The organism is Schaalia meyeri, assembly GCF_900105015.1.
In the GTDB taxonomy this organism is placed as follows: Bacteria; Actinomycetota; Actinomycetes; order Actinomycetales; family Actinomycetaceae; genus Pauljensenia; species Pauljensenia meyeri.
In genome coordinates, this window is sequence record NZ_FNLK01000006.1 from 56,428 (window position 1) to 107,479 (window position 51,052).

At 66.1% G+C, this 51,052-nt stretch carries 49 protein-coding genes and 1 tRNA gene (1 of these 50 cut by a window edge); 38 read left to right on the forward strand and 12 right to left on the reverse strand.

The window, feature by feature from the left end; all coding sequences use genetic code 11:
* The 16 genes from BLT68_RS03120 to BLT68_RS03195 form a co-directional block, all read left to right on the forward strand.
* Nucleotides 1–2,372, forward strand: the 3' portion of a protein-coding gene (locus BLT68_RS03120) for an ABC transporter ATP-binding protein/permease (protein WP_074632775.1). Its footprint begins 1,030 nt before the window's first position; the window shows 2,372 of its 3,402 coding nt (coding positions 1,031–3,402); the start codon falls outside the window, past its left edge; its stop codon occupies nt 2,370–2,372.
* Nucleotides 2,373–2,487: 115 nt separating this feature from the next.
* Nucleotides 2,488–3,072: a DJ-1 family glyoxalase III gene (locus BLT68_RS03125; RefSeq protein ID WP_074632779.1), complete on the forward strand. Its 585-nt coding sequence runs from the start codon at nt 2,488–2,490 to the stop codon at nt 3,070–3,072.
* 44 nt (nt 3,073–3,116) lie between these two features.
* Nucleotides 3,117–4,028 carry a TatD family hydrolase gene (locus tag BLT68_RS03130; protein ID WP_074632781.1) on the forward strand — a complete coding sequence of 304 codons (912 nt, stop codon included), beginning with the start codon at nt 3,117–3,119 and terminating at the stop codon, nt 4,026–4,028.
* 218 nt (nt 4,029–4,246) lie between these two features.
* A complete protein-coding gene (locus tag BLT68_RS03135) occupies nt 4,247–5,374 on the forward strand; it encodes a resuscitation-promoting factor (RefSeq protein WP_074632783.1) in 1,128 nt (375 codons plus the stop codon).
* 96 nt (nt 5,375–5,470) lie between these two features.
* Nucleotides 5,471–6,880 (forward strand): aggregation-promoting factor C-terminal-like domain-containing protein, encoded by a 1,410-nt coding sequence (locus BLT68_RS03140; RefSeq protein ID WP_050695149.1) that lies wholly within the window; start codon nt 5,471–5,473, stop codon nt 6,878–6,880.
* A 499-nt stretch (nt 6,881–7,379) separates the two neighbouring features.
* A complete protein-coding gene (rsmA, locus tag BLT68_RS03145) occupies nt 7,380–8,369 on the forward strand; it encodes a 16S rRNA (adenine(1518)-N(6)/adenine(1519)-N(6))-dimethyltransferase RsmA (protein WP_074632785.1) in 990 nt (329 codons plus the stop codon).
* Between the two features lie 23 nt (nt 8,370–8,392).
* On the forward strand, nt 8,393–9,379 hold the full coding sequence (locus BLT68_RS03150; RefSeq protein WP_050695147.1) for a 4-(cytidine 5'-diphospho)-2-C-methyl-D-erythritol kinase: 987 nt from the start codon (nt 8,393–8,395) through the stop codon (nt 9,377–9,379).
* Entirely contained in the window at nt 9,379–11,313 is a 1,935-nt protein-coding gene (locus BLT68_RS03155; RefSeq protein ID WP_074632786.1) for an ABC-F family ATP-binding cassette domain-containing protein, read from the forward strand. The genes BLT68_RS03150 and BLT68_RS03155 overlap by 1 nt, the downstream gene beginning before the upstream one ends.
* Before the next feature lie 91 nt (nt 11,314–11,404).
* The gene (locus BLT68_RS03160) at nt 11,405–11,728 is read left to right on the forward strand and encodes a hypothetical protein (protein ID WP_074632788.1); all 324 of its coding nucleotides are present in this window, start codon (nt 11,405–11,407) and stop codon (nt 11,726–11,728) included.
* Nucleotides 11,725–12,024: a pyrroloquinoline-quinone synthase gene (locus BLT68_RS03165; protein WP_074632789.1), complete on the forward strand. Its 300-nt coding sequence runs from the start codon at nt 11,725–11,727 to the stop codon at nt 12,022–12,024. The genes BLT68_RS03160 and BLT68_RS03165 overlap by 4 nt, the downstream gene beginning before the upstream one ends.
* 9 nt (nt 12,025–12,033) lie before the next feature.
* Nucleotides 12,034–12,375 (forward strand): lactate dehydrogenase, encoded by a 342-nt coding sequence (locus BLT68_RS03170; protein WP_074632791.1) that lies wholly within the window; start codon nt 12,034–12,036, stop codon nt 12,373–12,375.
* A 7-nt stretch (nt 12,376–12,382) separates the two neighbouring features.
* Complete coding sequence (locus tag BLT68_RS03175) at nt 12,383–14,167, forward strand: TNT domain-containing protein (RefSeq protein WP_242649298.1); 1,785 nt, start codon at nt 12,383–12,385, stop codon at nt 14,165–14,167.
* Nucleotides 14,154–14,681, forward strand: coding sequence for a glycogen debranching protein (locus tag BLT68_RS03180; protein ID WP_074632794.1), 528 nt, complete (start codon nt 14,154–14,156; stop codon nt 14,679–14,681). The genes BLT68_RS03175 and BLT68_RS03180 overlap by 14 nt, the downstream gene beginning before the upstream one ends.
* A gap of 451 nt (nt 14,682–15,132) precedes the next feature.
* Nucleotides 15,133–15,471 (forward strand): hypothetical protein, encoded by a 339-nt coding sequence (locus BLT68_RS09365; RefSeq protein ID WP_242649299.1) that lies wholly within the window; start codon nt 15,133–15,135, stop codon nt 15,469–15,471.
* 88 nt (nt 15,472–15,559) lie between these two features.
* Entirely contained in the window at nt 15,560–16,012 is a 453-nt protein-coding gene (locus BLT68_RS03190) for a glycohydrolase toxin TNT-related protein (RefSeq protein WP_074632795.1), read from the forward strand.
* Nucleotides 16,012–16,530: a hypothetical protein gene (locus tag BLT68_RS03195; RefSeq protein ID WP_074632797.1), complete on the forward strand. Its 519-nt coding sequence runs from the start codon at nt 16,012–16,014 to the stop codon at nt 16,528–16,530. Before BLT68_RS03190 ends, BLT68_RS03195 begins: the two co-directional genes overlap by 1 nt.
* A 381-nt stretch (nt 16,531–16,911) precedes the next feature.
* On the opposite strand, the gene BLT68_RS09370 is transcribed toward BLT68_RS03195, so the two are convergent.
* The gene (locus BLT68_RS09370; protein WP_083332355.1) at nt 16,912–17,562 is read right to left on the reverse strand and encodes a transposase; all 651 of its coding nucleotides are present in this window, start codon (nt 17,560–17,562) and stop codon (nt 16,912–16,914) included.
* Entirely contained in the window at nt 17,532–17,768 is a 237-nt protein-coding gene (locus BLT68_RS09375) for a transposase (RefSeq protein WP_332838222.1), read from the reverse strand. The genes BLT68_RS09370 and BLT68_RS09375 overlap by 31 nt, the downstream gene beginning before the upstream one ends.
* 1,166 nt (nt 17,769–18,934) lie before the next feature.
* Here BLT68_RS09375 and BLT68_RS03205 point away from each other — a divergent pair.
* Nucleotides 18,935–19,210 (forward strand): DUF1540 domain-containing protein, encoded by a 276-nt coding sequence (locus tag BLT68_RS03205; protein WP_050695138.1) that lies wholly within the window; start codon nt 18,935–18,937, stop codon nt 19,208–19,210.
* 60 nt (nt 19,211–19,270) lie between these two features.
* On the opposite strand, the gene BLT68_RS03210 is transcribed toward BLT68_RS03205, so the two are convergent.
* Entirely contained in the window at nt 19,271–19,894 is a 624-nt protein-coding gene (locus BLT68_RS03210; protein ID WP_074632798.1) for a TetR/AcrR family transcriptional regulator, read from the reverse strand.
* Between the two features lie 114 nt (nt 19,895–20,008).
* Between BLT68_RS03210 and BLT68_RS03215 the strand changes: the two genes are divergently transcribed.
* The 9 genes from BLT68_RS03215 (at nt 20,009) to BLT68_RS03255 (ending at nt 27,944) form a co-directional block, all read left to right on the forward strand.
* Nucleotides 20,009–20,079 (forward strand) — tRNA-Gln (locus BLT68_RS03215).
* Between the two features lie 40 nt (nt 20,080–20,119).
* Nucleotides 20,120–21,169, forward strand: coding sequence for a bifunctional UDP-N-acetylglucosamine diphosphorylase/glucosamine-1-phosphate N-acetyltransferase GlmU (locus tag BLT68_RS03220; protein ID WP_050695136.1), 1,050 nt, complete (start codon nt 20,120–20,122; stop codon nt 21,167–21,169).
* 24 nt (nt 21,170–21,193) lie between these two features.
* Nucleotides 21,194–22,165, forward strand: coding sequence for a ribose-phosphate diphosphokinase (locus BLT68_RS03225; RefSeq protein WP_050695135.1), 972 nt, complete (start codon nt 21,194–21,196; stop codon nt 22,163–22,165).
* Nucleotides 22,166–22,330: 165 nt separating this feature from the next.
* Entirely contained in the window at nt 22,331–22,924 is a 594-nt protein-coding gene (locus BLT68_RS03230) for a 50S ribosomal protein L25/general stress protein Ctc (RefSeq protein ID WP_074632800.1), read from the forward strand.
* Between the two features lie 75 nt (nt 22,925–22,999).
* Complete coding sequence (locus BLT68_RS03235; protein ID WP_074632801.1) at nt 23,000–24,127, forward strand: mannose-1-phosphate guanylyltransferase; 1,128 nt, start codon at nt 23,000–23,002, stop codon at nt 24,125–24,127.
* 146 nt (nt 24,128–24,273) lie between these two features.
* The gene (locus BLT68_RS03240) at nt 24,274–25,455 is read left to right on the forward strand and encodes a BMP family lipoprotein (protein WP_050695132.1); all 1,182 of its coding nucleotides are present in this window, start codon (nt 24,274–24,276) and stop codon (nt 25,453–25,455) included.
* Nucleotides 25,456–25,678: 223 nt separating this feature from the next.
* Nucleotides 25,679–26,827 (forward strand): succinyl-diaminopimelate desuccinylase, encoded by a 1,149-nt coding sequence (gene dapE / locus BLT68_RS03245; protein ID WP_074632803.1) that lies wholly within the window; start codon nt 25,679–25,681, stop codon nt 26,825–26,827.
* A gap of 41 nt (nt 26,828–26,868) precedes the next feature.
* The gene (locus BLT68_RS03250; protein ID WP_050695829.1) at nt 26,869–27,600 is read left to right on the forward strand and encodes an LOG family protein; all 732 of its coding nucleotides are present in this window, start codon (nt 26,869–26,871) and stop codon (nt 27,598–27,600) included.
* Nucleotides 27,601–27,779: 179 nt separating this feature from the next.
* Nucleotides 27,780–27,944 (forward strand): DUF3117 domain-containing protein, encoded by a 165-nt coding sequence (locus BLT68_RS03255; RefSeq protein WP_074632805.1) that lies wholly within the window; start codon nt 27,780–27,782, stop codon nt 27,942–27,944.
* Nucleotides 27,945–28,016: 72 nt separating this feature from the next.
* On the opposite strand, the gene BLT68_RS03260 is transcribed toward BLT68_RS03255, so the two are convergent.
* The 4 genes from BLT68_RS03260 to BLT68_RS03275 form a co-directional block, all read right to left on the reverse strand.
* Nucleotides 28,017–28,646, reverse strand: a complete 630-nt coding sequence (locus tag BLT68_RS03260; protein ID WP_050695828.1) for an O-methyltransferase — start codon at nt 28,644–28,646, stop codon at nt 28,017–28,019.
* Between the two features lie 193 nt (nt 28,647–28,839).
* Entirely contained in the window at nt 28,840–29,970 is a 1,131-nt protein-coding gene (locus tag BLT68_RS03265) for an Mrp/NBP35 family ATP-binding protein (RefSeq protein WP_070778106.1), read from the reverse strand.
* A 10-nt stretch (nt 29,971–29,980) separates the two neighbouring features.
* Entirely contained in the window at nt 29,981–30,574 is a 594-nt protein-coding gene (locus tag BLT68_RS03270; RefSeq protein WP_074632807.1) for a DUF1003 domain-containing protein, read from the reverse strand.
* Entirely contained in the window at nt 30,567–31,871 is a 1,305-nt protein-coding gene (locus tag BLT68_RS03275) for a magnesium transporter MgtE N-terminal domain-containing protein (RefSeq protein WP_074632809.1), read from the reverse strand. The genes BLT68_RS03270 and BLT68_RS03275 overlap by 8 nt, the downstream gene beginning before the upstream one ends.
* Nucleotides 31,872–31,972: 101 nt before the next feature.
* Here BLT68_RS03275 and BLT68_RS03280 point away from each other — a divergent pair, with 101 nt between their 5' ends.
* Nucleotides 31,973–32,659: a general stress protein gene (locus BLT68_RS03280; protein WP_074632811.1), complete on the forward strand. Its 687-nt coding sequence runs from the start codon at nt 31,973–31,975 to the stop codon at nt 32,657–32,659.
* On the opposite strand, the gene BLT68_RS03285 is transcribed toward BLT68_RS03280, so the two are convergent.
* From BLT68_RS03285 to BLT68_RS03295, 3 genes are all read right to left on the reverse strand, one after another.
* Nucleotides 32,647–34,155 (reverse strand): aminopeptidase P family protein, encoded by a 1,509-nt coding sequence (locus BLT68_RS03285; protein ID WP_050695126.1) that lies wholly within the window; start codon nt 34,153–34,155, stop codon nt 32,647–32,649. The genes BLT68_RS03280 and BLT68_RS03285 overlap by 13 nt on opposite strands.
* 116 nt (nt 34,156–34,271) lie before the next feature.
* A complete protein-coding gene (locus tag BLT68_RS03290; RefSeq protein WP_050695125.1) occupies nt 34,272–35,270 on the reverse strand; it encodes an asparaginase in 999 nt (332 codons plus the stop codon).
* A gap of 22 nt (nt 35,271–35,292) precedes the next feature.
* Nucleotides 35,293–36,663, reverse strand: a complete 1,371-nt coding sequence (locus BLT68_RS03295) for an amino acid permease (protein WP_232618788.1) — start codon at nt 36,661–36,663, stop codon at nt 35,293–35,295.
* Between the two features lie 313 nt (nt 36,664–36,976).
* Between BLT68_RS03295 and BLT68_RS03300 the strand changes: the two genes are divergently transcribed.
* From BLT68_RS03300 to BLT68_RS03340, 9 genes are all read left to right on the forward strand, one after another.
* On the forward strand, nt 36,977–37,825 hold the full coding sequence (locus BLT68_RS03300) for a PHP domain-containing protein (RefSeq protein WP_074632814.1): 849 nt from the start codon (nt 36,977–36,979) through the stop codon (nt 37,823–37,825).
* Nucleotides 37,822–38,451 carry a MarC family protein gene (locus tag BLT68_RS03305; protein WP_050695122.1) on the forward strand — a complete coding sequence of 210 codons (630 nt, stop codon included), beginning with the start codon at nt 37,822–37,824 and terminating at the stop codon, nt 38,449–38,451. Before BLT68_RS03300 ends, BLT68_RS03305 begins: the two co-directional genes overlap by 4 nt.
* 202 nt (nt 38,452–38,653) lie before the next feature.
* Nucleotides 38,654–39,220, forward strand: a complete 567-nt coding sequence (locus BLT68_RS03310) for an LPXTG cell wall anchor domain-containing protein (protein ID WP_074632815.1) — start codon at nt 38,654–38,656, stop codon at nt 39,218–39,220.
* A gap of 569 nt (nt 39,221–39,789) precedes the next feature.
* On the forward strand, nt 39,790–42,156 hold the full coding sequence (locus tag BLT68_RS03315; protein ID WP_050695120.1) for a glycogen/starch/alpha-glucan phosphorylase: 2,367 nt from the start codon (nt 39,790–39,792) through the stop codon (nt 42,154–42,156).
* Between the two features lie 170 nt (nt 42,157–42,326).
* Nucleotides 42,327–42,689 carry a GntR family transcriptional regulator gene (locus BLT68_RS03320; protein WP_074632817.1) on the forward strand — a complete coding sequence of 121 codons (363 nt, stop codon included), beginning with the start codon at nt 42,327–42,329 and terminating at the stop codon, nt 42,687–42,689.
* A 20-nt stretch (nt 42,690–42,709) separates the two neighbouring features.
* Nucleotides 42,710–43,438, forward strand: coding sequence for an ATP-binding cassette domain-containing protein (locus tag BLT68_RS03325; RefSeq protein ID WP_050695118.1), 729 nt, complete (start codon nt 42,710–42,712; stop codon nt 43,436–43,438).
* Nucleotides 43,438–44,253 carry a hypothetical protein gene (locus BLT68_RS03330; RefSeq protein WP_050695117.1) on the forward strand — a complete coding sequence of 272 codons (816 nt, stop codon included), beginning with the start codon at nt 43,438–43,440 and terminating at the stop codon, nt 44,251–44,253. The genes BLT68_RS03325 and BLT68_RS03330 overlap by 1 nt, the downstream gene beginning before the upstream one ends.
* A 127-nt stretch (nt 44,254–44,380) precedes the next feature.
* Complete coding sequence (locus BLT68_RS03335) at nt 44,381–44,989, forward strand: CPBP family intramembrane glutamic endopeptidase (protein ID WP_074632819.1); 609 nt, start codon at nt 44,381–44,383, stop codon at nt 44,987–44,989.
* Between the two features lie 230 nt (nt 44,990–45,219).
* The gene (locus tag BLT68_RS03340; RefSeq protein WP_050695827.1) at nt 45,220–46,149 is read left to right on the forward strand and encodes an AlbA family DNA-binding domain-containing protein; all 930 of its coding nucleotides are present in this window, start codon (nt 45,220–45,222) and stop codon (nt 46,147–46,149) included.
* Nucleotides 46,150–46,393: 244 nt separating this feature from the next.
* Here BLT68_RS03340 and BLT68_RS03345 read toward each other — a convergent pair whose 3' ends face one another.
* Nucleotides 46,394–48,166 carry a DEAD/DEAH box helicase gene (locus tag BLT68_RS03345; RefSeq protein WP_074632824.1) on the reverse strand — a complete coding sequence of 591 codons (1,773 nt, stop codon included), beginning with the start codon at nt 48,164–48,166 and terminating at the stop codon, nt 46,394–46,396.
* A gap of 252 nt (nt 48,167–48,418) precedes the next feature.
* Here BLT68_RS03345 and BLT68_RS03350 point away from each other — a divergent pair, with 252 nt between their 5' ends.
* Nucleotides 48,419–49,048, forward strand: coding sequence for a ferritin-like fold-containing protein (locus tag BLT68_RS03350; RefSeq protein ID WP_050695116.1), 630 nt, complete (start codon nt 48,419–48,421; stop codon nt 49,046–49,048).
* A 78-nt stretch (nt 49,049–49,126) separates the two neighbouring features.
* On the opposite strand, the gene BLT68_RS03355 is transcribed toward BLT68_RS03350, so the two are convergent.
* A complete protein-coding gene (locus tag BLT68_RS03355) occupies nt 49,127–49,351 on the reverse strand; it encodes a DUF3107 domain-containing protein (protein ID WP_070778114.1) in 225 nt (74 codons plus the stop codon).
* 78 nt (nt 49,352–49,429) lie between these two features.
* Here BLT68_RS03355 and BLT68_RS03360 point away from each other — a divergent pair.
* Nucleotides 49,430–51,052, forward strand: a 1,623-nt coding sequence (locus BLT68_RS03360) for a DEAD/DEAH box helicase (RefSeq protein WP_479725476.1), incomplete at its 3' end; no start/stop codon positions are given.

Genomic DNA, 51,052 nt, shown 5'->3' on the forward strand with positions numbered 1-51,052 from the left:
CGGACAGCATCCGGGACGCAAAGACGAACGACCTGGCATCGCTGAAGACCTACCTGGACAATGGCGGTGGTGGAATCGACGCGATGGTGAACGGGACCGAGTACTCCTACGACGTGGTCCCGCAGATCTTTCAGTCCGACACCTCCAAGTCGACCGTCCAGGTCAGCCCCGACCAGTCGCTGACGCAGATGGAAGCAGGCTTCGGAGCGGGCGCGTTCTCCTCCATGATGCAGACCAACGCCTTTTACCAGATGCCCGCGACGGCCTCGTTGTATTCCTCCGCGTACGACGTGGTGGCCGGGTCGTGGCCGACTGGGCCCAACCAGATTGTCATGGTCCTGGACGCGAACGGCAACGTCCCGAACATCTTCGAATACACGCTGGGGCTCAAGGACCACAAGGAGTTCGACGACCTGATGCGCAAGTACTACGCGGGCGCGGTCGGGTCGGGAAACACCGGCCAGTCGGGTACCCAGTCGGGCGCGGCGCAGGGGAGCGAGAGATCCTACGACTACTCGACGATCCTGAACACCACGTTCCGGCGCGTTAACGCCTTCGACAAGTACACGTGGGACGAGAACTACCAGGTGTGGACCGATCATTCCTCTGACACGGAATACATGAAGAAGCTCGTGGAGGGCGGCCAGCAGCTGACCATCTCCGGCATCGTCAAGCCCAACTCATCGCGTGGCGGGGCGCTGCGTCAGGGGTTCGCCTACACGCCCGCCCTGACCTACCAGATCATCGAGGAGGCCGCGGCCAGCCCAATCGTCAAGGATCAGCGGGCCAAACCCGAGGTGGACGTGTTCACGGGCAAGACCTTTCAGGAGCTGGCCGATAGCTCGAAGAACCGCGGCAAAGGCTTCGACATGTCCTCCCTGTTCACCGTGGACGAAGAAAAGCTGCAGGCCGCCTTCCGGATCGACCCGTCGAAGCTCCAGATGGACCTGTCGGGCATGGACTTTTCCAGCATGGACCTTTCCGGATTGGACTTCTCCAAGCTCGACATGTCGGGCATGGATCTGTCGAACCTGGACCTGTCGGCCCTCGCCGCGCAGTCGGGCGAGGGGCTGGACCTGTCCGACCTTAACCTCGGGGACCTGAGCAAGTACCTGCCTCAGCTGGCGAACGTTGATTTCCCGACGATCATCCGCTCGGCCCTGGCCGACGGCGCCATCAAGGAAGGGGCTGCGGAGTACCTGAGCGCCCAGGCAGCGCAGATCGCCCAGGGCTTCCAGGATTACGCGCGCCGACAGATTGAACAGGGCGGTCCGACCGACTTCCCGACCCTGGCCGCGGCGTACTTCTCCCAGCCCGAGGTGATCGAACAGCTGCGCAGGGCAATCACCTCCGACCAGGTGATAGACGCGGAAAAGCTGACGGCCAACCTGATGAAAGCGCTCGGTAACGACCCGGCGCTGTCTCGGATCGGGGCCGAGGTGTCCGCGCAGGTCATGAAGGCGATCTCCCAGCAGATCGCCGCGCGACTCGGCGCGAACCTGATCCAGGGGGTGAGCGCCGCAATCAGCCGGGTCATGCAGGAAGCCATGACGAGCGCGATGAGTGCGATGATGACGCAGCTTTCTGGCGCCATTGGGGAACAGATGAGCAGGACCATGGAGCAATTCGCCGCGAACCTGTCCAGCGCTTTTGCGATCGACCCCGAAGCTTTGGCCCAGGCCTTTAAAGCGAACGTGGACGAGAAATCTCTGGCTGCCCTGATGGCGACCATGTTTTCCACGAACGTTCCGACCCTGGACACGAACCTGAAGAAACTCGGGTGGGCGGATATCGCGTCGCCGTCGAACATTTCGCTCTACCCGAAGTCCTTCGCGGACAAGGACGGGGTGAAGGCCGCGCTCGACGCGTACAACGCCGACAACAAGGCCGCCGGCGAGACGGGCAAGGTCATCGCCTACTCCGACGTCATGGGTGCGCTCATGAGCTCGGTGACCAAGATCGTCAACATCATCTCGTGGCTGCTCATCGCCTTCGTGTCCATCTCGCTCGTGGTCTCCTCGATCATGATCGCGATCATCACCTACATCTCTGTCCTCGAACGTCGCAAAGAGATCGGCATCCTGCGCTCGATCGGCGCCTCCAAGGGGGATGTGTCCCGCGTATTCAACGCGGAGACCGTCATCGAAGGGTTGTTGGCGGGCCTGATCGGCGTGGGCGCCACCTACGGCCTGTGCGCGATAGCCAACGCGGTTGTTTCCGCCTCCTTCCAGGTGGAGAACATCGCTCAGCTCTCGCCGCTCACGGCGCTGACGCTGATCGCCGTGTCCATCGCCCTCACCGTCGTCGCCGGCATCATCCCCGCGGCGCGGGCCTCCCGTCAGGATCCCGTCGAGGCGCTGCGCGCGGAGTGAGGGGCGCCGCGCCGCCGCTGAGGCGGCCGCGGATCCGACGCGCCTTCGCCGCGGCCTACGCTAGGCTGAAGGCAACGCCCTTTTATATTTATATGGCGCGAGGAAAAGAGGAATCATGCCCACACCCGACAAGCTCGCCACGGACGCCACCGTCGCCATCACGCTGGCGGATGGCTTCGAAGAAGTGGAGGCCCTGGCCGTCGCCGACGTCCTGTACCGCGCCGGGGTGCGCGCAGACCTGATCTCCGTGACCGACGCGCGACACGTGACCAGCTCTCACGGCATCCGCGTGGTCGCGGATGCCGTGCTGGGGGAGGCGGACCTGTCCGCCTACACCCTGCTGTTCCTGCCCGGTGGCATGCCGGGCACCCTGGGGCTCAAGGGCACGCCCGCGATCCGGGAGGAGGTGCTGCGTCGCGCCGACGCGGGCCAACTCATCGCGGCGATCTGCGCGGCCCCCTCCTTCCTGGCGGAACTGGGCGTCCTGGACGGGCGCCGCGCGACCGCGAACCCCGCCTTCATCGCCTCCATCGCCGCCGGTGGCGCGATCGTTAAGGAGGAGCCCGTCGTGGTCGACGGCGCGGTGATGACCAGCCGAGGCGCGGGCACCTCGCTGGAGCTGGGCCTCGAGATCGTCCGAGTGCTCGTGGGCGATAAGGCCGCCGGTGAGGTCGCCCGAGGGATCGTGCGCCCCCTCTGAGCTGGCCAAGTCCTCGATGAGTCGCGAAAGGAAGCACAACTGGCATGAGTCGGCGCAAGCCTCGTCCCTGGCCTGACGTGCCCGCGCCCCTGGCGGCGCCCGTGGTGGATAACCACACGCACCTGCCCACCCATGCCGGCGAGATCCCCAGGGCGGACGGCGTGGCGCTCAGCCTGGAGGAGCAGCTGGATCGTGCCCGCGCCGTCGGCGTGCCCTGGGTGATTTCGAGCGCGTGCGAGCTGCCGGACTTCGATCCCATGCTGACACTCGCCTGCTCCCACTCGGGGGTGCGCGTGGCGCTGGCGATTCATCCGAACGAAGCCGCCCTGCACGCCGGCTGCGCGCAGCCTTCGCCCGACGGATTGACCCCGACCGTGCGGGAACACCACGTGCCCCTCACCCAGGCGCTCGCCGCGGTGGAGGCGCGCCTTGGCGACCCGATGGTCGTGGCGGTGGGCGAGAGCGGCCTCGACTATTTCCGTACCGCGGACCCCGGGCGCGAGGCTCAGAAAGAATCCTTCCGCGCCCACATCGAGATGGCGCGGACGGCGGACCTGCCCCTGCAGATCCACGACCGCGACGCACACGAGGACACGCTGGAGATCCTGGGGAACAGTGCCGGGGCCGACCAGAGGATCGTGTTCCACTGCTTTTCGGGCGACGCCAACATGGCCACCCGCCTGGCCAGGCGCGGATGGTTCGCATCGTTTGCCGGGCCGATCACCTATCCGGCGAACGAGGACCTGCGCCGGGCCCTGGCCGCCCTGCCGCGCGAACTCGTCCTGGTTGAGACCGACGCCCCGTACCTGACGCCGGCTCCCTGGCGCGGGTGCCCCAACGCCTCCTACGTCATGGCGCACACGGTGCGTTTTATCGCGGATCAGTGGGGAGTCAGCGAGGAAGCGGCGTGCGAGCAGCTGCGGGCGAACACCCGGGCGGTCTACGGCTCCTGGTGAGGGAAAAGCGCCGGTTTTCGGGCGTCGCTCAGGCGCCGGAACCCGCTCGGCGGACTTCTCCGCTCGCGTGACTTGCGTCAAAGTAGTCGCGAAACGGTAACAAATTGGTTACGGTGGATGAGTCAGTCCGATTCGGGCTACCCATCGAACAGCGCCGCTCCCAGCCGGCGGATGGTCGGGTGCGGCCTCGAAGCGGAACCTACAAGGTCTGGAGACCCGTGAGCGTTAAGCCCTCCCGCACAGTCGTCATTTCCGTCGCCTCCGCAACCGCCCTCCTGGTGGTCGGCACCGCCGCCACAGCCGTCGGGAGCTCCTATCGCCACGTCACCCTCGAAGTAGACGGTGTCAGCCGCGACGTGTCAGGCTTCTTTACCACCGCGGGCGACGCCCTGAGCAGCGCCGGGGTAAATGTTGGCGACCACGATCTCGTTGCCCCCAGCGCCGATCACAGCGTCTCCAACGGCGACACCGTGGTCGTGCGCACGGCGACGCGCTACGACGTGACTGCCGACGGAAACGAAACCACCGCGTGGTCCACGGCCTCGTCGATCTCCGGCGTGCTCTCCGCCCTGCCCGCCACCTCCTCGTCCATGGCCGCCGACCGCTCCCACACGCGCGCCGAAATGCCGATCGGCGAGGGCGGCGAAACCATCCACGTCGTCGCCGACGCACACACCACCGACGTCGTTGCCTCGCCCGCCGAAGGCACGACCGCGATCCTCTCAAAGGCGGGCATAACCGCCGGTCCGATCGACCGTGTCACCCTGGAAAGCAATGACGGCCAGACCACCCTGCGCGTCGCCCGCGTCGCGCGCGGCAACGTCACCACCACGACGGAGATCCCCTACGAGACCGAGGAACGCGAGGATGCCGAGGCCGAAGAGGGCACCGAAACCACCGTGCAGGAAGGCGCGGCAGGCAGCGAGACCACGCAGGCTTATCAGGAGACCATCGACGGCAACGTGACCGTCTCCGCCGTGGTGTCCACGACCCGCACGGAACCCGCGACGCGCATCGTTTCTAAGGGAACGAAGCCCAAGAAGGCGCAGGATTCCTCCGGTTCTCGCTCCGGTTCCTCCTCGTCCGGTTCGGGTGGCATCACCGGCGACGACGCTGCCATCTGGGCGGCCATCGCCCAGTGCGAGTCCGGCGGCAACCCGTCCACCAACACCGGCAACGGCTACTACGGCATGTACCAGTTCTCGCTGCCCACGTGGCGCAGCGTTGGCGGCACCGGCCTGCCCTCCGACGCTTCGGCTGAGGAGCAGACCATGCGGGCGCGCATGCTCCAGCAGCGTTCCGGCTGGGGCCAGTGGGGCTGCGCATACAAGCTCGGCCTCGTCTGACGTGACATTACCCGCGGGCCGGCCACACTCGTGGCGCGCCCGCGGGCGGTCGCGCTAAGCTGACCAGCAGTACCGATAGCGAGTAACTGGAGAATCGTGAGCAACCATCTGAGCACCTCCCTGAGCGCCTCCGCCGCCAGCGCCCTGCACGTCCTCGGCGCCCACCTGCGATCCTTCGCGCCCTCTCCGCGTGCGGTCCTTAGCGTAGCTGCCCTGGCCTCCGCGGGGGTCCTCGGTATCGCGGGAGTCGGAGTTGCCTCCTCCTACACCTCCGTCATCGTCGAGGTGGATGGCGTATCCCGACCGGTGGCCCTGTGGGGTAACACCGTGGGCGATGCCCTGGGCGTCGCCGGTGTGAGCGTCGGCAACAACGACCTGGTTCAGCCCGGCACCGGCGAGGCGGTCCGCGACGGCGACACCATCGTCGTTCGCACCTCCAAGGCGTACGCGGTCACCGTCGACGGGGCGACGCGCACCCTGTGGACCACCGCTTCTTCCGCCGACGGAATCCTCGCCGACGCGGCGCCGCTCGGTTCGACCATCACGCTGGCCGCGGACCGTTCCGCTTCCCGCGACGAGCTCACCCCGTTGGTGTCTCGGCCCCGCAACGTTGCCGTCACGGTTGACGGCACCAGCCGCGAAGTGGCAGCGCGGCCCGGCCAGGACGCGCGCGCGATCCTCGAAGCAGCCGGCGTGTCGGTCCACCCCCTCGACCGCGTGAACGTGATGAATGGATCCACCGGTGAGCTCACGATCAACGTCAGTCGCGTGACCCGAGGACAAGCCACCGCGACCGTCGAGATTCCCTTTAACGAAACGACCGCGACCAGCAGCGACATGTTCGTCGGCGAATCCCAGGTCACGACGCTCGGCGCGAAGGGCGTGACCACGTGGACGGTGTGGCAGGAAAAGAACGGCGACGAGGTTCTGACCTCGGTGCCGATTACCGAGCACTCCACGTCCCAGCCCGTCACTCAGGTGCGTTCGGAGGGGACCAAGGAAGCCACCCCGGCCGCGCTCGTCGCTGCGGGTATCGACCCCAAGGCCACCCTTGAGGAGGCTACGGAGTCCAACGGCACCACCTCGGTGCGTTACCGCGCGAAGCTGGGCACGATCTCCTCGAAGGCGGAGATTGCCGCCATCAAGGCTGAGTCCAACAACGCAGGCTCGACCGGGTCTGGCAGCGTGCCCTCCAACTACTCGGGCGAGGATCCGCGTTCGTTGGCCAAGCCGCTCGTTGAGGCGCAGGGGTGGGGCGCCAGCGAATACCAGTGCCTGATCCAGCTGTGGAACCGCGAATCCCAGTGGAACCCGTACGCCGAGAACGCCTCTTCGGGTGCGTACGGCATCCCGCAGGCGCTGCCCGGATCCAAGATGGCCTCGGCCGGTGCCGACTGGCGGACGAACCCCGTCACGCAGATCAACTGGGGTATCGGCTACATCAAGGGTCGCTACGGCACGCCCTGTTCCGCCTGGGCGCACTCGAACGCGGTTGGCTGGTACTGAGCGTGCTATCGTTGGCAGTGTCCCGTTACCCGACAAATGAGAGGAGGTGAACGCCGTGGCTAAAGGATACAAGTGCCCCACGTGTGAGCAGTACACGCTTCAGGCGTATACGACTAATCAGCTCAAGTGCTCGCAGTGCGCGACTATCGTGAGGAAGTGATGCCTTGAAGGGGCCATAGTGGCACAGTTTCGTTAAGTCATGCAGAAACACTGCTACAATCAACGATATTTGAGCCAAAGAAACGTGTAAATGCTCGGGGTTTGCTGTTGAACAGCAGACCCCGAGCTTCGTTCTTGCGCTTCTCACAAGTGCCAATGAATTACACGCGATTGTTGCTCTGTTGCGACACGAAACTAGACAATCGAAGTGCACTCCTGTGTGACGTTGGTCGGGGACAGCTGCGCGTCGACCCGGTCGAGGCACCCGCACTGTGAGGCCGGTCGCCTCGCGTGCTGCCCGAACCCGGACTCGCCGGTGCCGTGGACTACACTGACCAGCGTGACACGATCCCAATCTTCCCGTAGCCAGCGCGACGCGCGCCGCCGCATTGACCCGACCCTGCCCGAGGGGGCCGTCCCCTCCGACACGGGCCTCCTGGGGCCCCTCGAGGTGCGGGCAATCTCCGAGGCGCTCGGCATCCGCCCCACGAAGGTGCTGGGACAGAACTTCGTCCACGACGCCGGGACGGTGCGCAAGATCGTCGCGGCCGGCGACGTGCACGCCGGGGACGAGGTCGTCGAGGTCGGGCCCGGGCTCGGCTCCCTGACCCTGGCCCTCCTTGAGGTTGGCGCGCGCGTGCGCGCCGTCGAGATCGACCCGCCCCTGGCCTCGGCCCTACCCGAGACGGTGCGATCGCGCATGGGCGAGGCGGCCGAACGCTTCCACGTCGTCACCATGGACGCCACAGAGATCACCGGAACCAGCGACTTCGGCGTCGACTGGCCGCCGCCCACGAAGCTGGTCGCGAACCTGCCGTACAACGTGGCGGTCCCCGTGCTGCTCAACATGCTTGAGGCGTTCCCCTCGATTCGGGGCGTCGTCGTCATGGTCCAGGCCGAGGTGGCCGACCGCCTGGCCGCCGACCCCGGCTCGCGCACCTACGGCGTCCCCTCCGTGAAGGCCTCCTGGTACGGCACGGTCGAACGTGCGGGCACGATCGGTCGCTCCGTATTTTGGCCCGTGCCCGGCGTGGACAGCGCCCTCGTGCGCCTCACCCGCCTGGCCTCGCCGCGCGGGGACGACGAGCTGCGTCGCGCGACCTTCGAGGTCACCGACGTGGCCTTTGGCCAACGTCGCAAGACCCTGCGCGCCGCCCTGAAGGACTGGGCGGGAGGCCCCGACCCCTCAGAGGCCCTGCTGCGCGATGCCGGAATCGACCCGACGCGCAGGGGCGAGACGCTTTCGATCGATGAATTCGTTCGGCTTGGCCGCGCTGTCCTCCAGGCGCGAGAAGGCGGGATCCTCGCCCCCTCGGACGCTGTCCGCTGACGCGCCGAAACGAAAGGAATGTCATGCGTGAAGTGCGCGCCAGCGCGCCCGGAAAAGTCAACCTGACGCTGAGAGTCGGGCCGCCCACCCCCGATGGCTACCACCCGCTGGTCACGGTGTTCGAGGCGCTGTCCCTGCGTGAAACCGTCACCGTGCGCACGACGAAGGCCCCTGGCGTGAGCGTGGAGACGACCGCCTACCGAAGCGATGGCAGCGTCGATGAGGACACGACGCGGGCTATGGCGGCCCTGGATCCTGGCGATCACCTGGCCGTGCGCGCGGCCCGCGTCCTGCGACGGCTCGCCGCCGCCGGTCCCTGGGCGTCCACCGCCGCCGGAGTGAGCATCCGCGTCGATAAGCGCGTCCCCGTCGCGGGAGGCATGGCCGGCGGCTCCGCCGACGCGGCCGCCACGCTGGTCGCGTGCAATCAGCTGTGGGAGCTCGGCCTTAGCGCCGACCAGCTTCAGGCCATCGGGCGAGGCCTGGGCGCGGACGTGCCAGCCTGCCTGGCGGGCGGCATCGCCCTGGGAACCGGGCGCGGGGACCACATGCATCCCCTCCTCCCCGCGCGGCCCGAGGCATCGGCCGCCTCTGGGCACCACTGGGTCATGCTCCTCGCCCGCGAGGGGCTGTCCACCCCCGAGGTCTTCTGCGAGTTCGACCGATGCGGTGCCGTAAGCGCCCACGGCCTGTGCGAGCCCACAGCCGAGGAAATTCGCGCCCTGTGCGCGGGGCCTGAAGAACTCAGCCACCGCCTCGTCAACGACCTGCAGGCCCCCGCCCTGCGGCTGCGCCCCGAGCTGGCGCGCACGATGGACGCCGCCCGGCAGGCCGGGGCCCTTGCCGTGATCCTGTCGGGGTCGGGGCCGACCGTCGCGGCCCTGGCCCGCGACGCCGCGCACGCCCGGGAACTCGCGAGCTCTCTCGAGGGCGCTCCGACGGTCGCCCGCGCCATCCCAGCCGTCGGCCCCGCCAGCGGCGCCCGCCTCGAAGAGATGGAGGCCAGCTGATGGCGCACCTGCTCGGAACGCAAAACGTCGGCGCGCTCGCAGGATCGCGCAAGCTCCTCGCGGGCGTGACCGTCGGCCTGGACGACGGCTCCCGGGTCGGAATCCTCGGCCCCAACGGCGCAGGAAAGTCCACGCTGCTGCGCATCGTCGTCGGCACGCAGGAACCCGACGGGGGAGTGGTGACCCGGCGCGACGGCGTGCGCGTCGCCCTCCTCACCCAGGCCGACTCCCTGGATCCCGCGGAAACCGTGGTTCGCTCCGTCCACCCGGGCCTGGAAGAGTACGAGTGGGCCTCGGACGCGCGCGTGCGCGACATTCACGCCGGACTGCTCGCCGGCATTGACCCCGAGGCGCTCGTCGGAACGCTGTCGGGCGGGTCGCGGCGTCGCGTCGCCCTGGCCAGGGTCCTGGCCTCCGCAGCGGACATCGTATGCCTGGATGAGCCCACGAACCACCTGGACGTCGAGGGGGTCGCCTGGCTGGCCGCCCACCTGAACGCGCGCTTTGCCCGGCCGGGTGCGAGCGGTGCGCTGCTGTGCGTCACCCACGACCGCTGGTTCCTGGACGCCGTGTGCGAACACATCTGGGAGGTCGTGCCCGGCGTGGACCCGGGCGGCGACCGCCCGCAGATCCCCGGCCGCGTCGAGATATACGACGGATCCTACGCCGCCTACACGCTGGCCCGTGCCGAACGCGTCCGGCATGCCGACGTGGCGGCCGCCAAGCGCGCCAACCTGCTGACGAAGGAACTGGCGTGGCTGCGTCGCGGTGCCCCCGCCCGCACCTCCAAGCCAAAGTTTCACGTCGCCGCGGCCGAAGCCCTCATCGCCGACGTGCCGCCGCCACGCGACACCGTTGAGCTGGTGCGGATGGCGACCTCGCGCCTGGGCAAGGACGTCATCGACCTGGAGGACGTGTCCGTTTCCTTTCCGCGACCCGACGGGACGCGCCTGAGCGTCCTTACAGGCGTCACATGGCGACTGGCGCCCGCCGAGCGCGTCGGCATCGTCGGCGTCAACGGCGCCGGTAAGACGACGATTCTCAACCTGTTGCGCGGTGACCTTACCCCCGACTCGGGACGCGTCAAGCGCGGCAAGACCGTGCAGGTCGCCACCCTATCCCAGGACACCCACGAGCTCGATGCCCTGGCCGACATGCGCGTCGTCGAGGCCGTGGCGGACGTCGCCCAAAGCGTCGTCATCGACGGCAGGGAGGTCAGCGCCTCGCAGATGAGTGAACGCATGGGGTTCACGCGGGCGCGCGCGTACACGCGCATCAGCGAGATATCCGGCGGCGAGCGACGACGCCTCCAGCTCATGCGCCTGCTCATGGGCCAGCCGAACGTGCTGCTCCTGGACGAGCCCACGAACGACCTCGATACGGACACCCTGGCATCCATGGAGGACCTGCTCGACACGTTCCCCGGCACCCTGGTCGTCGTCTCGCACGACCGCTACCTGCTCGAGCGCGTCACCGACCACCAGGTGGCGTTGCTCGGCGACGGGCAGATCCGTGCCCTGCCGGGCGGCGTCGAACAGTATCTTCAGATGCGCGCGCCTACCGATCGCGAGGCGGCCGACGCGTTGCGATCGCCGGTGCCCTCCCACGCGCCGCCCTCCCCGGTGGGTTCCGCCTCCGGTGCGGACGCGGGCGCTGGTGCGTCGTGCTCCGGTGTTGCGCGCGGTGGGGTGAGCGACGCCGCGGCGAGGCGCGCGGCGAAGAAGGAGCTGGCCCGCATCGAGCGCAAGCTGGACCGCCTGCGCAGTGAGGCCTCGGCCCTGGAGGAGCGGCTGGAAGCCCTGTCGATCAGGGCCGCCTCCGATGCCCTGGCCGTGTCGGAACTGACGAAGGTTTCGGCGTCGCACCAGGGCATCCTGGGCGAGATCGAGGAACTGGAGGATGCATGGCTGGAGGCGGCGGAGCGGGTGGAGTAGATTTTTGCCGCCGGGCCTTCCCGTTCGCTAGGATCAGCGGTGGGCGACCAGCAATGGGTGGTCGCATGTGAACTGAGGGAAGGATGACGGTGTGAGTGGACCAGGTTTTGGGCTTGTTGTCGGGGCACAAACGAAGGCAGCAAGCTACGTCGTGGACTGTGCTGATGCCCTGGTGGGTATTGCGCGCAACTTGGACTCTGACGTGTCGGGGGAATTGTCACGAGTGACGGGCCCCTACTTGTCCGTATTGCGTGAGACGCTGGACACGTGGGAGGAGGGCGTGGGCGCACACGTGGCCGACTTGGGGCGCTACACACAGGCTCTCGTCGCGGTGGATGAGTCGGTCCTGGCGGCAGAGGAGGATGCCGTCACAGCTCTGCGCGATGCCGCCTCAGGCTTTGGGGGCGCGGTATGAGCAATCGGGACCTGGTTTTTCGTGAAACGGCCGTGAACTACATGATGGACGACATTGCCTGTGCGGTTGCGAAAATACGCGAGGGGAGCGCAGAGATGTCGGATCTCGTGGAGCACGAACTCGTGGAATGGACGGATACCTCCGAGGCCAGGCAGGCGCAGCAAGCGTGTGCGCAGCGTCTGGATGCGCGAGCTGAAGACCTGGCGGCCGCCTTGGATGCGCTGAAACAGGCGTTCGAGGATATTCGCCAGGCTGGTATCGAGGCGGAAACCCTGGCTTTTGCGGCGGTGGATTAGGAGGCGAATATGGGAAATCATGATTTTGAGGTCGATATCGAGGCGCTGACAAAGGCGGCATCGGAGTTGGCGGATCTGCAGGGGCGCAACAGGACGTACGACGTGGCGGATTACACCCCGAACTCCGCGATGGTCCGAGACCCGGTTGTTGTAGGGGCCCTGGAACGATTTAATACCGCCTGGGATCAGGGGCTTAACGGTATGCTTCGCGACGTGTCTGAGGCCGCGGGGCGTTTGGGCAAGGTCGCGGGCATTTACGGGGACTACATGACCACATGCGAGGATGCGATGAAGCGGGCGCGTGATGTGGCGGGGTCCGTGTCGACCGATCAGATGGTGGCGGGATCCTAGCGTGGGCGTGTTGCATAAGGGTGCCCCTGACTTTGAGATCAAGGGGGATGCGGCGGCCATTCGGGGGCGCATCGCGGTGATGCGTGATCGTGCCTCGGATTGCGAATCCATCGCGTGGTCTCTTCAGGAGATTTCAGCCCCCGGCTGGGTGGGACGTGCGGCGGATCGTTTTCACGAGCATTTCACTGTGCAGCCCGATAAGTGGTGGTGCGCGTCCGCGACTTTTGGGCGCGCGGCGGATGCGTGGGAGACCTATGCCGTTGCGTTGGAAGGTGCACAGGCGCGTGCCGCTGCGGCCAAGGCCGCGTACGAGGCTGGGGTTGCCTCCGTCGAGGCGGCACTCGCGGAGCAGCGTTGGGCTTCCGAGCACCCCCAACGCGATGTCTTTGGGTTGGAAATCCTGGACCTGTCGTATCACCCCGAACGCGACACCGGTATCGGGGAGGCGGCGAAGGCGCAGGCTATCGCCGAGTTCGCCGCGGCGGTGAGTGACACCGATGCCGCAGGTGAGGCGTTGGCGCAGACCCTTTACGGGCTATCGGATCGTTCACCCGATCCCTCGTGGGCTCCCGTGCATTTCGCTCGGCGTACGGTGGCGGGCATCTTTGACGGCGTGTGGGGCATGCTCACGATGACCTACGGTATGTCAGTCGAGGCTTTGTGGGACTACGGCCGCTACATGTTGGGGTGGATATCGTGGGAGGAGCTTGATGCGAAACGGCGTGTGCTGCCCAGGCGGGACATGTTGGCGCTGCGCGACGCGATTCTCGCGGATCCGAAGGGTTTCGCACAGAAGATGGCAGCGGCTCTTGTGAACGTGGACGGCTGGGCCGACGATCCGGGCGCTGCTCTGGGGGAGCTGGTTCCAGGCGCGGTACTTGCTGCCTTGACCGCGGGCGCGGGCGCAGGCGCAGGTGGGCGCGGTGCCCGCCTGGCGGCAGCGATCGAGTCACTTCCCGTCATCGGGGAGGGCGCGATGCTGCGGGACATGGGGCGTGGGCTTGGTACGCTTGCGCTGCGGGGTGCGGATCGCCTCGGCATGGGTGCGGAAGGTTCCATGGGGCGCCTGTCCGAGCGTTTAGACGACTATCTGCGTTCGCACGGGATGGAGGAACTGGCCGACGCGTGGAAGATCAAGCGCGACGAATACCACATGCGCGCGCTGCCCGACAGCGCGGAGGACCTGGCATCGAGGGTGCCGCTGAACAGATACCAGTCGGACGGTAAACCCCCGCCGCCTGAAGGGCTGGTAGATGACGTGATGGGGGCGGACATGGCCCGCCGGCGCGAGCTGGTCTTGGGTGTGAATCCGGATGGGAGTTCGCGCACGTATGCCGAATGGGAGGAAGCGCACTCACATATCGAAGTGATGCCCGATGGAACTGAGAAACGAATCATTGATTGGCCCCCGAACGGCGGGTACGACGGGGAGCCGACCGTGTATTCCTCGGTCGAGGAATACGTCCGGGACTTCGGCGGGGACGTGGACCGTATTGGGCATCCTGACGGCAACTACCTGGGTGCCATCGAGGACGGTCACCCCGCCTCCTTCGAGGAACGCGCCCTGCGCCCGGACTCGGTGAACGACCACTACTACCAGTACGAGTTCACGGGGCAGCAGCTGCCCGAGGGGTGGACCATTAAGTCCGGCAAGGTTGCCCCCTGGGGTCAGCAGCCGGGTGGGGCTACGCAGCTGCAGGTGATTAAGGACGACGGTAGTTTTGCGTCAGTCAATGACTTGATTAAGCATAAGATTCTTAAAGGAAAGGGGAGTCCCGTTGGATTTTCTTGATGAATACAAGCCTGTCATGGAGAAGTATGCTGGCTTGAAAGTGTTTGTGAATGCGTATAGGAAGGTGTATGAATATCATATTGATTATGGTAACTGTTCTTATATGCGCTTCTGGTATGATCACGGTGTTTATTGTTTTGATATAGAGGAGCGTGGGGAGGTGCGGAGGGGGGGGATGTTCAATTCGCCTTCGATCGATTTGACGCAGAAGGTGATGCTGAACTACACGGTGTCGATCTTGCGACACGCTCTTGGGTTTGAGTCGCTGGGGTTGCCGATGGAGGAAGATGAATTGCCAAACGGTTGGCGGCTTCAAGAAGCCCCAGTATGGCGCTATGTTGCCCTTGATGGCCCCAATGGTGAGCATTTGGATTTTGAGACTTCTGACGAGCGCCTATGTGTTCCGTTAGCATGGCTCTACGATGTTTCTCCCTCCGAGTTGTTGCACGCGTACATGTTACCCGATGGTGGCCCCTTGCTGCGCCGGTGGCTGGGGCGCCCCTACGTGAGGTAGGGGGTGCGTAGTTTTGGCGGGGTACGTGCGCTCCGCGTGTGGGGGTGTGCGACTCTTCTTCGCTCAACGTTGCTGTTGCTGTCGGTGCGATTTTACGGGGCAGCAGCTGCCTGAGGGGTGGACCATCAAGTCGGGGAAGGTCGCTCCCTGGGGTCAGCAGCCGGGTGGGGCTACGCGGCTGCAGGTTTTTAAAGACGACGGAAGTGTCGCAAAGGTTGAAGACCTCCTTAAGGAAGGAATTCTTAAAGGAAAGGAGAATCCTATTGGACTTCATGGATGAGTATGCGGAAGTGATGAACAAGTACACAAAGACGGAGGTGTATAACGATTTTAAGAGGGGGTACACGGGCCTGTCGATAACGTATGGTTTTGCTTTGCGGGATATGTTGTGGTTGGAGGATGGTGTTTATTGTTTTGATGAGGAGGAGCGTGGGGAGGTGCGGAGGGGGGGATGTTCAATTCGCCTTCGATCGATTTGACGCAGAAGGTGATGCTGAACTACACGGTGTCGATCTTGCGACACGCTCTTGGGTTTGAGTCGCTGGGGTTGCCGATGGAGGAAGATGAATTGCCAAACGGTTGGCGGCTTCAAGAAGCCCCAATATGGCGTTATGTTGCTCTTGATGGCCCCAATGGTGAGCATTTGGATTTTGAGACTTCTGGTGAGCGTTTCTGTGTTCCGTTAGCATGGCTCTACGATGTTTCTCCCTCCGAGTTGTTGCATACGTACATGTTGCCCGATGGTGGCCCCTTGCTGCGCCGGTGGCTGGGGCGTCCCTACTGGCGGTGAGGACAAACGTGACACCGGCCCGGAGACAGTGAAGCAGCCGGGGCCATCACCCCCTACACTGAGATTGCCCCAACGAAGGAAGCACAGCATGGATAACAGTCAGATCCCCGACGTGCACTCGCCGGACTTCCCCAACACGAGCGTGCTCAAGTGGACCCCGGACGGTCCGACCGTCCTGGCGAACATGGATCGAGCCACCGTCACCACCTACACCAGCTACCTGGCCTACACGCACACCTACGGCCCCCACGTAGACCGGCTGGGGGACCCCGGTGGCAAATACTTCTGGCAGCTCCCCGCCCAGGGAACGCCCTTCACGCTGGAACAGCGAGCCCTCGACATCTACGCGCTGAACGATCCCTACTACCAGTACCGCATCCTCACGCTGCCGACAGGATTCTCCATCCGCACCGGCATCAATATCCCGCAGTTCTCCCTGCCCGGAGGCGCGCGGCAAGTCCAATTCCTGGCGGGCGACTACGTGCTGACCGCCAACGAATGCCTGCAGCTGAGCATCCTCGAAGGAAAGGGGCAGAACTGATGTCCGTCACCGCCGACCTCATCGACTTCGCGCGCGACAGCGGAGCCATCTCCTCCGTCTACAACGGCAACGGGATCGCCCTGACCTGGGACGCCGGGCGCAGCTGGCAGCACGTGTGGGACACAAAGAATTCGCCCCGCCCCCAAGCATTCTACGGAGAAAGCGAATACCTGGAGTCGCGCGTGCCCACCATGATCAGCGACTACGGCGAGATCATGCTGAAGTGGGCCATCATGCGTATTGGAGAAAAAGCACGCTGGCGCAGGCGCTGGCCACGCATCGACGTGCCCGCAGACACCGCCAGCGTGGACCCCCAGTGGGGCTTCGAGCAGCTGACCCCCATCACCGGCCGACTCGCCCTGGACAGCGGCTATATCCCGATGGAGCTGCGCACCATCTTTCCCGCCCACCCCGAACTCAATCAGCTGTCGCACGTCATGCAGATGGACTTTGATGCCCTCCTGGCCGCCTACAGGGACCCCTCGGGAGGTGAACTGCTGCGGCAGTGGGTGAACTAAGGTTGCCGCAGGGATTTGGTAACGGGGCACAGAAAGAGCGTGACTAGCGGGGGCATAACGGAACGTTCCGACCGTATAGGAAACGGTTTGCCCGTCCCGTGCGCTATCGACGCGTGGGCTGCAATGCGCTACCCTGCGACGATGTTCTCTCGCGGGTGAAGGGTCTGCGCACTTGGAACTCTAGTCGGCGTGCACAATCGATGACGAACGAAGCATGTTACCCAGTCACTCGCTGACGTTGGTTCTCCCCTGTGTCAATATCGAAAGATGCACGCGCCTCTATAGGGCAGAAACGTGAAGGGTCAAGTTCTGTTGGGTGGGTTGGGGTGTGGGTTGGGTTTTGGTGGGGTTGTGGGGGCTGGGGTGGCGTTGGTCTTTGGTTCATTCATTCTTTTGTTTGGTGAGGACTGCTCCGATGGGGTGGATGATGGGTTGGTGGTTGGGGGAGATCCCCACAGGGTTTGTGTGTTGGTGGATTTCTCGGTTGAGGCGCTTGTTGGGGTTGTTGGACCTGATCTGGGTCCAGACCCCGTTGGGAGGCAGCGGAGGTGAGGGTGTCTGCTCTAGCTTGGTTGAGGTGTTCAAAGACGGTGGGGAGTTTGTCTTGGACGTAGTCCAAGAGCCGGTCGTATTGGCCGTTGACAGGGGGTGGCGTCGGGCTGGTCGTACACCGAGTGCAGCATCGCTTTGATGGCGGGCCATAGTGCTTTTGGGGGTGACCAGCATGAGGTTGGCGGCGTAGTGGGTGCGGCACCTCTGCCAGGTGGCTCCGGGCATGTTGGCGGTGGCGTCGATCAGGCCAGGGTGGGTGTCGCTGGTCACCAGGCGCACGCCGGTGAGGCCTCGGGCGACCAGGTCAGCGAAGAACTCCTTCCAGGCTGGAGCGGTCTGGCTGGTGGACACGCGTACGCCCAGTACTTCGCGGTGTCCATCGTTGTTGAGCCCGGTGGCAACCAGGACCGCGCACGAGACGACGCGTCCTCCTTCCCCGACTTTCATGGTCAAGCGCGTTTGCGGCGCTGGAGAAGCCATTGCGGGAAGTACATGCCTGTGTACAGCTTAGGGATCGCGACGTCAATCGTGCCTGCCCTGGTGTCCAAGGGGGGCTGGTGGCGATACCCGTTGCGTTGGGCGTGAGGCTCGGGGTCTTGTGTGGTCCCACTGGGCCCCACACACCGCGTCAGCATCAGCTGACAACAACGCATTGACCACGTGCCGGAGCAGCGAACGCACCACATCCAGGGACGGCCTGGAACAACGCCCCGCCAAAAAGGCCAGCAGAGCCAACAACATGAGAAACAAGCATCGTCGCGCCCCCGAGCGAATCCAAGTCAGAACCAGAGAACTCTCTCGAAAGAACACACAGCGACCACACCCACAACAACCAACAAGCCAACCACCACACGGTCACACCACCACGCAGAACACCACTGATAGGAAGTGCGTTTCTGGATAGGAAGCGTGTTGCTGGATAGGTTATGCGCTCGTGGATAGGTTATTAACCTATCCAGAAGCTCGTAACCTATCCACGAAGCCGTTTCCTATCCAGGTGTCTGTTTCTCCGTGTGCCTGCTCCCTGTCCGCCACGACGACGGCCCAGCACTATCTCCCAGATACTGTTTCCCCGCATGTCTGTTTCCTAATCCAGATGCAGGGCTGCTGTCAACATCGCCCAAAAAGCGGTGCCTGCGATTGGCGACCCGCCCGAACACATGGTCTACCGCTGGTGTCGCTGCCTTTTGCAGTTGGTGCGACTGAAACTTTCACCGCCCTGCTGCCTGCCAAACGGTGTTTTCGGCCGATTGTGAGCAAGCAGGGGCGGTGTCGGTTTCGTGAAGGCGTGAGCGTCGGGAGACTGGGGCGGTCTTGGTTTCATGGTGGCACTGGTGGCCGGGACACGGGGGAAGTCTGGGTTGCGTGGATGCCTTAGCGGCAGGGTCTTGAGGTGCTTCTGGCGTCCGAAGGCCAAGGGAATACAAGCCGTGTCGGACGTTGGGCCCCAGACCGGCCAATGGCACGGAGCTGACGTTGAGGCCAGTAACCCCACGCTCTGCGCGGTCAGCACCCTCCTGCGAGTCCCTGCCTCCCGGCCGCGACGGTCGCCGAAGCACTCGGAAGGACCCCTGCGACCTCGTTCAGGGCCGGTTTGCCAAAGAAGCAAAACCCAGGCTCACCTACCCGAATTACGCAAAAGAAATACCCGTTAAAATTGCGTAATTAGTGATGGTGTGAGTGCGAAAATAGGGTCCGATAACCCGGGATGGAGCGTTGGAATTGCAATGAAAACTCAGGTCGTTTGGAACGCGTTGCAAAAAGGAGTATCACTGGAGTCAACAGCGCGGCCACCCGGTCGCGACCGGCCCAGTGAAAGGCCCCTAGGGGCCACGTTGTAAAGGAAACTCCAATGGCAGACATGCCCCGCATCCTCGATTGCTCCGTCACCTCCTGCTCCTACAACAAGGACAAGAACTGTGGAGCCGCCGCCATCACCGTCGGCTACTCCACGTCCTGCACGACCTTCATCCCCCTGACCGTCAAGGGCGGCCTGGCCACTGCGAAGCCCTTCGTGGGAGCCTGCCAGAAGGCCGACTGCGTCCACAACTCCGCCCTCGAGTGCACCGCCGCCTCCATCTCGGTCGGCGCCGGCACGGCGGACTGCCTCTCCTTCGAGGCGCGCTGACGCTTACGACCAACGAGGCCGCGACGGGCAAACCCGCCGCGGCCTCGTTCGTTTTCCCCATCAGCAGGCGCGAACCCGCAGCGTCGGGTGGGGTCGCAGGCCACGCTGGCCATTCCAAATGAGGTTGACGACGTGGGCGGCCACCTCGTCCTTATCCATGCGTCGGTCATCCAGCCACCACTGGCCGACCTGTGCGATCAATCCGACGAGCATCTGCGCGTACAGGGGAGACCAGGTGGTGTCGAAATTGGAGCGCTTGAACTGCTCGGCGATGATGTGTTCGACGCGTGTCGCGACGTCCCCCATGATCGAAGAAAAAGACCCGGCCCTGCGGTCCGACGGGGCGTCGCGCACCAGGACCCGGAACCCGTCCGTGTTTCTCTCAATGTAATCCAGCAGCCCCAGTGTCGCGTTCTCGAGGATCAGGCGCGGACGCTTAGAGGACTCCAGGGAGGACTGCAGGGACATGATCAGCGCCTGGACCTCACGGTCGACGATCACGGCGTACAGGCCTTCCTTGCCCCCGAAATGCTCGTAAACCACGGGCTTGGAGACCTTCGCGCGGGCGGCGATCTCTTCGACGCTGGTCGCACCAAAACCCTTTTCGGCGAACAGGGAGCGCCCAACGGCCACCAGCTGCTCGCGACGAGCGAACCCACTCATCCGTGTCCTCTTCTCAGCCATGCCCCCAGTATCACACGGGACCAGGCAGCGACGAGGCCCATGAGGGCTCTTTGCCGCGCGCGTGGCCCGTTTGAAAGGCGCAGCGGGGTGCGGGTATCATCGCGGTGGACGCATTCCGCCTTGGTGTAACGGCAGCACAGAGGTTTTTGGTGCCTTTAGTCTAGGTTCGAATCCTAGGGGCGGAGCGACCGGTCCCGATGGGACCGTTAACCCCTGAGGAGGAACATGTCTCGCCCCGCCGCCGTCATCGTCCTGGCCGCCGGTCAGGGAACGCGTATGAAATCGGCCCTCCCGAAGGTCGTTCACCCCCTGGCGGGCCTGTCCATGATCGGACACGCGCTGCGGGCCGCTCAAGGGCTTGATCCCCTCAACCTGGTCGCCGTCGTGCGCCACCAGCGCGACGTGGTTGCCGCCGAAATCGAGCGCGTCAGCCCCCGTGCAATCATCGCCGACCAGGACGATATTCCCGGCACCGGCCGCGCCGTCCAGTGCGGGCTGGAAGCCCTGGACGCCGCCGTCACCCCCGCCTCGGGCACGATTATCGTCACCTACGGCGACGTCCCTCTCCTGTCGTCGGCCACACTGGCCGATCTGGTCGATACCCACGAGCGCGACGGCCACGCGGTCACCGTCCTGACCTCGCGCGTCGAGGACCCCACCGGCTACGGCCGCATCATTCGCGACGAATCCGGCACCGTCACCGCCATCGTCGAACAACGCGACGCGACCGAAGCACAGGCGCGCATCAACGAGATCAACGCGGGCATCTACGCGTTCGACGCGGAGTTCTTGCGCGCCTCGCTGGCCACCCTTGGAAGCAACAATGACCAGGGCGAGGTGTACCTGACCGATGTCCTGGCAGCCGCAGCGCCCGCCGGGCGCAGCGCCGGAGCCCTGGATCTCGCTGACCACTGGCAGAGCGCGGGTGCAAACGACCGCGTCCAGTTGGCCGAACTCGGTGCCGAGCTGAACCGCCGCATCTGCCGGGAGCACATGCGCTCCGGCGTGACCATCGTCGACCCCGCCTCCACGTGGATCGATGTCGACGCCCGGGTCGGCGCGGACACTACCATTTACCCGGGCACGAGCCTGCGGGGCCAGACCGTCGTTGGGGCCGCCTGTGAAATCGGTCCCAACGCGACGCTGATTGATGCGGAAGTCGGGGATCGCTGCGTGGTCCCCTCCGCGTGGGTCGGTAAGGGCTGCGTCGCAGCCGATACGATGGTGAAGCCATACACCACCATCGGCACACTGATCACGGCGCGTCGCGCCTGATCCAACGCAAGGAGAGACAACCGCATGAGCGGATTGGTGACCACCGGAGAGAAGAACCTCGTCCTCGTTTCCGGACGAGCTCACATGGACCTGGCTCACGCAGTGGGTGAGGAAATCGGATGTGGGGTCTCGCCGGTGACGGCCTACGACTTCGCCTCCGGCGAGATTTACGTGCGCTTCAACGAATCCGTTCGCGGCGCCGACGTGTTCGTCCTGCAGTCCATTGCGGGCGACATTAACAAGTGGCTCATGGAGCAGTTCATCATGATTGATGCCGCCAAGCGCGCCTCTGCGAAGCGCATCACCGTGGTCGCCCCCTTCTATCCCTATTCGCGTCAGGATAAGAAGCATCAGGGCCGCGAACCCATCTCGGCGCGCCTCATGGCCGACCTGTACCGCGCGGCCGGCGCCGACCGCATCATGAGCGTCGACCTGCACGCCTCACAGGAACAGGGCTTCTTTGACGGCCCGGTCGACCACCTCTTTGCCATGCCCGTCCTGGTCGAGTACGTGCGCGGCCGCGTGGACATGTCCAACACGGCCATCGTTTCTCCTGACGCAGGCCGCATCCGCGTCGCCGAAAAGTGGTCAACGAAGCTGGGCGGCGCCCCCCTGGCGTTCGTCCACAAGACGCGCGACACGACCCGGCCGAATGTTGCCGTCGCGAACCGCGTCGTGGGCGATGTCGCGGGCAAGGAATGCGTCCTGGTGGACGACATGATCGACACCGCCGGCACGATCACCGAGGCCATCAAGGTCCTCAACGGCGCCGGGGCGAAGAAGGTCATCGTCGCGGCCACTCACGGCATCCTCTCCGATCCGGCCACGCGTCGTCTCTCCGAGTCCGGCGCGGCCGAGGTGGTCATCACCGACACGCTGCCGATCGCCTCGGAGAAACGCTTCGCGCAGTTGACGGTGCTCTCCATCGCGCCGCTGCTGGCCCGCGCCATTCGCGAGGTTTTCGAAGACGGTTCGGTCACATCGCTGTTTAACTGACCGGCTCCCGCTTCACATCCGCCCTCCCCGTGGGGTACCCTGTTGGGGTTGCTCCGGCGAGGGCGGATCCGTGTCCGCCGTTATCGACAGGGCCCGAATTGATGCGCGACGCGTGTCCTTCGCTTTGCCGACACCGCAGCCGGACCTGAGAAACGAAGGAATAACATGAGCGACAACCCCGTCCTGCTGGCTGAAGAGCGCACCGAGTTCGGTAAGGGTGCGGCGCGCCGCACCCGCCGCGCCGCCAAGGTCCCCACTGTCCTCTACGGCCACGGCGCCGAGCCCCGTCACCTGGACGTGCCCGCCCACGACCTCTTCCTCATCGTGCGCGGCACCAAGAACGCGCTCGTTGAGCTGAAGATCGAGGGAAAGTCCCAGCTGGCCCTGGTCAAGGAGGTTCAGGTTCACCCCGTGCGCCGCAACATCCTGCACGCCGACTTCCTGGCCGTCAAGGCCGACGAGAAGGTCGACGTTGAGGTCGCCGTCATCGTCACCGGCGAGCCCGCTCCCGGCACCGTCCACACCGTCGAGGAGTTCACCATCTTGGTCAAGGCTCCCGCCACCGCCATCCCCGAGAGCCTGGAGGTCTCCATCGAAGGTGTCGAGGCCGGTTCCGCCGTGCGCGTCGCCGACCTGGTCCTGCCCACCGACGTTGAGGTCGAGCTCGACCCCGAGACGGTGATCGTGTCCGTCCAGGAAGCCGCCGCTGAGCAGAAAGAAGAAGCAGCCGAGGCCGACGCGGAGGCCGACGCCGAGTGACACGCGCTTACTGACGCTCTGTGAAGGGGCGAGGCTGTGGCCTCGCCCCTTCCGCCTATCTGCGATACTTGAGGCATGAGTGACCTCCACGTGATCATCCCCGCCGGCGGTGCCGGCACCCGCCTGTGGCCGCTGTCCCGCCGCCGCCGCCCGAAGTTCCTGCTGGATCTGGCGGGGACGGGGCGCTCGCTCCTGCAGGGAACGGTTGACCGGCTGGAGGAGGTAGCCTCGACGGTGACGATCGTGACGGGGCGAGACCACCGCGACGGCGTGCTCGCCCAGCTGCCCGAATTTGCCGCATCCCGGGAGCGTACCGTCCTCATTGAGCCCTCCGGGCGCGACTCCATGGCCGCGATCGGCCTGGCCGCCTACGTGGTTCGCGAACGCTTCGGGGACGACGCCATCGTCGGCTCCTTTGCTGCCGACCACCTGATCGCCCGGCCCGAGCTGCTCCGCGGCGCCGTCGAGGCGGCCTGCACCGCCGCGGCAGCCGGATACGTCGTGACGATCGGCCTGACGCCCACGGAGGCTTCGACCGCCTACGGGTACATCGCGCCGGGCCCGGCCTCGGGAGCCGGGGACCGGGCGGCGGATCCCGGCGCCGCCGGGCAAACCCGAACGGTCGCCGAGTTCGTGGAGAAGCCAGACGCGGCCACGGCAGCGCGCTACGTGAGCGAGGGGTACCTGTGGAACGCCGGCATGTTCATCGTCTCCGCCGGTCAGCTGGCCCACCACCTGGCCCGCCTCCTGCCCGACATGCATGCGCGCCTGGAAACCATCGCGCGCGCGTGGGACACCCCCGACTTCGAGCACACTCTGGAGGAAAACTGGCCGCACCTGACGAAGATCGCGATCGACCACGCCATCGCGGAACCCGTCGCGGCCGACGGGGGAGTGGCCGTCGTCCCCGCCGACGCCGACCTGGGATGGACCGACCTGGGCGACTTCGACGCGCTGACCGCCATCGCCACCACCACCGGGCACCTGGGTGAGGCGCTGCGCGTCGAATCCGACGGTGCCGCCGTCTACGGCTCTACGGTGGGAGAAGCAGAGGACGGGCCGCTCGTCGCGCTCGTCGGGGTCCCTGACATCGCACTCGCTCTCACCCCCGACGCCATCCTCGTCACCCGACGGGACCGGGCGCAGGCGGTCAAAGCGATCGTCGAGGAACTGGCGGCAGGCGGGCGAACCGACCTGCTCTGAATGGGCCCGAGATGGCCTCCGACAGGTGTGGTTTCACGGCCGTTTCACGCCGTTAGTGCGGTGAGGTGTGCCGTCCGCCCGGCCTCCAGCCGGGCGCGGCTGCTACCGTGATGGGCAGTAAGGCGCCCCGACGAAAGGCATTCGACGTGAACAAGCGGACTATCGCCGCCCTCGCAACCACCGTGACAGCGGCCGCACTGGCCCTCGGCTCGTGCTCGACCACGCCCTCCGCCGTGTCCTCCGCGGACGCGAAGGTGTGCGCCGCCATCTCGGGGGCACACGGGGACGCGTCGACGGATCCCGTGGCGACCGCTCTTAAAGGCGCAGCCGACGGTGCGGCCATCGCCTACGAGGCGGCATCCGGCCAGGGGGCGCCCGCTTCGCTCGCGGCATCGGGCTGCACCCTCATCGTCGGTGCGGACTCGACCATGGCCCAGTCCGTGTCGGAGGCCGCCAGAAACAATCCGCGAGTCAGGTTCGCCCTGGTCGGCGCCTCGTTCGTCAATGGCAAGGGATCCGCGACCTCGCTGAAGAACGGCTCTGTCGTCAACGTTGCCGCCTCGCAGGCCGCCTACCTCGCCGGGTACGCCTCCGCCGGCATGACGACCACCGGCACCCTCGGCGTCATCGGCGGCGTGCGCGACAACGTTACGAGCGCGCAGATGTCCGCCTTCTCACAGGGGGTCGACGCCTACAACCGCGCGAACGGCACATCCATCAGCGTGCTCGGATGGAACACCGCGACCAATGACGGAACCTACGCCGAGAGCACCGATCAGGTTCAAAGCGCTGCCGCAGACTTCATTTCCCGCGGAGCGGACATCATCGTGCCGCTGGCGGGCGAAGCGAACATGGGTGCGGCGCGCGCCGTCACCGCGGCCGCAAACCCGCTGGTGCGCCTGGTGTGGTCCGGGCTGACCAAGGCGGATCTGAAGGGCCTGACCCGCGACGAAGCCCAGTCGCAGGGCGACGTGCCCATGTCCGGGCAGTCCGGGGCAAGCGCGCCCCAACGGGTCGATACCCAGTCCTTCGCGGACGCATTCAGCTACATCCAGATCTCCGATCAGGTTCGCGCCGCCATCGGCGCGCCCGTCCTGACCGGCATCGTCGTTGACTACGCGAAGGCCATGGAGACGCTGATTTCCGATGCAACCGCGGGGGCAGACGCGTCAACTGTGTCCGTCTCGCTGGCATCGGGTGGTGTGATCCTCACGGGCTTCGGCGCCTACACGCCGATGCTGTCTTCCGACCTCAAGCTTGGGCTGTCCGACATGGCGGGCCAGATAGAAACCGGCGGCATGGTGGTGTCCACGCCTTTCGACGCGTGAGTTGAGGCGCCACGCGCCGATCATTTCCCCGCCGAGACTCCCGCCCGCCGCACGAGCGCGGAAACTCGACTCATCGCCGCGCAGCCACGGCCTCGTTGATGATAGCCAGGACCAAACGGAAGCCGGCGCCCCTGCGCGGACCTGGAGCCTCACCGCAGGCTTCAAGACGGGCACGGATCATCCGGGGCGCCGCTATCCTGGGGGAAGCGATGCAGGAGGAAACATGCAGCTGACGAACGTGACGGATGTGCTCGCGCTGACTCGCCAAATGATCGACATCCCCTCGGTGTCGGATCAGGAAGGCCCACTGGCGGACGCGGTCGAATCCGCGCTGCGCGATGCGGGCTTCGGGTCGGTGCCGCCCCTTCAGATCCTGCGCGACGGGGACGCTGTGTTGGCGCGAACCCAGCTGGGACTCGGCCAGCGCGTCGTCCTGGCTGGGCACCTGGACACCGTGCCCATCGCGGATAACGTGCCCGGCCGCACCGAGGAGCGTGACGGTGTGGAGGTGTTGTGGGGCCGCGGCTCGGTCGACATGCTCGGCGGGTGCGCGGCTGCCCTGGCGCTCGCCTGCGAGGCCGGGAAAGCGGTACGCGGGGGAGCGTTCAGCGTGCTGACATCGGACGTTACGTGGATCTTTTATGACCACGAGGAGGTTGCCGCCCACCTCAATGGCCTGGGGCGCGTCCAACGCAATCACCCCGATTGGCTCGCGGGTGACCTGGCGTTGCTGGGGGAACCCACCGCCGGGCACGTGGAGGGCGGGTGCAACGGGACGCTGCGCGTCATCGCACACTTCCCGGGCCGGGCCGCGCACTCCGCGCGCGCCTGGATGGGCCACAACGCGATCCACGCGATGGCCCCCGTCATTATGCGAATCGCCGCCTACGGGAACCCCGTCGTCGACATCGACGGGCTGGACTTCCGCGAGTCCCTGTCGGTCGTGCGCGTGCGGGGCGGGGCCGCCAACAACGTGATCCCCGAGGCCGCCTCGATGACGGTCAACTACCGCTTCGCGCCCTCCACCCGCGCGTCGGACGCGCTGGCGTGGGTGCGGGGGCTCTTTGAGGGGACGGGAGCGCGAATCGAGGTCGACGACCTGTGCGAGGGCGCGCTCCCCGGCGCTCATTCGCCCATCGCCGAGCGTTTCCTGGCGGTCGCTCGCTCAGTCGCGGCCGAGAGGGGCTGTGAGCTGCGGATCGGCGCCAAGGTCGGGTGGACGGACGTCGCTCGCTTTTCCCAGGCGGGGGTGCCCGCCATGAACTTTGGCCCCGGGGATCCGCTGCTGGCGCACACGCGCGACGAACACGTGCCAGCATCGGATATCGTCAGGGTGTACGATACGCTGCGCGCCTTCGTGCTCGCGCTGTAGCGGGCGCTTTGCGGCCCAGAATCAACCAGGGAGGCATGACCATGAGCAAGCCAGACAACGCCTATCGTCGGGGATCCGTCGTCCTGCGCGGGGCGCAGATCCCGCGGCTGACGGCGGACGCGTCGCTGCTCCAACCGGAGCCGAGCATGGATTGGAAGCACACGGACCCGTGGAGGGTCCTGCGCATCCAGTCCGAATTCGTCGAGGGTTTTGAAGCGCTCGCAAAAGTGGGACCCGCTGTTTCCGTGTTCGGTTCCGCGCGCACCCTCCCGGAGGATCCGCTGTATCGGAGCGCGCAGCGCATCGGCGAGCTGCTGGTGCAGCGCGGTTACGGGGTCATCACGGGCGGGGGACCGGGCATGATGGAGGCCGCGAACCGCGGTGCGTGGGAGGCCGGCGGCACCTCGGTGGGCCTGGGCATTGAGCTTCCGCACGAGCAGGGCCTCAACCAGTGGGTGAACCTGGGCGTGAACTTCCGATACTTTTTCGCCCGCAAGACGATGTTCGTGAAGTACTCTCAGGGCTTCATCGTCATGCCCGGCGGGTTTGGGACCATGGACGAGCTCTTCGAGTCCGCGACCCTCGTGCAGACGGGCAAGATTCGTTCCTTCCCGCTGGTGCTCGTGGGCGCAAACTATTGGTCAGGATTGGTTGACTGGATTCGTTCCGCCATGGTCGATGCCGACATGATCTCTCCTGACGATGTTGGCCTGCTTCACGTGGTCGATGATCCGCAGGAAGCTGTTCGTTTGGCGACGGGTACCCAGCACTAAGTCTTTTGCGCGCTGGTTTCCCGTGCCCTGAACGCCGCCGCGTTACCCGCTACTGACCGTCTCCCGTTTTCTTTGTTTGTTCTTTACGATCTGTCCATGGAAAAGGCGCTTATCCGGTAAGATGGGGGTGGTGCCCCGCCGGAGGAGGCTCGGGCGTAACTCTCAGAAGGAGTGCACACATGGCAGCAATGAAACCTCGCACGGGGGATGGGCCCCTGGAAGTCAGCGCGGAAGGCCGCGACGTCGTCGTGCGGATCCCCACCGAGGGGGGCGGTCGTCTCGTCATCGAGATGAGCACGGAGGAAGCGGCCGAACTCGCCGACGCGCTCGGTGAGGTCATCTGAATCCATAAGCGCGAGCGGTGGGATCGGGAATGAACCCGTCCCACCGCTTTGCCGTATCCGCAAGGTAGCGGTTCAGCGCTTGACGGCAACCGCCAGCCCGTCTCCGACGGGCAGGAGTGTCGCCGCGAACTCATCGCAGTCGCGCAGGTAGTTCACAACCTCGCGTGCGACGACGGTGCGAGCGTCGCGCCGGGCGGGGTCGGCGACCTGGTCGTGCCACAGGGCATGCACGAAGGCGATGGTGCCGCCCGGACGCAGGATGCGCACCGCATGGTCGAGGTACTGGGGGGTTTCATCCAAGTCACCGTCCAAGACAACCATGTCGTAGCCGCGCGCGGCCATGCGTGGCAGCACGTCCAGTGCGCGCCCGGCGATGAGGCGCGTACGGTGAGAGGAGACGTCGGCGGCGGCGAAGTTGCGACGAGCGTGCCCCAGCAGCTCGGATTCCACGTCGATCGTCGTCAAGACGCCGTCGGAGGCCATTCCGTCCAGGAGCCACAGCCCGGAAACGCCGACGCCCGTTCCCACCTCAAGGACGGCGCGCGCGCCGGACACGGCGGCGAGCATGCGCAGTGCGGCGCCGGTTCCAGGAGACACGGGGGCGGCCCCCAGCTCGGATGCGACGGCCCGCGCGGCGGTCAGCGCGTCGCTCTCCGCCGCGTAATCCTCGGTGTACACCCACGTCTGGGCTTTGTCGGCCATCGCCTGATCCTCACGTCGTTCCGTATGCTCGGCGAGGCGCATACGCGCCCGCGCCTCCCCACGCACCAGGGTACAGGCGAGGCGCTGGGAGGTCGTGATGGCGCTCCGGCACGTGAAGAAAAGCAGGGGTCCCGGCCCGCATCGAAAGCGTGTCCTCGCCGATCGGGACGAGGCCACTGAGCGGACGTGAGCGTCAACGCTGGATGGGGGAGACCCCCAGCGGGCGGCCGGCGAGGCCGCGGTTCGTTGAGGCCAGCTTCTTGCCCAGGGCGGCGAGTACCTCGGCGGCGGGGCCGGACTCGACGGACACGGGCGTACCCCGGTCGCCGCCTTCGCGCAGCGCGATGTCGAGCGGGACCTGCGCGAGGAGGGCAACCCTGTAGCCCAGCTGGGCGCTCAGTCGCTCGGAAACGGACTGGCCGCCCCCGGAGCCGAAGAGCTCCAGGCGGGAACCGTCGGGCTGGGGCAGGAAGGACATGTTTTCGACGACGCCGATGACCTTCTGGTTCGTCTGGGAGGCGATCGATCCGGCGCGCTCGGCGACCTCCGCGGCAGCGACCTGCGGGGTCGTGACGACCAGGATCTCGGAGGTGGGAAGCAGCTGCGCGATCGAGATCGCGACGTCTCCCGTGCCGGGAGGCATGTCGATGAGCAGGACGTCCAGGTCGCCCCAGAACACGTCCGCCAGGAACTGCTGGAGGGCACGGTGGAGCATGGGGCCGCGCCAGATGACGGCCTGGCCGTCGGGAACGAACATGCCGATGGAGATGACCTTGACGCCGCCGGCGCCAATCGGTGGGATCATCATCCCGTCGATGACCTGCGGGTCGCGGTCCACGCCGAGCATGCGGGGGATCGAAAAACCGTAGATGTCCGCGTCCATGACGCCGACCTTGAGCCCCCGGGAGGCCAACGCGGCGGCCAGGTTTGCGGTCACGGAAGACTTGCCCACGCCGCCCTTTCCGGAGGTAACGGCGATGACGCGAGTGAGGGAGTCGGGGCGTGAGAAGGGAATCTCGCGCTCGGGGCGTCCGCCGTTGAGTTTCTCGCGCAGAGCCTTCTTCTGCTCGTCGTTCATGACGCCCATCTCGACGGCGACCTTCTGGACTCCCTCAATGGCTCCGACGCGTTCGGTGACGTCCTGTGAGATGGTCGTGCGCAGGGGACAACCGGTGGTCGTGAGCAAAACAGTGACGGTGACGGAAGAACCGTCAATCGCAACCAGATCGGGGGTCACCATGTTGAGGTCGGTGATAGGACGACGGATCTCGGGGTCAATGACCTGGCCGAGAGCGTCCATGACGGAATCAAGCGTGACTGGCATGCCCTCTACTCTACTGGCCGGGATACCCATCTTCTAGGGGGCGTTGCCCGGCGGCGCCCGCATCGTCCGCGCCCCCAGGTTCCACGGTGTCCTTCTCGTCGGGCGAGGCGGCGGCCGCATCCGCCGCCAGCTCGGCGCGCAGCTCGTCGAGCATGTCGCGCAGCTCGGAGCGCACGAAGTCGCGCGTGGCCGTGTCCTGGAGTGCCAGGCGCAGGCCGGCGATCTCGCGGGTGAGATACTCGGTGTCGGCGAGGTTGCGTTCGGCGCGCAGACGGTCCTGCTCGGCCTGGACACGATCGCGGGCGTCCTGGCGGTTCTGCGCGAGCATGATGAGGGGGGCCGAATACGAGGCCTGGGTGGAGAACGCGAGGTTCAGGAGGATGAAGGGATAGGGGTCCCACGCTGCTGTGGCGCTAATTCCCGCGAGAACCAGGTTCGCACCGATCCATGCGACGACAAAGACGGTCATGTAGAGCACGAACTTGGGGGATCCCATGAAGCGCGCGGTGGCCTCCGCGAAGCGACCGAAGCCGTCGCCGCTCCCGCTGGAGCGGCGGAAGAACGAGCGGCGCTTTTCGAGCGGGTTATCCAAGCGATCAGCCATCGATGCTCCTTGCCATCATGCGGTCGGTGACGTCGTCGTCGAAGTCGCGCCAGTCGTCGGGCAGCAGCTCGTCCAGGACGTCGTCGACCGAAACGGCGCCGTGGAGGTGCCCGTCCTCGTCGACCACCGGCAGGACCGTCAGGTTGTAGGTGGCCAGCAGTCGCGTAACGGTGGCGATGTGCGCGTTGGGTTCCACCGACTCGATGCTGCGGTCCAGGATGGTGCCGAGCAGCGTCTGCGGGGGTTCCCTCAGGGCGCGCTGGATGTGCACCATGCCCAGGTACTGCCCTGTCGGCGTCTCCTGAGGTGGACGGGCGATGAATGCGACGGTGGCGATGGAGGCGGGAATGTCCTCGCGTCGCACCGCCGCAAGCATCTGCGCGACGGTCGCGTTGGGGCCGAAGACGACGGGCTCCGTGGTCATGAGAGAACCGGCTGTGGACTCGTCGTAGGTCATGAGGCGTCGAACGTCCTCGGCCTCCTCGGGCTCCATGAGCGCGAGGAGCGATTGTGCTTGGGCGTCGGGCAGCTCGGCCACCAGGTCGGCGGCGTCGTCGGGCTGCATGACGTCAAGGACGTCGGCGGCGCGTGCCGCTTCGAGGCCGGAGACGATGGCAACGCGGTCGTCATCGCCCAGCTCCTCGAGCACGTCTGCCAGGCGCGCGTCGGTGAGCTGCATGGCGACCGCCATCTTTCGGTCCTGAGGGAGATTATGCATGAAGTCCGCCAGGTCGGCGGGTCGCATGTCCTCCGTGTGCTGCAGGAGCGCGGTGGCCGCCTGGTTCGAGTCCGTTTTAAGCAGCCCCGACACATCGGAGACATCCACCGTCAGGGTTTCGCCGCTGCGCGTGAACCCAAGGGACGATGTGCGTACGCGCTGGACGTGCAGGGTGGAGATAACCCAGTCCTTCGGGCGGCGCTGGCGCATCGCGACGTCGAGGATGCGCACCTGACCGGAGCCGTCATTCATGGTGACAACGCGGTCGAAAAGCTCGGAGAGCACCAGGGTTTCGATGGGGCGCAGCGTGAAGGAACGAATGTTGAGCAAGCCCGTCGTGATGACCGATCCCGACTCGATGGCGGTCACGCGGGTGAGCGGCAGGAAGACGCGTTTACGCGGGCCGACCTCGACGACGAAGCCGATCACGTTGGCGGCGGATTTCAGCCGAAAGATGACAACGACATCGTGAATCTTGCCGACCTGGTCGCCCAAAGGGTCGAAAACACCGGTGCCAGCGAGCTTTCCGATGTAGACGCGACGACCCTTGGTGCCTAGTTCAATAGATGCGATGCCCACTTAATCATCTTAGGCTGTGGACTAAGGAAGCGTAACAGCGAGCTGGGTGCGGGGTGGACAATGCGTTCCATGCCACCGAGACCGCGACGTAAGGAGACGGAATGCCCACTGCGATGGAACCTCTCATGCCCACCGGCACGGAGGTTGCCTCCTACCAGACCTACGCGCAGGCGCGCGCCGGGGTCGATTACCTGTCCGACAACGGCTTCGACGTCTCGTCGATCACGATCGTGGGGACGGACCTGCACCTGGTGGAACGAGTCAGGGGGCGCCTCACGATCGCCCGCGCCTCGATATCCGGGGCGTCCAGCGGCGCGCTGTGGGGGGCGCTGGCCGGCATGCTCATGTCCGCCGGCCAGAACGTGGGCGGCACGGGAACGTGGGTCGCGGGCGGGATCATCGTCGGCGCGCTTATCGGCATGGCGCTGTCTGCCCTGGCTTTCATCATTCGCGGGCGCGGCCGCGATCTGGTGTCCTCCCAGCAGGTCGTTGCTCTGCGCTATGCGGTTCTGGCGTCAGCCGACATCGACCGCGCCTACGCCCTCCTGCAACGCACGCCCGGCAACCGGGCGCGCGTCGTGCGTCCGCGCCAGGAAGAGAAGCGCTCGCAGGCCAACTCCGTTGGCTTCTTCCCGGACGGACGCCCCCGGTTCGGGGCGGCCACGAAAGACGGCGACGTCCCGGGGGGACAGGGCGCGCCCGACTCTCGCGAGGACGCCCCTTCCTCGCCCCCCGAGGGGGCCAGACCGAGGCATGAGGTGCGACCGGGCGCACCTCAGCGCGACTGAATGGTCGCGATCCATTCCTCGACGCCCGCGATCGTGCGCGGGATGTCCTCCGAGATGCGGCGCACCGACCCGTTTGCCTCCACGACCACGTCGTCCTCGATGCGCACGCCGATGCCCCGGTACTCCTCGGGGATCAGCAGGTCGTCGGCGCGAAAATACAGCCCCGGCTCGATCGTGAACACCATGCCGGGCTCCAGCAGGGCGCCCTGGTAGAGCTCGGAACGGGCGCGCGCGCAGTCGTGCACGTCCAGGCCCAGGTGGTGGCTGGTGCCGTGCGGCATCCAGCGGCGGTGCTGCTGGCCGGTGGGACTGAGGGACTCGGCGGCCGACACGGGCAGGATGCCCCACTCTTCCAGGCGAGCCGCGATCACCTCCATGGCGGCGTCGTGCACGTCCTTGAAGCGCACGCCCGGCTGATTCGCGCGGGCCAGGGCGGCCTCGGCGGCGTCCAGCACACCCTGGTAGACGCGGGCCTGCACCCGCGTGAAACGCCCATTCACGGGCAGCGTACGCGTGATGTCGGCGGTGTATAAAGAGTCGACCTCGACGCCAGCGTCCACGAGCACCAGGTCACCCTCGCGCACCGCGCCGTCGTTGTCAATCCAGTGCAGCGTGTTCGCGTGATTGCCGGACGCGGCGATCGTGTCGTAGCCCAGGCCATTTCCCTCTTCGCGGGCGTTCGCGGCGAACGCTCCCTCGATGACGCGTTCGCCCCTGCGGTGCCCGACGGCGCGCGGCAATACGCGGATGATGTCCTCGAAACCGGCCTTGGTGACCTCGACCGCTCGGGTCATCTCCTCGATCTCGAAGCGATCCTTGGTCAGGCGGATTTCGGAGAGGCGCTCCTCGAAACGTTCGTCTTCTTCCCGCGCGTCGTCCCTGGAGGGCAGGCCCGACTGGATGCGGATCTCGTTAACCATGTTTTCGATCGCGGAATCGACGTTGCGCACGATCCGCAGGTTCACCTGACCCGCATCCTTTGCCAGCGCGTCGCGCAGCGTGTCGATGTGTCGGGTTTCCAGTCCCGTGGCGGCGGACACCTCCTCCAGCGAGGGGCGTGCGCCCACCCAGAACTCGCCGTAACGGGGGTTCGCGTAGAACTCCTTGGACGAACGTGAGGCGCGAGGTTTGAAGAACAGCAGGGGAGTATGGGTGCCGTCCTCGTTCGGTTCCAGGACCACCACCGCATCCGGCTCTTTCTCACCGCCCAGGCCCGACAGGTGTGCGAAAGCGGAGTGGGCGCGGAAACGGTAGTCGCAGTCGTTGGAACGGACCTTGTAGGGGCCGGCGGGCACCACCAGGCGTTCGCCCGGGAAGGGGGCGCCAGCCGCGATCGCGCGTGCGGGGAGAAAGTCAGCAACGCGCTCGCGGGGCGGCAGCTCCGTGGGGCGCGGCCCCCACCCGGTGCCGATGAAATCACGGAAAGCTGAGGACTGGGGCTGACGCGACCGGCTTTCGCCGCGCTCGGCCATGGACGGGGAAGCTTCTTCACTCATGGCTCCCATTCTACGGCGGCAGGGCGGACGTGGGGACGCCGATGAGCACACGAAAACCCGGCCTCGTCCCACGGCTCACAATGCGCGCGGGACGAGGCCGGGGCGGGCGGAGCGGCTCAGCCCTGGAGGGTGAGTTCGCCCGCGATCGACAGGTCCATCCACCGTCTGAAATCCTCGCCCCGCTTGCCCTGGGACAGCAGGAACACGGTCTTTGCGTACAGGGCCTCAAGCGTCATGTCGTGCGCGCCGATCGCGCCCAGCTTGGCCAGGGCATCGCCGGCCTCGTAATGGCCCAGCATGACCTCGGCCTGGTAGCACTGGGAGGCGACGATGATCGGCACCCCCGCCTCCGCCAGCTGGGCCAACACGTCGACGAAGCCCGGTTCGTCGGCGGGAATGTTGCCCACGCCGAAGGTGCGCAGGATGAGCGCGTCGGGGGGCGGGGTGATCGACGCGCGCAGCCGGGCGGCGGTCATGCCCGGTACCACGTCGATGACGGCCACGTCTTGGCGCGTGTAGGCGCCAGGCGCCTGCCACCCGGTGCCCGGGCTGGGGGCGCCGTACCAGCGCCAGGGGGCACCCGTGCGCGCCATGGGGGACACGGAGGGTGACTCGAAGCCGCGGAACGCCCACGACGAGGTCTTGGTGGCGCGGTTGCCCGCCAGGAGCTTGTGCCCAAAGAACAGCATGACGCCTCTGGCGTGGCGAGAGATTGCGGCGCGCAGGGCGCCCGTGACGTTCGCGGAGGCATCCGAACCGACGACCCCCAGGGGATACTGCGACCCGGTGACGACGACGGGCTTGCCCAGGTTTGCCAACGCGAAGGACAAGGCGGCGGACGTATAGGCCATCGTGTCCGTGCCGTGAAGGACCAGGAAGGCGTCGGCCTCCTCGGCGTGCGCGTTGATGTCGTCGATGATGGCCTGCCAGTCCTCGGGTGTGGCCTGAGAGGAGTCGATCAGGGGATCCAGCGTGGACATCGAAATGTTCGATGCTAGCTCGATGCCCTCCAGCTGGGAACCAAACCACCCCTGCAGGTCGGCGCCGGGGCGCAGGCCCTCGGGGGAGTCGACCATGCCGATCGTTCCGCCGGCGTAGGTAACGTGAAGACGCACGGTTTTTCCTTTCCGGGTGCCGTCAGTCGCCCGAGACCAGGGTTTCTTCGCCCTGCAGGGAGGCGGCCGCCTCGTCGGTCAGGCTGCCGACGCGGCCTCGCACGAAGTACCAGCCGACGACCATGAGGATGACGACGACGCCGAAGAGCGCCAGGGTCCAGCGGCCCGACTCGGAGGTGACGTTCGAGCCGACGACCACGGTGAAGAACAGCAGCGCCAGGTAGTTCGTGTAGGGGGCTCCGGGCATACGGAACTCGGGGCGCTCGTCCTCGCCACGCTTGACCTTACGCATGAAGGCCAGGTGCGAGATGAGGATCATAGCCCAGGTGCCGGCGATGCCGATGCCCGCCAGATCCATGACGATGTTGAACGCTTTCTCCGGCACGAAAGCGTTGATGAGGACGCCCAGCAACCCCAGGGACGCGGTGACGACGATGCCGCCGTAGGGAACGTGGTGCTTGTTGAGGCGGGCGGCGAAGCGCGGCCCCTCGCCGACGAGCGCCATGGAGCGCAGCGTGCGCCCGGTGGCGTATAGGCCCGCGTTGAGGGAGGACAGGGCGGCGGTCAGGACGACTACCTGCATGATGTCGCCCGCGTGGGGCACCCCCAGGCCAGAGAAGAAGGTCGTGAACGGAGACTCGCTGGAGGAGTACGCGTTGTAGGGCAGGGCGAGGGCAAAGAGGACGACCGAGCCGACGTAGAAGAAGAAAATGCGGATGACCATCGAGTTGACGGCCTTGGGCAGGATCTTCGCGGCGTCCTTTGCTTCGCCGGCGGCGACGCCGACCATCTCGGTGCCGCCGAAGGCGAAGACGACGCCGAGGGTGAGCGCGAAGACGGGGCTCAGGCCCTCGGGGAACCAGCCGCCGGATTTGGAAATGTTGTGCACTCCGGCGGTGTATTCGGAGATCGGCGCCTGGGTAATGATCGCCCAGATGGCGACGGCCATGAAGATGAGGATGGTCGCGACCTTGATCATGGCGAACCAGAACTCGGCCTCGCCGAAGGCCTTGACGGACATCATGTTGAGGACGAACACGAGCGCCAGCGCGATCAGCGCGATGACCCACTGTGGGACGCTCTGGAACATCTTCCAGTAGTGCATGTAGAGCGCGACGGCGGTGATATCGGCCATGACGGTGACGGCCCAGTCCAGGAAGAAGAACCAGCCGGTGACGAAGGCGCCCTTCTCACCCAGGAACTCGCGAGCGTAGGACACGAAGGCGCCGGAAGAGGGGCGCCGAACGGCGAGCTCGCCCAGGGCTCGGACCATGAGGAAAGCGAAAAAGCCGCACACCGCGTAGGCGAAGGCCAGGGCGGGGCCACCCTGCGCCAGGCGGCCGCCGGCTCCCAGGAAGAGGCCGGTGCCGATAGAGCCGCCGATGGCGATCATCTGGATGTGTCGGTTTTGCAGGGCCTTGTTATATCCGGCGTCTCCCGCGTCCGTCGCAGCGAGTTTCCGGTCGTGCTCGTTGTGTGACACGCATGTACTCCGATCAATGTTAATAGTGGCTAAGAGGCGGATAGGCGTCAGTTGCCTGGGGACCTCCGTTTGTCGCCGTGTGCGGATCGATGTTCGCGCCCCGCGCAACTTTACGGGGGCGAGACAAGACTCAAGCATAGTCAACGTCTCTCATGCCCGCCTGGTGCTGGCGGGTGCCGACACTGAGAACGGTTGTATGAGTGGGTTCATGGGGTAATCTCAGATGGTGAAGCGAATCGACCCCCATACCCACAGTGCCTATTCCGACGGGACGGATACCCCCGCGCAGCTGCTCGCGTTCGCCGCGCGCGCCGGGTTGGATGCGATTGCGCTGACCGATCACGATACGACCGCCGGGTGGGACCAGGCCGCGTCCGCCGTCCCGGGCGTCGGCGTGAATCTCATCCGAGGCGCCGAGATCTCTTGCTCCACCTCGGGCATTTCCGTGCACCTGCTGGGGTACCTCTTCGATCCGGAAGACCCCGGCCTCGTCGATGTTTTCCGGCGCACGCGCGAGGACCGCGAGACCCGCGCGCAGCGCATGGTGGGTAGGCTCGAGGCCGACTATCCGATCTCGTGGGAGGACGTGCGAGCCTTCGCCCCCGACGGTGGGCCCGTGGGGCGTCCACACATCGCCGACGCCCTGGTTGCGGCCGGCTGTTTCCCCGACCGCAGCGCAGCGTTTATCCAGGCGCTGCACCCCTCCGGCCCGTACTACGTGCACCACTGGGCTCCCGATCCAGTCGATGCCGTGCGCCTCGTGCTCGAGGCCGGGGGAGTCCCTGTCCTGGCTCACCCTCGCGCGCGCGCGCGTTCGCGCCTGCTGCCCGAGACCGTGATCGGGGACATGGCCGATGCCGGGCTCTTTGGTATCGAGCGCGATCACCGCGATCACGAGGCAGAGGATCGCGCGGACGTCGATCGCATCGCGGGGGAGCTGGGGCTGGCGATTTTCGGGTCCTCTGACTATCACGGGACGGGCAAACCCAACCGCATCGGAGAGAACATGACGGATCCGCGCACGATCGCCGAGGTGATCGAGCGGGGGCGCATCGGGGTGGTTGAGCCGTGAGCGTTTTCGATGTCACTCTCTTTACGGCGACGTTCGCGACGCTGATGGTCATCATGGATCCCATCGGCACCGTCCCGGTGTTCCTGGGCTTGACCAGCCGGTACTCCCCGCTGAAACAACGCCGCGCGGCAATCCAGGCGACCTCCGTGTCTTTCGGGGTCATCGTTACCTTCGCGATCCTGGGCGGGCAGATCCTGCAGCTGCTCCACATTTCCGTGGAGGCTCTGCAGCTCTCCGGAGGCGTCCTGCTGTTCCTGGTCGCCATGGAGCTCCTGATGGGCACGGAATCCTCGTCCCCCGATACGGGCGATGAGAGCGTGAATGTCGCGCTCGTACCGCTGGGAACGCCGCTCTTGGCGGGTCCCGGTTCGATTGTGGCCGTCATGGTCGCCGTCGGTCAGGCGGGCAGCAACGTCGGGTCGTGGGTCGCGGTGCTGCTTGCCGTCGTCCTGGCGCACGTTGTCATGTGGCTGACCATGCGTTTCTCGTTGATGCTCTCGCGGCTCCTCGGACCCGGAGGCATCATGCTGCTGACCAAGATTTCGGGTCTGCTGTTGGCGGCGATTGCGACCCAGCTCATCATGGAGGGGATTTTCCAGTTCATCGCGGCCTCGCACCTCTCCTGACCTGGCCTGATGGGCCTGCTTTGTGTTCGTTGGTGTGGCGCTGTCGTGGCGCCGGGCGGCACGCCGATGTGTGATTCTGGGAAATCTGTTCATTTCGGTCAGGAAGTATTGTAAGGTGGGCGTGAACGCCGTGGCGCGACGCGGTTCGCACCGGTCAGGGTCACGCATTCATCCCTCTCAGCATCCGTATCAGGAGAAACTAATGAAGAAGACGAGTTCGTCTCTGCTCGCCGCAACCGCGGTGCTCGGTTTGATCGTTGCTTCGGCCGGTGCTGCTTTCGCTGCCGAGACCCCCGCTGACAAGCAGCCCTCGTCCCCCGCTACCACCGCCCCCGATGGTAAGCAGGAGCCGGCCCCCGGCGACAAGCAGACTCCGCCTCCCGGTGGTGGCCAGACTCCGCCTCCCGGTGGCGGTCAGACCCCGCCCCCCGGTGGTGGCCAGACCCCGCCCCCCGGTGGTGGCCAGACTCCGCCTCCCGGTGGCGGTCAGACTCCGCCCCCCGGCGATAACCAGACGCCCGCCCCCGGCGGCGACCAGGGCGCTGGCGGTTCCTCCGGTGCCGTTGGCGGATCCGGCGTGAGCACCCGCGGCCAGATCTCGACCGGCAATGGTCCGGCCCCCGTTTCTGCCCGCGGTGGTATCCGAAACTCCTCCCCTCAGGGTTCGGCGCTGGCTAATACCGGTTCTACCGCGTCGCTCGCCGCCGGTGCCGGTGTGATCGCCCTGGCTGGTGGCGTGAGCCTGGTGATTGCGCGTAAGCGTCACTGAGGCGTTTCGGCCTGACAAATATCGCGGACCCGCTCGATGAGGGCGGGTCCGCGATCTGTCTGGTTTGTGCAGATCGTCGGCTATTTGTGCACGAACGTGCACGTTAAAACGGTGAACTTGCACTGAAAAGTGGCTCGTTCGCCTTGAATCGATGCGCGCGACGTAGGCACAATGGAAGTACCGAATGTCACCATGAACTGAGCCCTCATGATGAATCGGTGATGGGAAGTGGCATCGCTTAAACGAGGGGTGCCACTTTCCTGTTATGCGTCCCTGCGGACAGTGCCCCCGCAGGGGCGCACCTTTTTGTGGCCGCGTGAGCAGCGGGAGGCCGGAGAGGGGACGGTGGAGAAAGGTCGATCGGGGGCACCGTGACGTGTGCATTTGGTCGCGTGAGTTCGCGGCAAGGGTGTGTTCCATCACGCGTGTCGGGGTGGTGAATATCCCACAGGCGCGTCCGAGTGGGGAAAAGAGCGCAGCTATCGCTACCCTCTAGAACATGAGGCCCGACCCCGCCCTCGGGGTGCTCGCCCCGGCGAGAGTGGCGCAGTTACAAAAAAGGAAGACGAATGACGCTGGATCTGACGCAGTCGCTGCCCTCACACGTGCGCGCGACCTCGGGACGCCCCGTTGAAGATTCGACCCTGATGGAGGTGTGGCAGGGACTGTCCGCCGCCATCGTCGATCAGATTGCTGACAACTGGGCCGCCACTACTGAGCGCTATGCTAAGGGTCGTCAGGAACACTACTTCTCAGCGGAGTTCCTCATGGGGCGAGCCCTGCTGAACAACCTGTCGAATCTCGGCCTCGTCGATGAGGCGCGCGAGGCTCTGGCCCGCTACGGCCTGGACCTGGGGCAGGTCCTCGAGGAAGAACCCGATGCGGCCCTCGGCAACGGCGGCCTCGGCCGCCTGGCCGCCTGCTTCCTGGACTCCTGTGTCACCCTCGACCTGCCCGTTCGCGGCTACGGCATTCTTTACCGCTACGGCCTGTTCAAGCAGCTCTTCGACAACGGCTTCCAGACCGAGCATCCCGACCCGTGGATGGAAGACGGCTACCCCTTCGTGACGCGCCGCGAGGAGCTCGCCCGCATTGTTTCCTACGCGGATCTGACCGTGCGCGCCGTCCCCTGCGACATCGCGATCACCGGATATGGCACCAAGAACGTGGGTACCCTGCGCCTGTGGAAGGCCGAGCCCATCGAGGAATTCGACTACGACGCTTTCAACTCCCAGCGTTTCACCGACGCGATCGTTGATCGCGAGCGCACCATGGACATCTCCCGTGTCCTGTACCCCAACGACACTACGTTCGAGGGCAAGGTCCTGCGCGTCCGCCAGCAGTACTTCTTCTGCTCCGCCTCGCTGCAGGAGATCGTCGAAAACTACGTGCGTCACCACGGCACCGACCTGACCGGCTTCGCGCGCTACAACGCCGTCCAGCTCAATGACACCCACCCCGTCCTGGCCATCCCCGAGCTCATGCGCATCCTCATGGACCAGCACGGCTTGGGCTGGGAGGACGCGTGGGCTGTCGTCTCCAAGACCTTCGCCTACACGAACCACACGGTCCTGGCCGAGGCCCTGGAGACCTGGGACATTCACATCTTCGACCGACTGTTCCCGCGCATCTCCGAGATCGTGCGCGAGATCGACCGTCGCTTCCGTATCGACATGGCCGGCCGCGGCCTCGACCAGGGAACCATCGACTACATGGCCCCCGTCGCGGGCAACTCCGTGCGCATGGCGTGGATCGCCTGCTACGCCTCCTACTCCATCAATGGTGTCGCCGCCCTGCACACGGAGATCATCAAGCGCGACACCCTCAAGGAGTGGCACGCCATCTGGCCCGAGCGCTTCAACAACAAGACCAACGGCGTCACCCCGCGTCGCTGGCTCAAGCAGTGCAACCCGCGCCTGGCCGCCCTCCTCGACGAGGTCACCGGCTCCGATGCGTGGGTTCGCGACCTCACGGAGCTGGCCAAGTTTACCTCCGCCGGATCCGAGGCGGTTCTCGAGCGTCTCGACCGAATCAAGTATGAGAACAAGGTGGACTTCGCCGCCTGGGTGAAGGAACGCGAGGGCGTCGACATCGACCCCACCGCGATCTTCGACGTTCAGATCAAGCGCCTGCACGAGTACAAGCGCCAGCTGCTCAACGCGTTCTACGTCCTGGACCTGTATTTCAGGCTCAAGGACGACCCGACCCTGGACACCCCCAGCCGCGTCTTCATTTTTGGAGCGAAGGCGGCCCCCGGTTACATCCGCGCCAAGGCCATCATCAAGCTCATCAACGCTATCGCCGAGCTGGTGAACAATGACGCGGACATCAACGGCCGCATCAAGGTCGTTTTCGTTCACAACTACAACGTCTCGCCCGCCGAGCACATCATCCCCGCCGCCGACGTCTCCGAGCAGATCTCGATGGCCGGCAAGGAGGCATCGGGCACGTCGAACATGAAGTTCATGATGAACGGCGCGCTGACCCTGGGCACCCTGGACGGGGCGAACGTGGAGATTCTCGAGGCCGTGGGCGAGGAGAACGCCTATATCTTCGGCGCGACGGACGAGCAGCTGCCCGAGCTGCGTCGCTACTACGATCCGCGTTGGCACTATGAGAACGTCCCTGGCCTCAAGCGTGTCATCGACGCCCTGACTGACGGTACGCTGTGCGACTCGGGTTCCGGCTGGTTCCACGACATCCGCCACTCGCTCCTCGAAGGTGGATTCGATCCGGCCGACGTCTACTACGTCCTGGGTGACTTCGCATCCTACCGCGAGACCAAGGATCGCATGGCCGCGGATTACCGCGACCGCTCGGCCTGGAACGCGCGCGTGTGGGCGAACATCTCCCGCTCCGGTCGTTTCTCCTCCGACCGCACGATCTCCGACTATGCGCGCGAGGTCTGGCGCATCGAGGGTGAGCCGATCGCCTGACGCGTGCGCGTGAGTGAGGCCCGGGACCGAGCGGTCCCGGGCCTCACTCATTGATGCTCTTGTGATCTGTGTCTCGTTTTCCGAGATAGCTGTATTACTGTGTTGACACAGTTGGGAAAGGCTGTCATTGTATTACTGTATTAATACAGCAAGACAGGAGGGGTACATTGATGCGCATCGATGACACCCGCCCCATCTGGATCCAGCTGGCCGACGCCTTTCGCGCCCGCATCATGAACGGCACGTGGAAGCCCGGAGCGAAGATCCCATCCGTCCGAGACCTCGCCATCGAGGCCGGCACGAACCCCAATACCGTCCAACGAGCCCTCGCCACCCTCGACGACGAAGGACTCACGATCCCGAAGCGAACCGCCGGGCGATTCGTCGCCACTGACGACAAGGCCCTGCATGCCCTGCGAAGGGACGACGCGCGGGCAGCGGCAGACACCTACGTCCGCACCTGCCTGGCGCTCGGAATCGACCGGGAAAGCGCCCACAGTCTCGTCGATGAGCATTGGAACTCCGACTCATAGCACACAGGAGGCATCCCCTCATGACCACCCAATCCCCGGGCGCCACAACGGCGTCCCCTGGCCTCGTTCACATCGACGGCCTGACCAAGCGCTACCGCGCGACGACCGCCCTGCAGGACTTTCACCTGACCCTCGACGCCGGCCACATCGTCGGCCTCATGGGACCCAACGGCTGTGGCAAGACCACGCTGTTGAAGATCCTGGCCGGCGTCCTGTCCGACTACGACGGCACCGTCGCCATCAACGGGCACCGCCCCGGACCCGTCTCCAAGTCCATCGTCTCCTACCTGCCCGACGCCGACTTCCTCAACGTGGAATGGACCGCGCGCAAGGTCATCGCCGAATACTCCCGGTTTTTTGCCGACTTCGACGCCGACAAGGCGGCCGCCATGGTCGACTTCTACGGCCTGCCGCAGGGGCGGCCACTGCGCGAAATGAGCAAGGGCATGGGTGAGAAGCTCCAGATCAGCCTCATCATGTCCCGGCGCGCCCGCGTGTTCCTGCTGGACGAGCCCATCAGCGGCGTCGATCCCGCCACCCGCGACGTCATCCTCGAGGGGATCCTGCGCGAGTTCGACCCCTCCTCGCTGCTCATCATGTCCACCCACCTCATCTCCGACATCGAACACTTCGTCGACTACGCGCTCTTCATGAAAGGGGGGAGCATCTTCCTCCAAGGCGACGCCGACGACCTGCGTGCCACGCGGGGGGACTCCCTCGACGCAATCTTCCGAAAGGAGTACCGCTGATGTACCCGACACTGCTGTCATATGAAATCCGCTCCCGAGCCTGCGCCGACGCGCGCATCCTCGCGGCGCTCGCCGCGGTCGCCGCGGCCACCCTCGGCGTCATCGCCCTCGGTATCCCCGGCCTGAGCGGTTCCGCCACGACACTTGCCTACATCATATGTATCGCGACCCCCGTCGGGTTCGCGGTGATCGGGATGAGCGACTACTGGAAGACCCTCTACGGCCAACGCGGCTACTTCACGATGAGCCTGCCGACTTCGGGGGCGTCGATCTTCTGGGCAAAGGTCACCCGGATTTTCCTCGAATCACTCGTCGCCCTCATTTTCACCATCGGAGGCATCATTGCTACTGCCTCCGTGACGGCCTGGCGTAACGGATTGACCCTGACCGAGTACACCGCCAATTTTCGCGCCGCCTTCGCAATCTTCCCCACCTCGGTCCTGGTCATGCTGGCGATCGGGCAGATCGTTTCGACGTTCGGCCTCATCGTGCAAGCCTGCGCCGTCATGACGATCGGGGCTGAGGGACGCTTCAACCACATGGGCTTCGGTGCGCCGATAATAGGTTTCATCATCCTTTACCTCATCAACCAAGTGCTCAGCGGCGTCGGTACCCTCTTCTCCCCGCTGTCCGTGAACATCACGACCGGGCGATTGAGTACCGAGATCATGTGGACCTCGTTCATCTCCACGATCAATACTGATGAGTCGCCAAACGTCATTGGGGTGGGGGCATACGTACTCTTCCCGCTGTTCGCTCTCGCCCTGGGGATCTGGGCCTCTCGCTCCATCGAGAAGCACACGTCCCTGCGCTAGTCACCCGTCCTCGCGCGCGAGCCCAGCGTCCGCCCGCACCGCGAGCGCGCGAGGACGATGGCAGCGTCGACGAAAGGAGGCGAGGCCCCCAACGCGCGTTTGCCAGGACCGAGCACAGGAGGTTTCGATGTCCTACTTATCGTCAGCGATCAGCGCCTTCGTCCAACTTGGCCTGGTCCTCGTGCTTCCCCTCGCGTGGTGGGCGCTGGCCGCGCGCCGGACCGTTGCCTTTCTCACGTGGATCGGTCTGCGCAGACCGACGTGGCGCGCCAGCGCGCCGCAGCTCGCGTGCGCAGCGCTGTCGTGGGTATTCGTCGGGCTGGTTTCGATTGTGCTGCTGCAATCGCTCTCACGCGGTGAGCCCGCCTCGCGTTTCGCTGGAAGCGGCCTTGCCGGGGTTGTTCCGGTCCTGCTCTTCGCGATCATCCAGACCTCCCTCGCCGAGGAGATCTTCTTCCGAGGCTTCCTCGGAAAACGGCTCATCGCCAGATGGGGATTCGGGGTCGGAAACGCGGTGCAAGCCGTGGTCTTCGGTCTGCTCCACGTCGCCCTGTTCGCCTCCATCGCGGGCCCGATACAGGTCGTCCTGATCGGCGCCGCAACAGCTGCCAGCGGGTGGATGACGGGGTGGATCAACGAAAAGGGGGCGGAGGGATCAATCATTCCGGGCTGGTTGCTGCACGCGACGGCCAACCTGATCGTCGGACTTGGAACCGCCTTCAACCTACTGGCCTGAAACCCGACGCCACCAGCGACGCGCGGGTCGCTGGTGGCGTTGCCTCTGCCGGGGTTATGCCGCTGGTCGGGTTGTGCCTGTGCCGGGTCCTCAGGAAACGCACACCGGGCATTGAGGAATCATGCAGGCTCTTATGATGGTGTAAGAGCATTGCGCGATGAATCCTCGAAAGGAAACCTGTGGAACCAGCGACCGAGTCATTCGTCCCTGCGAGCCCGGATCTGATCTGGATGGTGTTCATACAACAGGTGCTCGTCCTTATCGCATGGGTCATCGGCCTCGTTGTGCGCCGCGTGCTCAAGAACCGCATGACGATGTCGACGGCATCGGCGACCCTGGCCGGACTGGCCGGGCTGTGGGGTGGGCTGGTCATCGCGGGGTGGATTTTCGACTCGGGCGACCTGTGGAAACCGGACATGATCGGTGTCGCCGCGCTGGTTGCCCTCGTCGTCGTGGTGGTGGTCGCCCTGGTCACCGCTTACCTGCACCCGCGCCCCGGCCTCGAACCAATCGCCGAAGTTGCCCGGCGTGGAGAATCCGACTCCCGCGAGTTCAAGTCCAGCGCCCGGTGGAACATGCGGACGGGCAAGCGCGACGAAGCGATCGAAACCGTCATCGCCAAGACCGTCGCCGCGTTCATGAACTCCGGCGGCGGCACACTCCTGATCGGCGTCGACGACGACGGTCGGCTCATCGGCCTCGGCCCCGATTACGCGACCCTCAAGACTCCGGACGCCGACCGCTTCGAGCTGTGGATTCGCGACCTGTGGAGGCAGCGCCTGGGGACCAACGCGGCCGCGTTGCCCCGGCTCGATTTCGCGGAGGCCTCGCAGCCACAGGAGGGCTACGAGCGCCAGGAGGTGTGTCGGGTCACCATCCCGCCCTCGCCTCGTCCCGTCTACCTGAGGGGGGCCAAAGGCAAGGGGGAAGCGGAGCTGTGGGTGCGTGTCGGCAATTCGACGCGGCGCCTTGAGGTGGTCGACGCGGTGCAATACGTGTCGCTTCGCTGGCCCGAAAGCGTGCGAGTGTCCCCCCTGACGCGCGTGAGGCTGTTCATGACGCTGCGCCACCGCGAGACGCCCACGCGCCTGCCGGGCGTCGTACAGCGCGTGCTCGCCGAGGGTGGGAGCGGCGAGATTCCCGCATCCGAGGGCGAATGACCCGCGGGGGAAGTCGGATACGAGGTCTATGACAACGGCGGCATCAACTGAGGGCGCAGCTCCTCAGCGTTGCCGAAGCAGTTCCTGGCCGCTGTTACCTCTCACGTGAGCCTGTCGCCCGGTGATGTTGCCCGGCGATCTCGCACGTTCACCCGCCGGGGTACACGCCGATCGAGCTGCCCACACGCGCCCCAGCGGGTTTTCGCCGCCGACCAATGCACACGGCGCGCGGCACGCGAACGCCTCACTCGCCGCCCTTGCGGCGACGGATGCGCTTGCGGGCGCGAGGCGCGCGCTCACCACCGGCTGAGGGGCCGCCCTCGGTGCCGCCAGAACGCGGCGAGTGTTCACCGCGTCCGCGGCCCCTCGTGCCGCGATCGGAGCGGCCACCCTTGCCGGCGTTCAGCGTGCGATCACCGTCCTGGGAGCCGCGCGACCGGGACCCGCGGGTTGAGCGCGAGGGATCAGAGGACTTCGCCGACCGCCCACGCCCGCCGCGCGAGGAACGCGACCCGCCGCGTGAGCCGCGGCCTCGTCGCTCAGAGCGGGGTGAGGAGCCTCCCAGATCCTCGAGGAACTCGGCGTCCAGGCCGGGGCGCGTGCGCTTGGCGCGCGGCAGGCGGCCCGTCGTGCCCTCGGGGATGTCCAGGTCGGTGAACAGGTGAGGGGAGGTGTGGTAGGTTTCGAGCGGATCCGGTACACCCAGGCCCAGGGCCTTGGAGATGAGGGACCAGCGCGGCGTGTCATCCCAGTCCACGAAGGTCACGGCCGTCCCCGAGTTGCCGGCGCGGCCCGTGCGCCCGATGCGGTGGATGTAGATCTTCTCGTCTTCGGGGCACTGGTAGTTGATGACGTGCGTGACGTGCGTGACGTCGATGCCGCGCGCGGCGACGTCCGTCGCAACCAGGACGTCGACCTTGCCGTTACGGAACGCGCGCAGTGCCTGTTCGCGCGCGCCCTGGCCCAGGTCGCCGTGCAGCGCGCCAACGGCGAAGCCGCGGGCGGTCAGATCCTCGCCGAGGCGCGCGGCGGTGCGCTTGGTGCGGCAGAAGATGACGGTCCGGCCGCGTCCCTGGGACTGCAGGATGCGGGAGAGAACCTCGACCTTGTTCATGGAGTGAACGCGGTAGATCACTTGCTTGACGGTGTTGACCGTCTGGTTCTGGTCGTCGGGGTCCTGGGCGCGAATGTGCGTGGGGTGGACCATGAAGCGGCGCGCGAGGGCCACGACCGGTCCGGGCATGGTCGCCGAGAACAGCATGGTGTGGCGGTTCTCGGGGACGCGCGCGAGCAGGGTTTCCACGTCCGGCAGGAAGCCGAGGTCGAGCATCTCGTCGGCCTCGTCAAGGACGACGGTTTCGACGCCGGACAGGTGCAGGTGACCCTTGCGCAGCAGGTCGATGAGGCGGCCGGGCGTGCCCACGACGATGTCAGCGCCGCGCGTGAGGGCGTCGATCTGGGGCTCGAAGGCGACACCGCCGTAGATCTCCACGATGCGGGTAGACAGGTACTTGGAGGCGCCGCGCAGGTCCTGGGCTACCTGCTTGGTGAGCTCGCGGGTCGGCAGGATGATGAGGGCCTGCGGCTGATTCGGGTTGAGCAGCTGCTCGTAGCCCTCTTCGTCGGGCGCGATGACGTCTTCGAGGACGGGGATGCCGAAGCCGAGGGTCTTGCCGGTGCCGGTCTTTGCCTGCCCGATGATGTCGTGGCGTTCCAGCGCCGGGCCCAGCGTCAGCGCCTGGATGGGGAAGGGATGCGTGATGCCCTTGTCCTCGAGAGCATCGACGATCGGGTCGGTGACGCCGAAGTCCGCGAAGGATTTCTTGTCCAGGTCCTCGTCCCCCCTGTCGGTGATGTCGGGGGTGGCTTCCTGTTCCTTTGAGACGACCGGGTGAATGTTGCCGAGGCGGACAACGCCCGCGGAGTATTCGACGGGCGAGGCCGGGACCTGCGCGGCCTGTTCGTTATTGTCGTTGTCGGGGGCGGGCACGGCTGCCTCACTGCTCGTGGTAGTCACGATCTGCCTTGTCTCCCGGGCATTTCCGGGGTCGGGGTCGGTGCCGATCGCGCATTGTCTGGCGCGGGGATACACGTCCGCGCGTACGTGGTATGTGTCAAGAATGCGACCGGTCTCTTTTTGGTCGCTTTTCAGTGTAACGGTGCTGACGTCGATAGCGAGGGAGGGGCTGGTCACAGCGCGTTGTTTCGTGGAGTGGGAACGGGAATGGAACGGGGCTCATGGGGCGCTGCCAGGCACTATGCTGGAGTCATGGCACACGACTACGTTTCCGTTCCCGCCGAAGACGCCGACGTCGTCGGTATTCTCGCCTATTCCTCGCTGGCGTTCATGACTCGCCTGGCGAAGGACGGCGAGCAGGCGCCCACCTTCGAGGCCCACGTCGAGCACGCCCGCATGTCCGCCCAGTGCTTCGCGCTGTATCAGCAGCTGGAGGTGTGGAGCCGGCATCGCGGGTTCGATCTGATGGCTGCCGCCGAGGTCTTCTCCGGGACCTACGATGATCTGGATGCGCGCACGCGCCCCACGACCTTCGCCGAGCGCAGCGTCAAGACCTTCATCACGCGCGGCATGCTGGGCGACATGCTGCTGCGAGTCGCTCAGTCGCACGGTCTGTTCGAGGGCATGGAGGACGTGTGGCCGTTCGAGCAGGGACACTGGGTGCGCGCGCACCTGGGACCCCAGATTGAGAAGGACCCGCAGCTGGCGGCGCGCCTGTCGCTGTGGGGCCGCCGCGTCGCCGGCGAGGCGCTGGGCCTGGTGCGAGCAACCCTGTTCACCTACCCGACGCTGGCCACATCCCCGGAGAACGTGGACGAGATCACGGAGTACGTGATCGCGCGTCACGGGGAGCGCATGCGCGACATCCACCTGAAGGCGTAGCGCCGAGAGCACACAGTGGGCCGGGGCTGCCGCGGTCGGCAAACCGCCGAGGCTGCCCGGCCCGGTTCGTTGCGTGGGTTAGCCGATCGCGAAGCCGACGCGGCGCTCGGCCTTGCTGGCGATCTGCACGTATCCGATCGCGTGGGCGGGGACCAGGACGCGCTGTCCCTTGGTGTCGGTGAGGTGAAGGAGGGCGTTCTGGGAGACGGCCTCGTCCACTCTCGAGATGAGCTGCTCCTCGGTCAGGTTGACGTCGAGGCTGAGCTGGCGCGCGCCCCCTCGAATGCCGATAAAGATCTCCATGTTTGCTCCTTGCCGGGAAAAATCGTCGTGGCCATCATATGTGCCACAGATGCGGGTGGGGTCTGCCAGTATTGCGTCATGAGCGAAATCGAGGTCAGATTGCGGAGTCGGCCCGCCGGTTGGTGGCGTCTGCCCGAACTGAACCGGGAGCAGAAGGCGATTTGCGAGGCCGCGCGGGCGGGTGACGTGATCGCCCGGGGCGCCCCGTCCTCGGGGCGCAGCACCTGTGCGCTCGCGGTGTTTGAGCGCGCGGTGGGCGACGGCCTCTCCGCCCTGATTGTGACGCCCGACCGTACGCGCGCCGATGCCCTGACGCCTCAAGCCCAGGCCCTCGGGCCGTCCGTGGTGCGCCCGGTGCGCACGCCCGCCTCTTTCGCGTATCAGGTCGTGGCCACGTGGCGCACCCAGCGCGCCGCGCCGCTCCATGGGGTCGAGCTGGTGACGGGAGCCGCCCAGGATCAGATGCTGGCGGAACTGCTCGACTCCGTACGCGCGCCGTGGCCGCCAGAAATCGGCCCGCAGATGCGCGCCATGCCGGCTTTCCGTGCGGAGCTGCGTGACCTGGTGGCCCGCGTGGGCGAGGCCGGGATGAACGCTGCTGACCTGACGCGAGCGGGGATCAGGTTCGGCAGGCCCGAGTGGGAGGGGGCGGGCGCGATCGTGGCCGCCCTGGAGGAGGGACCCGAGCGTTCCATAGAGTATCCACTGGCCCTGCGCGTGGACCTGTCGCGCATCCAGTCCCTCGCCGCCGACCTGATCCGCAGGTGGGAGACGGATGGTCCGGCGCTCGGCGTTGAGGCGCCCCTCCCGGTGCCCGACGTCGTCATTGTGGATGACCTGCAGGACTGCACTCCCTCGACCCTCACGCTACTGGAATCCTGTAGGCGCGCGGGCGCGCGCATCGTCGCCTTCTCGGACTCCGACGTGGCGGTCGCCGGATACCGAGGGGGCGAGCCGCACCTGGACCGCCGCCTCGCCTCCCTCCTCGGCGTCGAGATCTCGGAACTGGGGCAGGTGTATAGAACCTCGCGCGCGGTGCGCACCGTGGCGCGCGCCGCATGCTCGCGCATCGCCCAGTCGGGTTCGCCCGCCCGACGCGATGCCGACGTTGCGGCCGGAGCGCAGGCGGGGCGGCTCGTCACGCACCTGGGGGCCACGCCCTCACAGATGGGGGCGCTGATCGCGCGGGCGATTCGCGCGCACCACCTGCACGACGGCATTGACTTCACGGACCAGGTCGTCATCGTGCGCAGCGCGTCGATGGTCGCCGACACGCGCCGCTACCTCGCTCGCGGCGGCGTTCCCCTGGCCGGGGGCGGGCACGCCTTCGACTTCGCCGCCCAGCCCACGACGCGGCTCCTGCTCGACCTCGTGACCCTGCCCATAGGCCTCACCGACACCGAGGCCGACGCGCGCCGCGAGCTGGCCGAGCGCCTCCTGCCCTCGCCCCTCGTGGGAGCCGACCCCCTGGCCGTCCGCCGCATCCTGCGCAGGCTCAACGCCGAGCGCGCCCTGGCCGCCCAGGTATCCGGCGACAAGGACGCGCCGGTCCCGCTGACGATGGTTGACCTCGTGGATGATCCATCCACGTGGCGGCCCGCCCTGGAACGGGGATCCAGGGCGGGGGCGGCGCTCGCCAGCTCGCGGCGCGCGTCGCCTCGTGTCGGTGAGGGCCTATGGGCAGGGTCACGAGGTCGAGCA

Bases quoted from the DNA above. Each gene is read 5' to 3' on its own strand.
- BLT68_RS03205 (WP_050695138.1), top strand. From the start codon at position 18,935: ATGGCAGACATGCCCCGCATCCTCGATTGCTCCGTCACCTCCTGCTCC.
- dapE (WP_074632803.1), top strand. From the start codon at position 25,679: ATGCAGCTGACGAACGTGACGGATGTGCTCGCGCTGACTCGCCAAATG.
- BLT68_RS03330 (WP_050695117.1), top strand. From the start codon at position 43,438: ATGTACCCGACACTGCTGTCATATGAAATCCGCTCCCGAGCCTGCGCC.
- BLT68_RS03295 (WP_232618788.1), bottom strand. From the start codon at position 36,663: ATGATCGCCATCGGCGGCTCTATCGGCACCGGCCTCTTCCTGGGAGCC.
- BLT68_RS03265 (WP_070778106.1), bottom strand. From the start codon at position 29,970: ATGCCAGTCACGCTTGATTCCGTCATGGACGCTCTCGGCCAGGTCATT.
- BLT68_RS03250 (WP_050695829.1), top strand. From the start codon at position 26,869: ATGAGCAAGCCAGACAACGCCTATCGTCGGGGATCCGTCGTCCTGCGC.
- BLT68_RS03155 (WP_074632786.1), top strand. From the start codon at position 9,379: ATGGCGCACCTGCTCGGAACGCAAAACGTCGGCGCGCTCGCAGGATCG.
- BLT68_RS09365 (WP_242649299.1), top strand. From the start codon at position 15,133: ATGTTCAATTCGCCTTCGATCGATTTGACGCAGAAGGTGATGCTGAAC.
- BLT68_RS03270 (WP_074632807.1), bottom strand. From the start codon at position 30,574: ATGGCTGATCGCTTGGATAACCCGCTCGAAAAGCGCCGCTCGTTCTTC.
- BLT68_RS03165 (WP_074632789.1), top strand. From the start codon at position 11,725: ATGAGCAATCGGGACCTGGTTTTTCGTGAAACGGCCGTGAACTACATG.
- BLT68_RS03225 (WP_050695135.1), top strand. From the start codon at position 21,194: ATGAGCGGATTGGTGACCACCGGAGAGAAGAACCTCGTCCTCGTTTCC.
- BLT68_RS03230 (WP_074632800.1), top strand. From the start codon at position 22,331: ATGAGCGACAACCCCGTCCTGCTGGCTGAAGAGCGCACCGAGTTCGGT.
- BLT68_RS03125 (WP_074632779.1), top strand. From the start codon at position 2,488: ATGCCCACACCCGACAAGCTCGCCACGGACGCCACCGTCGCCATCACG.
- BLT68_RS03235 (WP_074632801.1), top strand. From the start codon at position 23,000: ATGAGTGACCTCCACGTGATCATCCCCGCCGGCGGTGCCGGCACCCGC.
- BLT68_RS03170 (WP_074632791.1), top strand. From the start codon at position 12,034: ATGGGAAATCATGATTTTGAGGTCGATATCGAGGCGCTGACAAAGGCG.
- BLT68_RS03130 (WP_074632781.1), top strand. From the start codon at position 3,117: ATGAGTCGGCGCAAGCCTCGTCCCTGGCCTGACGTGCCCGCGCCCCTG.
- BLT68_RS03350 (WP_050695116.1), top strand. From the start codon at position 48,419: ATGGCACACGACTACGTTTCCGTTCCCGCCGAAGACGCCGACGTCGTC.
- BLT68_RS03255 (WP_074632805.1), top strand. From the start codon at position 27,780: ATGGCAGCAATGAAACCTCGCACGGGGGATGGGCCCCTGGAAGTCAGC.
- BLT68_RS03280 (WP_074632811.1), top strand. From the start codon at position 31,973: ATGCCCACTGCGATGGAACCTCTCATGCCCACCGGCACGGAGGTTGCC.
- BLT68_RS03340 (WP_050695827.1), top strand. From the start codon at position 45,220: ATGGTGTTCATACAACAGGTGCTCGTCCTTATCGCATGGGTCATCGGC.
- BLT68_RS03300 (WP_074632814.1), top strand. From the start codon at position 36,977: ATGGTGAAGCGAATCGACCCCCATACCCACAGTGCCTATTCCGACGGG.
- BLT68_RS03190 (WP_074632795.1), top strand. From the start codon at position 15,560: ATGGATAACAGTCAGATCCCCGACGTGCACTCGCCGGACTTCCCCAAC.
- BLT68_RS03310 (WP_074632815.1), top strand. From the start codon at position 38,654: ATGAAGAAGACGAGTTCGTCTCTGCTCGCCGCAACCGCGGTGCTCGGT.
- BLT68_RS03335 (WP_074632819.1), top strand. From the start codon at position 44,381: ATGTCCTACTTATCGTCAGCGATCAGCGCCTTCGTCCAACTTGGCCTG.
- BLT68_RS03355 (WP_070778114.1), bottom strand. From the start codon at position 49,351: ATGGAGATCTTTATCGGCATTCGAGGGGGCGCGCGCCAGCTCAGCCTC.
- BLT68_RS03195 (WP_074632797.1), top strand. From the start codon at position 16,012: ATGTCCGTCACCGCCGACCTCATCGACTTCGCGCGCGACAGCGGAGCC.
- BLT68_RS03260 (WP_050695828.1), bottom strand. From the start codon at position 28,646: ATGGCCGACAAAGCCCAGACGTGGGTGTACACCGAGGATTACGCGGCG.
- BLT68_RS03325 (WP_050695118.1), top strand. From the start codon at position 42,710: ATGACCACCCAATCCCCGGGCGCCACAACGGCGTCCCCTGGCCTCGTT.
- BLT68_RS03320 (WP_074632817.1), top strand. From the start codon at position 42,327: ATGCGCATCGATGACACCCGCCCCATCTGGATCCAGCTGGCCGACGCC.
- BLT68_RS03315 (WP_050695120.1), top strand. From the start codon at position 39,790: ATGACGCTGGATCTGACGCAGTCGCTGCCCTCACACGTGCGCGCGACC.
- BLT68_RS03285 (WP_050695126.1), bottom strand. From the start codon at position 34,155: ATGAGTGAAGAAGCTTCCCCGTCCATGGCCGAGCGCGGCGAAAGCCGG.
- BLT68_RS03220 (WP_050695136.1), top strand. From the start codon at position 20,120: ATGTCTCGCCCCGCCGCCGTCATCGTCCTGGCCGCCGGTCAGGGAACG.
- BLT68_RS03150 (WP_050695147.1), top strand. From the start codon at position 8,393: ATGCGTGAAGTGCGCGCCAGCGCGCCCGGAAAAGTCAACCTGACGCTG.
- BLT68_RS09370 (WP_083332355.1), bottom strand. From the start codon at position 17,562: ATGGCTTCTCCAGCGCCGCAAACGCGCTTGACCATGAAAGTCGGGGAA.
- BLT68_RS09375 (WP_332838222.1), bottom strand. From the start codon at position 17,768: ATGTGGTGCGTTCGCTGCTCCGGCACGTGGTCAATGCGTTGTTGTCAG.
- BLT68_RS03210 (WP_074632798.1), bottom strand. From the start codon at position 19,894: ATGGCTGAGAAGAGGACACGGATGAGTGGGTTCGCTCGTCGCGAGCAG.